A 57,671-nucleotide genomic window follows, 5' to 3' on the forward strand; every position below is an offset into this window, starting at 1 on the left:
TGCTGAGAAGCTATTTATCGACTTGCAGAAAACAATATGTATCTGCAAGCCTAGCCCTTGAGTTATTATTCAAAAATCAGCTGCCTGATATATTCATTTCAGATGAGGCTGAATAGTTACATAATTAGTTATGTAAAGTGACGCTTAAACTCACGTCACTTTATTAACTAACTCTCTTACAATTGGGAATAGATCACTGGGTAGCATTCCCCTTTGCCCGTCTCGCTCACTTGCGATATCACCGGCTTTAGCGTGCAGTGTTACGCCATAGCGTGCTGCTTCATCAATATTTAAACCTTGAGCAAGTAATGCCCCAATAATACCAGTGAGTACGTCGCCACTGCCGCCAACTGCCAGTGCTGGGTTGCCATCTTCACATACCCACGTGTGCTGGGCATTAGCTATTAATGTTCCAGCGCCTTTTAATACACAAGTCGCGTTATAGCGCTTGGCGCAAAGGCGAGCATAATTAAAGCGGTCTGATTCTATGTCGCTAGTACTAACACTTAGCAGACGCGAAGCTTCGCCTGGATGTGGCGTAAGTACGCATTGCTCTAACATATACGATGAGGCTTGCTTAGCCAGTAAATTAAGGGCGTCTGCATCTATAACCAATGGCATTTTATTGTTTTGGCAATATTGCATTACTTCATCGAATGTTTGTTGTGCCCACTCGTCTTGCCCAAGCCCTGGGCCAATAACAACGCAGCTTGCCCACTCTAGCGCTTGATGTAAGTTATTACTGCTTACCATAAGCTCTGGTCTGCCAATGCTAATAGGTGTTATTGAGCTTTCGTGTGTATACACCCTTACCATGCCAGCACCCGTTCTAAGAGCTGCTTCACTACTTAACCTAATTGCACCTGCAGTACCGTGATTACCACCAACACATAAAAGCTTGCCATGGCTGCCTTTGTGACTATTGATTGCCCGCGTGGCTATTCCTTTAAAGCTATTAATATTTATCAAGGTTCCTGATGACTGAGCTATACAAGTAAACGCATCGCCAATTGCTAAATCATCAAAAACTAACTTACCGCTATATTGTTTACCTGCCGTCGTTGTGAGCCCTTGCTTTATACCTACAAAAGTAACGGTTGAAGTAGCTTGTACTGCGCACCCTAAAGGCTGTCCTGTATTTGCTTCAATGCCTGATGGAATATCAATGCTTATTACGGGCTTACCACTGTTATTTACAGCGTTAATTATATTCGCAAAATTATCGCGCACGGCGCTATTAAGCCCAGTACCGAGGAGCGCATCAATAACGATATCGCATTTATTAAGAGCATCTTTTGTAAAATGAGAAACCACCCCACCCGCTTCTGTCCATAGCTGCTGCGCTTTTGCAGCATCACCGTTTAATGTCTTATCAGGTTCAGCAGCGCATACTGTTGCCTTTTTACCTGATTGCATAATAAGCCTAGCTACAACGTAACCGTCTCCAGCGTTGTTACCATGGCCAACAATGACTAATGTATGCTGTACATCAAATAACTGCCATTGCTTATATACAGCCTCGCCTGCTCGCTGCATTAGGGTAAATAAATCGCAATGACTATTTTTAGCCGCTAAAGCTTCATTATCTCTTACTTGTTGTGCGGTAAATAAGGTTTTATTAAGCATAAAGGCTCCTTTAATAGGTGATACTTCACCTTATCAAATACTTATATCTAGCGGCTAGTTCTGTTGGCAATTTTAAATTGCAATTTTATTTAAAGTCTAACACTCCCACTTCAATTTGGGCATGGCTCACTTGAGCACGTCTAACTTGAGCAAGGTGAGCTAATTAAAGTACAATGCAGTTAATTAAAGGCTTGGTTTACTTGTAATCCAAGCCTGTTTATTTTTAGGTAGAGAAAAGCATGGCACAAACTCGCGGTAACTTATTTATTTTATCAGCCCCTTCAGGTGCTGGTAAATCAAGCTTAATCAATGCGTTATTAAAAAAACACGCTGATATGAAAGTATCTGTATCACATACAACTCGCGCCCCTCGCCCAGGCGAAGAAAATGGTTTGCATTATCACTTTGCATCTACAGATGAGTTTAAAGCGCTTATTGCCAAAGATGACTTTTTTGAATGGGCCCAAGTGTTTGACAATTACTACGGCACATCAAAGCAGGCTATTGAGTCGCAACTTGATGCGGGTATTGATGTGTTTTTAGATATTGATTGGCAAGGCGCGCAACAAGTGCGCGAAATAATGCCAAGCGTAAAAACTATTTTTATACTACCTCCTTCAAAAGAAGAGTTAGAGCAACGCTTAAATAATCGTGGCCAAGATTCGGCTGAGGTTATTGCCTCTCGTATGGCAAAAGCACAATCTGAAACATCACATTATAACGAATACGACTATGTAATTGTTAATGATGACTTTGAGACTGCGCTTGGCGACATAGAAATGATTGTAATGGCTCAGCGCTTAACCCTAAAAGCGCAAGAAGAACGCCATCAAGTTTTACTAAATAGCCTGCTTAAATAATTTAAGTCTATTTAAATCAGGCTTAGACAAGTAAAACTGATAAAAATTGAACACTGGCTATTGGCGAAAGTGGCTGCTTGCAGTAAACTACGTCTTTGATTTAAATTATTTTTGGAGTGCTGTGATGGCCCGCGTAACAGTTGAAGATGCAGTAGATGCAGTTGGTAATCGTTTTGACTTAATTTTAGTTGCGGCTCGTCGTGCCCGCCAAATTGCTGTTGGTGGTAAAACTCCACTAGTAGACCCTGAAAACGATAAGCCAACGGTAGTTGCTTTACGTGAAATTGAACTAGGTTTAGTTGATAGCTCTTCAATGGACTTAATTGACCGTGAAGAACAACAACACCAAGAAGCAGCTGAATTAGCTGCTGTTGCTGCTATTGTTGGTGGCAACCAATAATCGACCTCCCGGTCTGATTTAGCCAACGGCGCAGTATTTCTACTATAGCCGTTGGCAATCCTCTCTTTTCATCGTATATTCGTAACTTACCTAATTTGCTTCACTAGAACATTGGAGTGTGAATGTATCTTTTTGAAGGTCTTAAAAAGAAAATCTCAGAATACTTGCCCGCTGCTGATGTAGAGCTGGTTCAAAAATCTTACGTGGTAGCCCGAGAGGCCCATGAAGGACAAACTCGCTCGAGTGGCGAACCTTACATAACGCACCCAGTAGAAGTAACCCAAATTCTTGCAGGCATGCACCTTGACCATGAAACGCTCATGGCCGCGCTAATGCATGATGTAATTGAAGATACTGATTTTAGTCAACAAGATTTAGCCGAGATATTTGGCGAAACTGTTGCAGAGCTAGTTGAAGGTGTGAGTAAGCTCGATAAGCTTAGCTTTAAAGATAAAAAAGAATTCCAAGCTGAAAACTACCGCAAAATGATTATGGCAATGACTCAGGATATTCGAGTCATTTTAATCAAGCTTGCTGATAGAACACACAATATGCGTACTTTAGGCGCATTGCGCCCAGATAAGCGCCGCAGAATAGCGCGTGAAACACTAGAAATTTACGCACCAATTGCAAACCGCTTAGGTATTCACGATATTAAAAATGAACTTGAAGACTTAGGTTTTCAAGCTTTATATCCTATGCGTCATCGCGCACTTAAATCGGAAGTTGCTAAAGCACGCGGTAATCGCAAAGAAGTTATTACTAATATCCAGCATGAAATAGAAGCACGTCTTGAAGAATCAGGCATTAAAGCAACTGTGTCTGGCCGTGAAAAACATTTATATAGTATTTATAAAAAAATGCTTAATAAAGAACTGCTATTTAACGAAGTTATGGATATTTACGCGTTTAGAATTGCAGTTGACTCTATGGATACGTGTTATCGTGTATTAGGTGTAGCTCATAGTCTTTATAAACCTATTGAAACACGCTTTAAAGATTATATTGCAGTACCAAAAACAAACGGTTACCAATCGCTTCATACTTCATTAGTTGGTCCACACGGTATACCTGTTGAAATTCAAATTCGTACTCACGATATGGATCATATGGCCGACAAAGGTGTAGCGGCGCATTGGATGTATAAAAAAGCAGGTGATGGCGCAGGTAATACTTCGCAGCAACGTGCTCGCCAGTGGATGCAGAGCTTATTAGAGCTTCAACAAAGTGCGGGTTCATCATTTGAATTTATTGAAAATGTAAAAACTGAGCTATTCCCAGAAGAAATTTACGTATTTACACCAGATGGGCGTATTGTTGAGCTACCGATGGGTGCTACCGCAGTCGATTTTGCCTATGCCGTGCATACAGATGTAGGCAACACCTGTGTAGGCGCGCGCGTTAATCGCAAGCCGCACCCTTTAAGTAGGCCCTTAGATACAGGGCAAACTATAGAGATAATAACAAGCTCAGGTGCTCACCCTAATGCAACATGGCTAAACTTTATTGTTACTGGTAAAGCGCGTTTGGGCGTTCGTAATTACCTTAGAAGCCAGCATCATGAAGAAGCTATGCTTTTAGGGCGCCGCTTACTTGATTCAGCATTAGGTGAAAACAAACTAGATAGCATTGCTGATGAAAATATAGCGAGAGTACTTGAGGAGCACGAACTAACAACGCTTCTTGAATTACTTGTAGAAATTGGCTCTGGTAACCTAATGAGCATGTTAATTGCCAAACGCCTATTACAAAATGACAGTGACGACTTAACTGATATTACCAGCCAAGCCAAAGCGACCATTATTGGTACTGAGGGCATGCTAGTTAATTACTCTAAGTGTTGCCGACCTGTACCTGGCGATGCTATTACAGCTCATGTAAGCCAAGGTAAGGGCCTGACCGTTCACCGCCAAGAATGTAAAAACATCCGTGGCTGGGAAAATGAGCGCTCTAAATACTTAGTTGTAAAATGGGACGACAACCCAGAGAAAGAATATATTGCAGCTCTGAGAGTTGAAATTATTAATCATCAGGGGGCTCTGGCTAAATTAACCAATGTTGTTACTACAACCCAAGCCAATATTGTAGAAATTACCACCGATGAAAAAGAAAGTAATTTATACGTGATAGATTTAGGGGTTACCGTTAAAAACCGTATCCACGTTGCTAACATCATGCGCCGCATTCGCGTTATGCCTGATGTACAAAAAGTCTATCGTAAAAAGTAAAATAGGAAACACATGAATAAAGCATTTATCTCTACCGACAAAGCACCTGCTGCCATTGGCACTTACAGCCAAGCAGTTAAAGTAGGCACCGCTGTTTATTTATCTGGTCAAATTCCATTAGTGCCAGAAACGATGGAAATGATTTCAGAAGACTTTAGTGAGCAAACGCATCAGGTATTTAAAAATATCACTGCGGTATGTGAAGAAGCTGGCGGGCAAATTCAAGATTTAGTGAAAATAAATATTTATCTAACTGATTTATCTAACTTCGCCACTGTAAATGAAGTAATGAGCCAATACTTTAAGCAACCTTACCCAGCAAGAGCTGCATTAGGTGTTCGTGCACTACCAAAAGGTGCACAAGTTGAAATAGATGGAATAATGGAACTTCCTTCTACCAATTAAGTATTACAGGCTATAGAGCCTCTCTATAGCCTTTCTTTCCCTCTTAGCACTTCGTTCTCTGTGACCTCTTGACTCAAATGTAAATTTCTAGCAATCTGTAGTTGTGTTTTAAAAAACAAACTTAACTTAAGTAGTAAAAAAGGATTAACTCGTGTTTAAGCTTGCCAACAATGGAAATGTTTTACTTGATGTAAAAGAACATATTCCTCCCAGCGCTGCATTTATTTTAGAGGCTCTCGAAAAGTCAGCTTTTTGCGACTGCAAAATAGATCATGACGCTATTAATGATTTTTTTAAAAACGAAAACACACAACACACTCTGGTTGTAGCAACAAAACACAATGCCACTTTAAATGTAACAATTAGCGACGATAAAATGTTGGCCATTGGCGAGCTAACCCTTGCCCAAGGCGGAAAATTATTAAGTTTAGAAGATGCAAAAAAACAACTCGTTAAAGCAGGAATTGTGCGTGGCTATAAGCAAGCATTTTTAGAGTTGCTACTGCAAAAACAGTTTGAGCATACAGCGGGTTCTGTCGTTAAGGGAGTATTAGCTAAAGGCAGACTCCCAAGTGATGGTTTGGCCACTAAACTAATAACAACCGTAGAGACTTTAAAAGACCGTTTAAAAACCCCCAAGCTCAAAGAAGATGGCAGCGTGGATATGCGCGACTTTGGCAAGCTTGCAAGCGTAGAGCCAGGCTCTGTGCTTATTCGCCAACAACCAGCAACCCCTGGTAAAGAAGGCTTCACCGTAATAGGTGACATACTGCCCGCAAAACCCGGAGAAAATAAACAATTAGTGGCAGGCGAAGGCACCGAAATATCAAAGCTGAATCCGCTTGAACTAGTCTCTACTATTACAGGTGTTCCGGTTGAAATTAATAATGGTATGCGTGTCGACGATATTTTTACCATTTCAGATGTAAACGTAAAAAGCGGCCACATAGACTTTCAAGGCAGTGTTATTGTTACCCGCAATATAGACCCTGGAATGAAAGTAACAGCCAAAGGCGATATTACTATATTTGGCACTGTTGAATCAGGAGAGCTTACCGCAGGCGGAAACATCACCGTTAAACAAGGCATTATTGGCCATCAAAAAGCCGACGAACAATCACTGTCTTGTAAGCTTATTGCACGAGGTGATATTCACGTATCCCATTCACAGTATTGCTACCTAGAAGCAAATAATATTTTTATTGATCGCCAAACAAGCCACTGTGTAATGAAAGCTAAACGCTTACTGCAAGTTGGTCAATCAGACTTACCTAATGGTAAAATATTTGGTGGCGAAATACTTGATGCAACAACCCTCATTGCTGGCGAAATAGGGAATGAATCAGGTGCTAAAGTGATTATTAACCTAGCGGCTTCTGGCGCCGAAATAACAGCAGATACTGATAATTGCTTTAAAGACTTAGCTAAAACAGATGCACAGCTAGACACGTTACAAGCAGCACTAGAAAAAACTGATTTAGTGAAAGATGCCGAAAAGAAAAAACTATTAATTACTAAAATTGGTGCTACTCAAAAGCATTATTGTGAGCAGGCAGAGCAATTAGAAAAACGTCTTTCAAACTTAGATCACGACTTACACGATTTACTTAACGACGCTAATTTAGCGGTAAATTCTGTTTTGCATTCAGGTGTAGAGATTCATATTTTTGATAAAGTACTTAAAACAATCCGCAATTACCCTCCGTGCAACGTTAAACTTTTGAATAACAAAATTGAAATAGAGTTCAAAACAAGCTAATAACTGAGTGCTCTATTGAGCGCTCAAATTTATTCACATTTAAAGTAAACCGCTTACCTCAGCATGTGTTTGCTGCGGCCATACACCCACTTGTACTTGGCCAATATGCTGCTTTTGTAGCAAGAGCATAGCCAAGCGCGACTGCCCTATTCCACCGCCAATTGTTTGCGGAAATTTACTTTGTAGTAGCGCTTTATGCCAATCAAACTCTAAGCGGTCTTCATCTCCAGTAACCCTTAACTGCGCTTTTAAAACTTCAGGACTTACGCGTATACCCATTGATGAAATTTCAAAAGCGTCTTCAAGTACTGGATTCCATACTAAAATATCACCATTTAAACCCATGTATTGCTCGCATGTCGGCGTAGACCAATCATCGTAATCTGGGGCTCTTACATCATGGATTTTGCCATCACCAAGCGCGCCACCAATACCAATTAAAAATACAGCACCATATTCTTGTGCAATGGCTTTTTCGCGTTGTTTAGCGCTAAAGTCAGGGTACATTTTACGTAGCTCTTCACTGTGCACAAACTTAATGTCGTCCGGTAAAAAAGGCGTCAAACCATAAGACTCACTTACAAAAGCTTCCGTCTCTTTTATCCCTTTATAAATAGATTGAACAGTTTGCTTTAGTGTTGCCAGCGAACGCTCTGTGGTTTCGTTAATTACCTTTTCCCAATCCCATTGATCAACATATACAGAATGAATAGGACTTAATGAATCTTCATCTGGGCGCAAAGCTTTCATTTGAGTGTAAATACCCTCACCAACACCAAAGCCATAAGTTGCGAGTGTTTTACGTTTCCACTTAGCTAATGAATGCACCACTTCGTAGCGACTATCTGTAATCGCTTTTACATTTACAGCAACTGCGTTTTCATGGCCGCTTAAGTTATCTTGCGTGCCGTCACCTACTTTAGCCAAAATAGGGGCTTGAACCTCAACCAGCCCAAGTTGGGTTTCTAGTTGCTGTGAAAAAAATTGCTTAACTTTACTTATTTGCTGCTGTTGCTGCACATAGTGTGAACTCATAATAATTGGCCTCATTCCCAGTTATTGTTACTTGCTTAATTGATAAAAAGCGCCCTAATGAGCGCCTTTAACGAGGTTAATTTAACGATTTGATTAATTAATTCAATATCCCACAATAAAAATAGCTTTAAGATATTAAAACCATCAATTAAGTGGTATAAAAATCATATATTCGATAATTTTATGAGAAAAATATAATGGAAAATTATTTAATCGATAATCTCGATAAACAGATACTTCATGCATTAATGGCAAATGCCCGTACTGCGTACGCCGAATTAGCAAAAAGATTTAATGTAAGCGCAGGGACAATTCACGTAAGAATTGAAAAAATGAAGCAAGCAGGGATCATTACAGGCACCCAATTAACGATTAATACTAAACAGCTAGGCTACGATGTGTGTTGCTTTATAGGTATTAATTTAAATAACGCACGTGATTACCCACAAACACTTATAAAGCTAGAAGCATTGGAGGAAGTGGTAGAGGCTTATTACACAACAGGTAACTACAGTATATTTATAAAGGTAATGACAAAGTCCATTGATCACTTACAAGATGTGCTGATTAATAAGATACAAGCAATAGAAGCCATTCAATCAACAGAAACACTGATTTCTCTACAAAATCCAATTAGCCGTACGGTAATGCCTTAACTGCAAAAATCTCGTATAATTGTCGAAAAAAGAGGATAACCATGCAGCAAACTCGCTACCAAAGAATCGAAGACGTACTTTCGCGCCGTCAAACAGACTTAACCGTGTGCTTAGAAGACGTGCACAAACACCATAACTTATCTGCAATAGTACGAAGTGCTGATGCGGTTGGTTGTCATCACGTACATGCTGTATGGCCTGAAAAGCAAAAATGGCTAACAAATAATACCTCAGGTGGCAGTAAAAACTGGCTAGAGACGCACTTACATAGAAATATTGATGATGCAGTTACTGCAATGCGTGAACGCAATCCAGAAATACAAATACTCGCGACTCACTTATCAGAAGATGCCGTTGATTTTAGAGAAGTAGATTACACCAAGCCAACGGCTATTATTGTTGGACAAGAAAAAACGGGGATCTCAGAAAAAGCCCTAGAATATGCCGATCAAAATATTATTATTCCAATGCAAGGCATGGTGCAATCACTAAATGTTTCAGTTGCTGCTGCGCTAATATTGTTTGAAGCACAGCGCCAACGTGAGCTGGCTGGTTTATATAATAGAGATATGTTGAGCGCCGAAGTTAAACATCCACTCTACTTTGAAGGCTGCCACCCTATTATCGCAAGGCAGTGTAAACAAAAAAAATTACCTTATCCTGTACTTGATGAAAACGGCGAAATAGTCGCTGACGAGCAATTTTGGCAAGCTTTAAAACATACTTGATGGACTAAAGCTCTGTAAGTACACTTAGCTTATTCACAAATAATAAGATTGATATAATTTGTCTAAACCTAGCTTAAATCAATACCCAATTACAGAGCTCAAAGGGGTCGGCCCAAAAATGGCTGAGCGTTTGTTAAAGCTAGGTATTTTAACTGTGCAAGATATGCTTTTTCATTTGCCACTTCGCTACGAAGATCGCACTCGCTTATACGCGATTAATGAGTTGTCACTACATAGCCACGTGAGTGTTGAAGCAACAATTGAAACAAGCCAAATCACGTTTGGAAAAAGGCGCATGCTTGTTTGCCAAATCAATGATGGTACTGGCAGGCTAACACTACGATTTTTTAATTTTACCGCCGCACAAAAAAACGCATTTAGCGCTGGTAAAATAATACGTTGTTTTGGTGAAGTGCGCCGTGGCCGTGTTGGCTTTGAAATGAGTCATCCTGAATACAGCATCAGCGATACCTCTAACGGGCAGCCGGTAGCAACAACATTAACGCCCGTTTATTCAACAACCGAAGGCTTAAAGCAACTATCGATTAGAGCTTTAAGCGAACAGGCTATTGATTTATTAAATAAATACTCAGTAGAAGAACTACTGCCTTCACAGTGGCAGCCATCAAATATGCCGCTAAGTGACGCCTTATTATTACTGCACCGCCCACCAAATGATGTTGATGTAACTGCATTAGAGCAAGGTACTCACCCAGCTCAACAGCGCCTTGTATTTGAGGAGTTACTTGCTCAAAACCTCAGCTTATTAAAAGTACGAGAGCAAGGGCAACAAGTTAAAGCCGTCGCATTAAATCCGGTAAACACATTAGAAAGCCAATTTTTAGAGCAACTTCCTTTTGCACCCACAAATGCGCAAAGCCGCGTAGTTGCTGAAATTAAAGGTGACATGCAACACGCGTATCCAATGATGCGTTTAGTGCAAGGCGATGTAGGCTCAGGTAAAACCCTAGTAGCAGCACTTAGTGCACTAACAGCCATTGCGCAGGGCTTTCAAGTCGCTTTAATGGCTCCTACTGAAATTTTATCAGAGCAACATGGCGTTAATTTTACAACGTGGTTTAATCAACTAGGTATAACAGTTGCTTGGCTTGGCGGTAAAACAAAAGGCAAAGAGCGCGTAGCAACACTTGAAAAAATAGCCTCTGGTGAAGCGCAAATGATTGTAGGTACTCACGCCTTATTTCAAGATGAAGTTAAGTTTAATAACTTAGTGCTTATCGTTATTGATGAACAACACCGCTTTGGTGTCCACCAGCGTTTATCACTGCGTGAAAAAGGTAAGTTTGGTGATTGTTACCCTCATCAACTAGTCATGACCGCAACACCCATTCCACGTACACTCGCCATGACCGCCTATGCCGACTTAGAAACCTCTGTGATTGATGAGCTGCCACCAGGGCGTACGCCAATCACAACAGTGGCACTTCCTGATACTCGCAGGGACGATATTATTGCTCGCGTTAAATTAGCGTGTAACGAGCAAGGCCGCCAAGTTTATTGGGTGTGTACACTTATTGATGAATCTGAAGTACTGCAATGCCAAGCCGCCGAAGACAGCGCACTGCAGTTAAAAGAAGCGCTACCAGAGCTAAACGTAGGCTTAGTACATGGGCGAATGAAATCAGCTGAAAAACAAGCCATCATGAGTGAGTTTAAAGCAGGTAATATACATGTTTTAGTTGCCACTACGGTTATTGAAGTTGGTGTAGACGTCCCTAATGCGAGCTTAATCATTATAGAAAACCCTGAGCGCTTAGGCTTAGCACAGCTGCATCAGTTACGTGGGCGAGTTGGCCGTGGCGCTACGGCATCGCATTGCGTGCTTTTATACCACGCACCACTGTCTCATACTGCTCAAAAGCGATTAGGCGTACTACGCGATAGTAACGATGGTTTTGTAATAGCAGAGCGCGATTTAGAAATTCGTGGCCCTGGTGAAGTACTCGGTACAAAACAAACAGGGTTAGCCGAGTTTAAAATTGCCGATCTTACTCGTGATAAGCACATACTTAATCAAGTAAGGCCAATTGCACAGCAAATGCTTAAGCAACATCCAGAGGTTGTTGACCCACTAATTCAACGTTGGTTGGGTAACAAGCAAAATTACGCGCAAGCGTAACCACTTTATTTTCTATACTTTTGAGTTTACTAAGTTAATTTACTAAATTAGCTTACTAAGGATATAAAAAAGTCAGCTTTAAACAATATAAAGCTGACTACTAATATCTCAATAGAGCAGCATAAAAGCGATTTTCACCCTTTACTGCTCTTAGTTATATTTAAGCTTTGTTAAGCTCAAATATAAACGATGTTTGCGGGAATGAAATTGGCATTTGTAAACCAAACTGCATTAGCGCTTCACCGGTAAATGTTTGACCATTTACCGCAGCAATAGAAGATGGGCGATACTCTTCAAATTTTACCGGCCACACTAAATTAAGTGTGTACTGCGCATCGGTATCTAGGCCAACAAAACGAAGCTTATTAGGCGCTGTACGCGGTGTTTCGCGAACGCTGTTATAGGCAAATAACGCTTTTGTTTTTTGCTCATCGATTAAACCAAAGTTAATTGATAAATCGTCGCTATCAAGGCGGTATAAATCGGCAGCATGAATAAACTCACGATGCTCTTTGTGAAGTGCTATTGCCGCTTTAAGTGCATTGTATTCGTGATCGGTCAGCTCACGTGGGTCCATTTCGATTCCCATGTGGCCAAACATTGATACCGCAGCACGCATTTCAATACTTACATTACGCCCTGTGATATGACAATCGCGTGGGCCTACGTGTGCACCCATAACCGACGATGGGAAAAAGAACGAACATCCACGCTGTATTTCAAGGCGATCAAGCGCATCGTTTGAATCTGACGTCCATACACGGTCTGTGTGTGCAAGTACGCCGTAATCTACACGTGCACCACCTGACGAACAGCTTTCTATTTCAAGCCCTGGGTGCGCCGCTTTAATACGGTCAATTAAACGATAAAGTGCTAATGTTTGCTGGTGCACTGCTGGCTTACCATCAAAATTACCCGCATGGTTAATATCGCGGTTCATATCCCATTTAATGTACTTAATAGTTGGGTATTCAACTAAAATATCGTCAATCGCTTTGTATAGGTACTCAACAACCTCAGAGCGCGTTAAATCAAGTACTAGCTGATTTCTAAAGCTTAGCTGCTCGTTGTTTTGAGAGCCTAAAACCCAATCTGGATGCGCGCGGTATAAATCGCTATCAGGGTTGACCATTTCTGGTTCAAACCAAATACCAAACTCCATACCTAAGCTATTAACATGATCAATGACTGGCGATAAGCCATCTGGATAAATTTTGTAATCTACTGTCCAATCACCTAAGCCTGCATTGTCGCCACGGCGGCCTTTAAACCAGCCATCATCAAGTACAAAACGCTCAATACCTAACGGCGCTACTTTGTCGGCTAACTGCTTAAGCGTGTCTACGTCGTGATCAAAGTAAATACCTTCCCACGTGTTGTAATGCACAGGGCGCGCTTTTTCACGTTGCGCTTGGCTAAGTAAATTAGCTTTAACAAAACGATGGAAATTACGAGAAAGCGCACTAAAACCTTCACTTGAAAACGAGCCATAAATGCTCGGGCTTTGATACGTTTGACCTTTAGCAAGCGTAAGCTCACCAGGAAGTAATAGCTCACCCATTTGTACATAACGACGACCTTCAGCTAGAAGCTCTGCGCGTAGTTTATTGTTGCCGCTCCAACCTAAATGAAAGCCGTAACATTCGCCGTGTTGCTCGCCTGCATTTTCGTTATGCACTAATAAACCAGGAAACACATCGTGTGATGTTTTGCCTTTACGGTTTTCACGTACAAAGCTCCCAAGCACTAAATCAACAGATTGACGCTGGAATTCGTTTGACCAACGACCTTCAAAGCTCACTATTTTGCTTACGCTATCTGGAAATTGAAATGTTGGCGCGGCGCAAAAATTAACGCCCAGTGGTGAGTCACCTAAATTAGTTAATACAGTATGTGCACTTAGTACGTCACTGTTGTTGTCAAGCGTAATGCTGTGCACGACTTCAATACCACGAAGCTTATCTACACTTACAAACTCAACAGTCGCACTTGAAGGCTGACGCACTTCTTGAAGCTCTGGCCCAACTGACCATGCGATTGAGTCATTTACTAGCTCAAGCCCTGGCGCGCCAGTAAAGCCTTCGCCTAATAAAGGAGATAGAGAAATAGGCGCTTCTTCAACCACGGCACATTTTACTTCTTGACGAGTTGCTAGCTGAGTAAGCATTGTTTCTGTTGTTTGCTCAGATAGGCGTTTACCAAAGTACAGTAATGCCGGTGTTTTGCTCTGGCAGTCGAAAATAACGGTGCTGTTTACACTGTCTAATCGATAAAATGATTTAGTGTCGGCCATGATTTTCCTATCCTCTTGTTCATTGTGTGAGTTATAAATATAACGAAAATTAGTAAGCTACACTATTTACTAAATGTATCTCTTTGCTTGAGCCACAATCTATCAGATGGTGACACCCAACAATAATAGTATATATCATATAAATTAGGTTTTGATAGTCTTTACATCGCAAATAGTCAGATAAACTCACTGGAAGTACCACTGTAATAAAAGGTATTAAACTAACCCTCACTTTAAAGCTCTGTTATTGCTTTTAATATATATAAAAAATCGGCCAGAGTTGCCCCATGACCGATTTTGTCAGCTTAAACTATTTATAATCTATTTTTGTACTTGTACTTGTACTTGTCCTGCGTCATCAAGTGCCGGTGTTTTACCTGCCCACTGCGCATTCAAACCAAATACCACTTTATTTACTATCAATGCAAAAGCTACACATACAATCAGTGTAATTGGCATTAAGTGAATGTAATGAATGTCAGTATGTAGTGGGGAGTTTGCAAACGTAAGCATGCCGTACATTACAACACCTAAAATTACTGCTGCAATACCTGCACGTGCATCAACATTTTTAAATAATAAGCCCACTACAAAAATTGAGAATATAGGCATACTTAATAAGCCATTTAATTGCTGTAGCAAGTTAATAATACTGTCTGCTTGCTGGTAAATTGGTACAAGTACCAGTGATAAGCTTGTTAGTAGCAATGTTACGTAACCACTTAGCTTTACAACACTTGGCTCTTTATTAAAGTAAGCTTCGTGAATGTCACATACATATAGTGCTGTAGCTGAATTTAATAAGCTGTTGTAAGTAGATAGCACTGCCGCTGCCATTGCAGCTGCAAACACACCGGTTAACCATGCTGGCATTACATCACCTACAATTCGACCATAAGCAGCGTCGCCAATATCACCGTAAAGTTTAAATGAAATAATACCCGGTAATACCACAATGGCAGGGACGATTAAAAAACGAATTCCCGCTGCGGCAAATATACCTTTTTGCGCTTCTTTAACATTAGGTGCTGCCATGGCTCGTTGCGTAATTGTTTGGTTAGTACCCCAGTAATACATTTGAATAAAGATCATACCGGTTAAAAGTGTTGGCCATGGAATAGGTGAATCAGCATCGCCTATGAGTGTTAAGCGCTCCTCAGGAATACCCGTAAAGTCATAATCAATCGCATTTAGTACTAAAAACACCACTAAAACAGCCATACCCAGTACCAGTAAACCGTTGTAAGTATCAGACACTGCAACTGCACGTAGACCACCAAAAAACGCATAAATAGCACCTACAATGGCAAATGCGGTGGCAATATACATTAGCGGAATATCAACCTTAAACATGGTTTGCATAAACAGCGCACCTGAGTAAATTACCGATGGCATGTAAATAAGTGCATTACCTAAAAAGAATAATCCCCCAATAACAGCGCGAATATGTTTGTTGTTGTAGCGTTTTTCTAAAAGCTCTGTGGTGGTAGTACAATTGTATTTGTAATAAACAGGAATGAAGACTTTAGCTAAAATAATTAAGCCAATAATCGCCGCAAGCTCCCACCAAACAAGCAAAGCCATTTGGTTACCATTCATACCTACTAGTTGGTCGGTACTTAAGTTAGTAAGTGTTATTGAACCTGCAACAAACATCCAAGTAAGGCCACCGCCCGCTAAAAAATACTCTTTGGTTTGGCTTTGTCCGTTATTACGATTTTGGCCTCGGCATTTCCAATAAGTAAGGCCACCAATTAAAGCGGTGACAAAAACAAAAACCACCAGCTGTAAAATGTTATCTGACATGTGTGTGTCTCCTACGCGTTAAGCGCAATGTCTGTGTAATAAAAAAGTGCACGCTACAGCGCGTGCGCATCTCGACTTAGTTCTAACTTAATTTGCTTTAAAGGCATAAGTTCGGGACGTTGGTTGTGCAGCTTTACCAATGCATTTAACTGAAACAGTGAAATAAGCATACTGTTAAGCACACTTAGGTAACCTTGCTTGTGTAAGCTTGCAACGGTATCGCTATCTAAAGTTTGCAGTTTGTCTTCATCAACGGTGCTCAAACCTTGAATAGTTTGGGTTTCGCCTTGTTCAAACTGCAATACAATATCTATGTTTTTAATAAGCCCTAAGCGCGCTACATCTTGGGTAAATTGATACGTTTGATAATCATTTTTTAAATCGCTCTCAAGTAGCTTTTGCTGTGAATTCAAAAATAAACTTGGGTTACCTTTAGCATCAAATAGTGCCTCGCCTTGCTGCGTATTTACGGCTGAGCTTTGATCATCAATCGCAATAAAGTAGTCGCTGCTATTTGCTTCACGGGTCATTAAATAAAGAGGGTGAGTTTGTATACATACCGGTGTGTAAAGCGCCTGCCACTGGTTGTTAATAACCAATAAACTTTGCCCAGCACTAAAGCTTGTTAAACCCGATACGGTATAACTGCCGTTTTGCGCATTTCGCGCTAAAAATATGGGTAAGTCGCATGCAGCTTTTGCTACTTCGTTAGCTCTTAAATTAACTAAATGCTCCGTTTTTGCATATTCAATAACTGCATTAGGGTTAATTTTTAATGTTTGGTGTTTGGTGTTTACTAGTTCACTAATAGCCATAGTTACACATCCTTAAACTGGGTTAGCCGCTAACCACTGCTCAATATAAGCGCGGTGTGGCGGCAAAGTTTGCAACATCTGCTGTGTAAGCTGGCTGTTACGTTCAATTACTTGTTTGGCTTGCGCGTCTTGTGCATACAAATAAGCCTGTTTAGTAAAGTCTGGTTTGAAGCCCATACCATATAAAACGTACTGGTAGCTGGCGGCTGGGAATAACTCTAATGCGCCATGAAAATCTTGAATAAGCGGGCCACGGCTTCCCCAAAGCAGTAAATCTTCTTGCAGGGTTTGTGGAATAGTGTCCGGATGTACATGTGCTTGCCAGTAAGGTTCTGGGCGCTTGGTTAGCATGTAATGGAGCTTTAAAAAGTCGATAATGCGCTGCCAGCGGTAGTCCATTTGCTCGTTAAAGCGTTTAGCTACAATAGGCATTACTTGTGTATCTGCTGGCATATGCTCTGCTACAAAGCGTGCTGAAATTTCAACAAGCATAATAGCGGTTGCTTCAAGCGGCTCTACAAACCCTGCTGACATAAACACAGTTTTTATGCCAAAACTTCTCACGGTAGCCCGACTCAAAGCTAATTTTACGGGCAGTTAAACCGTTTGCTGCATCGCCTAAATAGTTTCGTAAGTTTTGCTCTGCTTCATCGTCTGATAAAAATTTGCTTGAATAAACATGCCCTACACCACGGCGATGCGTTAAACCTATATCCCAAATCCATCCAGCATTTTGCGCTGTTGCTATGGTATGGCTGGCTAAGGAGTCATCGTTTTCATCGTAAGGGACTTGCATCGCCAGTGCGCTGTCGTTAAATAGCACGTGGTCCATTTTTTTTAACGGTACGTTGAGCGCTTGGCCTAATAACAATGATGAAAAACCAGTACAGTCTATAAATAAATCGGCGCTTATAATGCGGGTTTGATCTTTTAGAGTAAGCTCATTTATTGCACCATCGTCATCAAGTTTTACCTGATCAACAGTACCAATAATATGCTCTACGCCAAGCTTGCTTTTACAATGCTGTTTAAGCATTTCTGCAAAAGCGCCGGCATCTAAGTGATAAGCGTAATTACAATTACCTTGATATTCACCTTGCGCTATACCTCTTGGGGCTAAGCTTGCTTCGCAAATATCATGTTGAAAATTAGTTTGCTGTGCAAAGTCTTCAACATTATCTAAATAAGGGGCTAAATCTATGCGGCCGTAGCCTAGCGGTACAGTAAATGGATGGTAGTAAAAGTCGTTGTTGCCGTGCGTCCAATTTACAAATTTACCACCTTGCTTAAAGGTAGCGTTACAGGCTTTAAATACATCAACTTCACGCAAACCTATTTGCTGAAGTGTGTTTTTCATAGTGGGCCAGGTACCTTCACCTACACCAATTGTTGGAATATCTGACGATTCAACCAACATCACTTTTAAGCCATCACCATTTTTACCTTGGTGATACGAAGCTATAATTGCAGCGCTCAACCATCCTGCTGTGCCGCCACCAATTACTGCGATTGTTTTTATTGTTTTATTCATAATGGGCTACTCTTTGAGTATCTTTGATAACGTTTTATACAACAAATGCCCGGTAGGGCATTTGGATTTAATGTGGCTTCATTTTAGCCAATTAGGTTAACTAATATACATTACTGTTAAATTAACCTAATTGGTATTAGCACTAATGTACTGCAATGAAACAAGAGGCGAGAAGTTCGCCTCAAACATTAATTAAAACGATCCGCGAATACCAAACGCGTAACGTGAGCCATTATCTTCCACTGAATAGATTTGGTTAGCAAAACGACCCGTTTGTACTAACTCTTCTTCAGTGATGTTGATGCCTTCTGCAAAAATAGTGAAGTTTTCGTTAATATCGTAGCTTGCACTAATATCCCACTGGCCGTACGTTTCTACGTTCACTGGTTCACCATTGAAGCCGTTATCAACTAAGCGTAAAAAGCCTTCACGGTTGTTAAATGCAACACGTGCTTGCCAGTTGTCTTGCTCATAAAACAATACTAAGTTTTGTGAATCGCCCAAACCTTCAAGTGCAAATGTTTGAGTTGTATCATCACCTACACTAATGTCGCTATTCACAACAGTCGCATTAGCGATAAAACCAAAGCCATTTTCAAACATGTGAGTAACACCCACTTCGAAGCCGGTTACAGTTGCAGACTCACCATTTTGAGGACGGCTTACAGTGTAAACTTCTGAGCTACCAATAAGTTCGTCATCTGTTTGGTCTGTACATGTAGTACACGCAAAATCAGGACCTGAACGGTCAGACATTTCGTATGTTTCTGAACCCGTTAACGTAACAATAAAGTCGTCAACTTCTTTACTAAATACTGCAAAGCTAAATAAGTTAGCATCGTTGTAGTACCACTCGTAAGAGATATCCCAGTTTTCTGATTGGAATGGTTTAAGTGCTGGATTACCACCACTTGCCGTTAAGTTTTGACGACGTGGTTCGTTAAAGTTTGTCGCAGGAGATAACTGAGACATAGTTGGACGAGTAATACTATCGTACGCAGCAAAACGTAAAATCATATTATCTTGTAGCTCAAGCTTAACGTTGAAAGACGGTAGTAAGTTTGAGTAGCTAGTACCTTGTTCAATATTAGTCGCAGGGCCAAATACGTTAGCAAACAATGTCGCATCTGACGTTGGTATAACATCGCTAATAAAGCTTTGTATTGCAGCAACTTCAATATCGGTTTCAGAGTAACGAGCACCCATATTAACGGTTACTGGCATATCAGCTAAGTCAAAACCAAGCGTAAAGTCCATGTATAAGCTAGTGATGTCTTCGTTAATTGTGTAACGGTTATTTTGTAGCGTTGGCTCTACTGGAAAACCTTGATCGGCTATGTAATCAAGCATTTTATCGCCATCGTAGCTATAAAATGTATCGATTAAACCAGGGAAGTAATTACTCGCTGTGTATGCTTCAAAATCAATTTCATCAAGCGGTGCTTGTGTACCGTAACCACAAAATTGACATTGGCTACCAAAAATTTGGAAGCTAGATTTTTCACGCTCTTGGCGATAAGCACCAAAGTTAATACGCTCTACTGGGCCTTTATCTGGCACGTATTCAAAATCGGCTTTTACTTCAGTGATTTCATCTTCATCTGTAAATTGGTTACCAATTTCGTTGTGGTGAAGACGCGCTAGGCTTGGATCTGGCAATGAACCATTTTCAAAACCATCATGCTGTACGGTAGGAATGCTGCCTGTACCGTCAAAAGTATAGCTGTTAATAATACCCACTACGTTAAAACGATCATTACCTGCACGGTCGTTTTCAGCTGTTGAGCGAGATAGATCAAATTTTGCTTTTAGTGACTCGTTTACTTGCCAATCAACATTAATACCAAATGCTTTGTTAGTTACATCACGTGAGTTACGTGTATGTGATACAAAGTCGCTTGCAGGGTCGCCACTTGGTGCACCTAAACCAACTTCTTGAGAGAAAGTTAAAAGCGTCCCCGTTTCAGCATCAATTGTTGCGCTGCCTACACGGTCTGGTTCGAACCAAGATGCTAAATCACGCACTGACGAATCAACTTCAAATTTTGAAATCATTCCATCAACCGTAATCGTAACATCGTCAGATGGTGCATATTGAAGTACTAAACTTGCGTTTGTACGTTCACGGTCTTGCTCATCAACTACTTGGTCCCAGTTACGTGGAATGTAAGCATTTTCAAACAATACACCATCAGTTGGGTTAGATATTGTTTGGCCACCGCGCCAACCTGCCGTTAAAATTTGGTTGTTTTGAAGTTTACGTTGCTGATTAGTGATGGCAAAAAGCACACCTAGCTTGTCATCGTTAAACGTATTACTTATTAAAAATGATGTTGATGGAGATACTTCTTCAGAAAGGCTTTCGTACATACCTTTAACTGAACCTAAAATATGTAAACCACCAAAATCAAAAGGGCGTGCTGTAGTTACGTTAACCGTACCACCAATGCCGCCTTCTTGAAGCGTTGCTGTATTACTTTTATAAATATCAGCACCGGTGATTTGATCTGCCGCTAATACATCAAAATTAAATTCACGACCTGCACTGTCTGTCGCAATTTGACGACCATTAACAAGTACAGTATTAAATTGTGGACCAAAACCACGAATAGTTACCGCTTGGCCTTCACCACCACTGCGGTCAATTGCTACACCTGTAATACGTTGCAGAGACTCTGCTACGTTTAAATCAGGAAATTTACCAAGATCTTCTGCTTTAATCCCGTCTGTAACAACATTAGATGCTTTTTTATCTAACATTGATGAACGTAAGCTGCTGCGGATACCCGTTACTGCGATAACTTCAACATCTTCATTTACTACTGTAGGCGTATTGCCTTCAGCGCCTTGAGCTGCAACGCTTCCGCTTGCCAATATACCAGTGATAGCAATACTGAGCGCGGTTTTCTTGTTGAACGATAACTTATTGTTAATTATCATTTTTTAAAAACTCCTGATTGTGTGTAGTCGTTGTGTCGTTGTGGTAGTGCGTATAGTTTCAAATAGTATTTATATTATAAATACTTTAAACCGGCAAGAAGTGCAACCTTTTCCTTAATTATGGATGGCATTTAATTACCGTATATTTTCTTTTGATTTTCTTTTAATTAACATTAAAGAACTGTATTCACTCAGAAAAAGCGTAAATAATAACCTGTTCGTATTTCTCTGCTGGCAATAAATTAGCCTTTGGAAAATTTTCACGATTTGGCGCATCTGGCCAATTTTGCGCTTCAAAACACAAAGCTTGCCGTGCTTTAAAAGGCGAACCAACAAAGTTTGCGGTATAAAGCTGCATGCCTGGCTGTGTACTTTTAAGGGTTAAACTAACGTTCGTGTGTGGCGAAGTTAATGTAGCCATCGTCTTTAAACTGCTGTCATCATTAAAAATATAGCAGTGATCAAAGCCATTTCCAGCTTCTAGCTGAGGATGAACGGCGCTTAAGGCCTCACCAACTTGAGCTGGCTTAGTAAAGTCAAAGCAGGTACCGCAAACTAAAGCGGCTTCATTAAGTGGAATACTAGTTGTATCAATAGGAAGGTAACGATCGGTATTAATTTGAACAAGATGCTCATTAATTGATTCACTACTATCAAGATTAAAGTAGCAATGGTTAGTAAAGTTAACGAGCGTTTCTTTATTGGTTAGCGCTTTAAAGTGCAGAGTAAGCTCGCCGTTTTTAGCGCTAATAGTTTGCCAAACCTGCAACTCACCGGGGAAACCTTGTTCGCCGTCGGGCGAGCAATAATAAAGCTCAACTTCACTTTCAGTTTGTTTGGTTACTTGCCAAAGTACTTTATTAAAGCCTTTAATGCCGCCATGTAGGTTATTAGGGCCGTTATTTGTCTCTAATTGATACTGCGTACCAGATAAGCTAAAACGCCCCTTTGCAATTCGATTAGCGTATCGACCTACTGTAGCGCCTAAGTAAAATGGGTTTTCAAGATAGTATTGAGGGTCATCGACGCTAAGCGTCATTTCTTGTTTTTTAAATTTAATGCTTTTTATTATTGCGCCAAACGGCAAAATTTCAGCTGCTAAATTCTCACCATCACTGAGCTGAATAACTTGTAAAGGCTGGTTACTGGCAATAGATGTCACACGCATACTCCAATCAAATTACCGAATTAACATTTCCTGTTATAACGGCGCAACAATATATAATATAAATAGTATATAATTGAAGCCTGCAACTCAATCTAAATACGTTAAAATTTCTCGACAAAAATTTACAGCTGCCATTATTTATTTACACTAATCCAGCTCAGCATGAGCTTATATAAAATATAAGCTTTGTAAGGTTAACTCCCTTGGTAAATATGCTCGTTAAGCGCTGCTTTTTCGTCAATGCTAAGCGCTTGCTTTGATTTAGCAATAAAGTCGTATCTCACCATCACAGCTTTGCCTATTGCGCAGCATTTATCGTGTTGCCATGCTTCTTGCCTAAGCGTAAAAGAACTAGTCCCTATATGCTCTACAGAGGTTTTTACGGTCACTTCGTGGCCATAAAATAATTCGCCCACAAACGACACTTCAACTTTGGCGATAATCAATTTCCAATCATGTGGATTTAAGTCCGGTGTAAAAAACTTAAAAATAGGTCCACGTGCGACTTCAAACCATACAGGGAGTACGGTATTGTTAATGTGTCCGAGTGCATCTGTTTCGCTAAAGCGCGGCATCACTTTTTCAATAAACATAAAAATCCAATAATAATTATATAAAGGTAAACCATGACGGACTTTATACGCGTTATTGATAACGCATTAAGCGATGAGTTTTGCGATGAATTTATTTCCACATTCGCGCAAAGCCCGCATGTAAGACAAGGGGTAACATCGGGCGGTGTCGACTTAAAGAAAAAAGACAGCCACGACCTACACTTAAATAATCACCCCGAATATGCACAACAATTAAAACATATACAACAAACGACTGCACAGCATGTTTTTAAGTATGTTGAAGAGCATATTTTTATGATGATTGGGGCATTTGGCTTAAAGGTTTATCATCCAAAAACAGGTGATGTAGTCGATTTAACCCAAGAGAATTTTGAAGAAGTGGGTAAACCGCAGTTACCCGTTTTAGTTCAGCAAATTTTTAGACTCGGTAACATTCAAGCGCAAAAATACGAAGTAAACAAAGGTGGCTACCCTTACTGGCACAGTGAAGTTTATCCGCAGCTACAGCACAATGAAGCTTTGCATCGCGTGTTGTTATTTATGTTTTACTTAAACGATGTAGAAGAAGGTGGTGAAACAGAGTTTTATTATCAAAACCGTAAAATCGCCCCTAAAAAAGGCACTATGGTAATAGCACCTGGCTACTTTACACATACTCATAGAGGCAATAAGCCAGTATCAAACGATAAGTATATTTTAACCTCGTGGGTATTGTTTAACCGTGCAGAACAAATATATGGTGCGCCTAAGAGTTAGCGCACCAAAATCAGTATTATTTAACCGAGCAGTTCATCAAATAAATTAAACAACTGATCTAGCTCTTCAATGGTGTTGTAGTGCATACAACCAATGCGCACTACGCCGCCTTTATCAAGCACATCTAATTGCTTGCACAACCCTTGCGCGTAAAAATTACCATCCCACACGCAAATATGCTGCTTACCTAGAAATTCTGAAACGGCGCGTGGCTCAAGCCCTTCAAAAATTAAAGCAAAAGTAGGTGTACGCTCATTAAGGCGATCAAAATCATCAATACCAAATAACTTAATACGTGGATAATTAACTAAGCGCGTTAAAAAGTGTTCGCTAAGCGCCATTTCGTGCTGCTTAGTTTTAGCAAAAGCAACGCTTAACTTTTCGCGGCGTGAATGGCTATCGTCAAGTTCGCTAATCGCCGCAATGTAATCAACAGCTGCGATAAAACCAGCCATTGCTTCAAAGCTTTGCGTGCCGGTTTCCCAGCGACCTGGTGCTACGTCTTTAGCTGGCTCAACCTTGTAAGGCATAAACCCGTCTAAATGTTCTTTTTTACCATAAACCATACCTAAATGCGGGCCAAAAAACTTATACGCAGAGCACGCTAAAAAGTCGCAATCAAGTGCTTGTACGTCAACAAGTTCATGCGGTGCATAGTGTACGGCATCAACATAAACAAGTGCACCTACAGCATGAGCAAGCTCTACAATACGTTTAATATTGTTAATTGAACCTGTGGTATTTGACGCATACGTTACCGCTACAAGCTTAGTGTTGCTGTTTAATAAGCTTTCAAATTGCACCATATCTAAGCTGCAATCAGCTTCGTTAATTAAAGCCGTATTAACTTTAACGCCTTTATCTTCTGCAGCTTGTTGCCACGACGATACATTCGAGAAGTGATCGGCATTGGTTACAATTATTTCATCGCCAGCCTGCCAGTCGCGTGAAATTGCACGGCTAAAACTAAACGTAAGGCTGGTCATGTTTGGACCAAACACAATTTGTTGTGAGCTAGGTGCATTAAGTAAGTCAGCGGCGGCTTGGCGCGCATTCGCCATCAACTCAACCGTTTTATCACTTGAAAAAAACGCGCCACCTAAGTTCGAATTATAATGACCTAAATAAGCTGTCATCGCAGTAAGCACCGATGTTGGTACCTGCGAGCCACCTGGTCCGTCTAAAAATATTGGCGATTTACCATCAACGTTCTGCATTAATGCTGGAAACTGCTCACGTAATTGCGTTATGTTCATGCCTAACTTCCTTAAGACGTTAATACAAAACAATCCAGGTAACCTGGTTTGCTAGCATCAATTTTGTTCATAGGTGTTGCGTTATGCCACACTTGACGGTCGTTTATTAATGCAAACATGCCGTCTTTTATTTCCATTTTAAAACAAGGCTCAGCTTGCTTGTTTTCGTATACAAGCAGTTCGCCACCTTCTAAATTCTCGTGAGAAACACCGCATATACATACATGGTCAAAACCATCTTGATGCACGCCTTCTGGCGCTGCAGGTGTATCGCTATCGATGGCAAGCATACGGAACTGATGAATTTCAATATCACGCTGCTCATCAATACCGGTAAGTTGGCGAAACTCATTTACAATGCTTTTCATGCCCTCTGACTCAAGTAAACTTTGCTCTAAATTTTCGTAAGTACGCTCTACATTACCTTGAAAAGTATTAATTGAATCATCTTGAACAAATGCTTTGGCTTGCTGTAGCTTTATTTCACCATTTTGCATTTTTACTACTGAATAACGACGTTTACGAAAGGCACCATCTGCATAAAGGTTTGCAGGAAGGTTATCAAAAGAAGGTTTAACCAAATCAATATTTGCTTGGTTAACAAAACGTAGTTGCAATAAATTCTGGTTGTTTAATGCTGTCATAAAATCTCGCCTAAAATAATGAGAATATTGATAAGGATTTTAATGCATTTTGATAGGAATTTTTGCGCGATTAATTACTTTAAAAGCAATTTAAGACTAGAGTTAATACAATAATACAAAAAAAGAAGCATGAACTATCTAATATTTTTTTAGCCAATAAAAAACCCGCCGAAGCGGGTTTTTAAACAAACTCTAAAAGTTATACAGCTTGTTGAATAATCACGTTGTCTGCTTTTTTAGTGTAAGCAGGCATACGGTGGAAGTTTAAGTAACGGTAAGTATCTGCAGCCGTTGCATTAATCTTCGCTGCGTATTCTTGGTACTCAGCTGGAGTAGGTAGTTTACCTAAAATAGCCGCTACTGCAGCAAGTTCTGCTGAAGCTAAGAATACGTTCGCGCCATTACCTAAACGGTTAGGGAAGTTACGTGTAGAGGTAGACACAACCGTTGCTTTGTCTGCAACACGTGCTTGGTTACCCATACATAGTGAACAACCTGGAGTTTCGATACGTGCACCTACACGACCAAAGATACCGTAGTAACCTTCGTCTGTAAGCTGATCTTTATCCATCTTAGTTGGCGGGGCAACCCAAAGCTGAGTTGGGATACGACCTTTAAAGCCATCTAGTAACTTACCTGCTGCGCGGAAGTGACCGATGTTAGTCATACAAGAACCGATGAATACTTCGTCGATTTTCTCGCCAGTAACATCAGATAATAAACGTGCATCATCTGGGTCATTTGGAGCACAAAGGATTGGCTCTTTAATGTCTGCTAAATCGATTTCAAGTACATGTTTGTACTCTGCGTCAGCGTCAGCTTCCATTAGTTCTGGGTTAGCTAACCAATCTTGCATTGCAGTAATACGACGCTCAATAGTACGTACATCGCCGTAACCTTCAGAGATCATCCATTTAAGCATAACAATGTTTGATTCTAGGTATTCTGCGATAGACTCTTTAGAAAGTTTAACCGCACAACCTGCTGCAGAACGCTCTGCAGATGCATCTGATAGTTCAAACGCTTGCTCAACAGTTAGGTGTTCAACGCCTTCAATTTCTAGTACACGACCAGAGAATTCGTTAATTTTACCTTTTTTCTCAACTGTTAATAAACCTTCTTTAATACCGAAGTAAGGGATTGCATGTACAAGGTCACGTAAAGTGATACCTGGTTGCATTTCACCTTTAAAGCGAACCAAAATTGACTCAGGCATATCAAGAGGCATAACACCTGTAGCTGCTGCGAATGCTACTGCACCCGAACCTGCTGGGAATGAAATACCTAATGGGAAACGTGTATGTGAATCACCACCAGTACCTACAGTATCTGGTAATAACATACGGTTTAACCATGAGTGAATTACACCATCACCTGGGCGAAGTGACACACCGCCACGGTTCATGATGAAATCAGGAAGCGTATGGTGAGTGTTTACATCGATTGGTTTAGGGTAAGCCGACGTATGACAGAAAGACTGCATTGTTAAATCTGCAGAAAAACCTAAACATGCTAAGTCTTTAAGTTCGTCACGTGTCATAGGACCTGTTGTATCTTGCGAGCCAACAGTTGTCATTTTAGGTTCACAGTATTGCCCTGGGCGAATACCTGGAACGTTACACGCTTTACCAACCATTTTTTGCGCTAGTGTGAAGCCTTTTTCAGAAACTTCTGTCACTGTTGGTACTTTAAATACATCAGTTGGACCTAGGCCAAGTGATGTACGTGCTTTATCAGTTAAACCACGACCAATGATAAGTGGTATACGACCACCAGCACGAACTTCATCTAAAATTACATCAGATTTAAGTTCAAAAGTTGAGATTACTTTGTCAGTACCGTGGCTCTTAACAACACCTTCGTACGGGTAAATATCGATTTGCTCACCCATGTTAAGCTCATCAACATTTAATTCGATTGGTAATGCACCTGAATCTTCCATTGTATTGAAGAAGATTGGAGCAATTTTATTACCTAGACATACACCGCCAACACGCTTGTTTGGTACGAATGGGATATCATCGCCCATGAACCAAAGTACAGAGTTAGTTGCAGACTTACGAGAAGAACCAGTACCAACAACATCACCCACATATGCAAGTGGTAAGCCTTTAGTTTTTAATTCTTCAAGCTGAGAGATTGGACCTACTTCGCCTGGCTTGTCTGGTGTAATTCCATCACGTTCAATTTTTAGCATTGCTAAAGCATGAAGTGGGATATCTGGACGAGACCATGCATCTGGTGCTGGTGATAAGTCATCAGTATTTGTCTCGCCAGTTACTTTAAATACAGTAACTGAGATCTTTTCAGCAACAGCTGGCTTATTAGTAAACCACTGCGCATTTGCCCAAGACTCAATAATTTGCTTAGCGAATGTATTACCCGCTTTTGCTTTTTCTTCAACATCGTAGAACGCATCAAACATAAGTAATGTATTTGAAAGGCCTTTAACTACGATTGGTGCAAGTGTTTCGTCATCAAGTAGGTCAATCATTGGCGCGATATTGTAACCGCCCAGCATTGTACCTAATAATTCTGCCGCTTTTTCTTTAGAAACAAGTGGAGAATTAGCTTCACCTTTAGCTACAGCTGCTAAAAATCCCGCTTTAATATAAGCAGCATCATCAACACCAGCTGGTATACGCTGAATGAACAAATCTAAAATGAATTCTTCTTCACCTGCAGGTGGGTTTTTTATTAATTCAATAAGATCAGCAGTTTGCTGAGCATCTAATGGCGCTGGTACGATACCTAACGCGGCACGTTCTTCTACGTGTTTACGATATTCTTGTAGCACAATATTGCCCTCTTGGTGACGTGAAAGTATCCGGTAGCGCTTTGGGCGCGAATAAGTTACCCAATACTTATAGTATTCTAACGCGTAATTATAAAGCTTTTATGGATAGATGAAAATCCATCCAGTTGCGCAACTGATTATACCGATTATAAATACTATGAATAGTGGTTGTGGTAAAAACTATTTTCATGAATACTTGTTAAGTAAGAATCATTACCATTAACTAATATTATTTTATTACAGCCATAAAAAAACCCAGCACTTGGCTGGGTTTTTATTACAAACTACTTAATTAACGTAAAACTTTAACGTTTTTGATAGTTTTGATATGCGCTTCTACACGACGGTTTTCTGCGTTTGCAGCTTTAGTGTTTGCATCATTTTTAAGACGCTCTTCACCTAAACCAACTGTAGTAATACGGTCTTCAGCAATGCCATCAGCAACAAGTTGCTTAGCTACAGCATCAGCACGTTTTTTAGATAACCATTTGTTGTAAGTTGCTTTACCTACAGCAGAAGTGTGACCTTCTAATAGTACTGTTGTATCTGGATACTCTTTTAAGAATGCAGATACTTTTTCAATATCATCTAAATATTGAGTAGATACTGCAGAAGCATTGTTAGGGAAAGTCACTAATAAGCTTACTGTTACTTCTTTATCTTCATATAAAGTACAACCAGTACCATCTACAGCATCAGTCATAGGTGTGTTAGGACACTTATCATCTGCGTCAGCAATATTATCATTATCGCTGTCTGCAGGGGCTACAGCTACTTCAACAACTTCAGGAGCAGGTTTAACTTGCTCAACCGGTGCAGAGTTTTGGCCAAATAAGTAGTTAATACCAATTTTAGCGCCAACATCTGTATAACCACGGTCAAGGCCTTGGTATACAGCTGTTTCAGCATTTACAAATAAGCCATCTGTAATGAAATGCTGGTAACCAACACCTGCATTTAAGAATGTGTTGTCATCAACTACGTCAATTTCTTTAATACCGAAAAGACCATAGAAAGGACCGCCGTCTAAATGGTAAAGAGCATCAATACCGTAACGCTCGCCATCAATATTGTTACGGTTGCCAGCAACTTTATCAAAAGCATTAAAATCCATGTCTGCATATTCAAGACGTGCGCTCCAGTAATCACTGAAACGGTAACCAGCTTCAACACCCCAGCCAGTTGATTCGTTTACGTCAAGACCGGCTTGATCACGCATGTTTTTCCAAGATGCGTCATAGTAGTCACCAAATGCGCCAATGTAGAAACCTTCTTCTTTATCAGCAGCGAATGTAGATGCGCTAGTTGCAGCCAACGCGATTGCAATTGTAAGTGTTTTTAATTTCATTGTTTTCTTCCCATTTGAACAATTTTAAATTGTAGCTAATCGATACTAGCTCAATCAGTTTTATATAGACTAACTGAGCCTTTGTTAATCAATACTTAACGAAAAATAAAGTTTATAACTTTTTTTCTATGCCTTGTCACAACACACATCCACTTACTATAGGCGAAATTAAAACTTTATTGAAAAATAAATATAGTAGTTTTTGTAAATTAGTACTTAGCAAGGAAAGTAAGAGCAATTAAATTGAATGCACTTATAAATGCAAAGAAATATTGCTTGCTTTATATTGTGCGCATAATACCACCAGAATTAGCATTCCCCTAGGTATATGCGCATGTTTGATTAAAAAATGACTCTTTTTAATCATGCGGTTATATTTAAAGTTAAGTATTAAGTACCACAAAAAGTCTGGTAGTCATTATCATTAGTCGGTGGAGAGCAAAATTCTGATAATTCTTCACTGTTAGAATATGGATTGCCGGCTATTTTTATAAAGCGCTGTAGTAACTCGCTAGATCCTGTAGCGTTATATTGTTCAATTATTTCTTCGATCACATGATTTCGCGGTATAACACGAGGATTTGCCGCTCTCATTACTTTATAACTATTATCGTCAGTTAAGCTTACCCACTTAGCTCTCCATTCAATTAGCGACTCAGGTACGCTTTTTTCTCCTTTTAAGGATTCAGTAAGCGCATCAAAGGTGTTGGTGTAGTCGAGCTGATTATCTTTTAATAGCGTTAACAACTCTGCTATTAACTCACCACTACTATCGCTAGATTCATTTAAACCCAATTTTTGTGCCCACATAGCCGTAAACTCAGTATTAAACTGCTCAGCAAAACTATTAATAAATGGCGTCATTAATGAAACCGCTTGCTCGTCATCATCGCTAATAAGCGGTATTAAACTCTCAGCTAAGCGTGCGCAGTTCCAGTTAGCTATATTAGGTTGATTACCAAATGCATAGCGGCCTTGTTTGTCTATAGAGCTAAATACGGTATCAAAATCAAAGCTATTCATCATGGCACACGGACCGTAATCAATGGTCTCTCCGCTAACTAGCGTATTATCTGTATTCATTACTCCGTGAATAAAGCCAACACGCATCCAGCTCACAACTAGCTTAACTTGGTTTTTAATCACAGCGCCTAAAAATGCTAAATATCGCTGCGAACCTGTATCGGTTATTTCTGGGTAGTGACGCTCTATAGCTAAATCGGCTAAATTTTTAAGCCCTTCAACATCGCCTTGCGTCGCTAAATATTGAAACGAGCCAACACGAATATGGCTAGTTGCTACACGCGTAACGATAGCCCCAGCTTGTGGCGGATTACGATAAACCGTTTCACCACTACCAACAACCGCTAAGCAGCGTGTGGTTTTAACTCCCAGTGCATGCATTGCTTCGCTCATTACGTATTCACGAATAGCAGGACCAAGAGCACAACGCCCATCTCCCCCTCTTGAGTAAGGAGTAGCACCAGAGCCTTTTAATTGAATATCCCATAACTGGTTTTCATCATCACTAATAGCGCCCAGTAAGTGCGCTCGTCCATCGCCTAAGCGGGGTGAAAAATGTCCAAATTGGTGCCCAGAGTAACCAAGTGCTACTGCAGGAATCGCCTGTTTTTCGTTACCGCTAAAAGTGCTGGCACGCAAATCAGCCGCAACGTTAATATTAAATTGTTTTGCTAAGCTCTCATTCCACAGTAGTAGCTGAGGAGAGGCGACACTTGCAGGGAAATCTTCTATTGCGAAATTTTCCGCAATATCTGTGTATCTTGGCACTAATTTCATGGTAATTCCTATTATTGCTGACTTATACCAACCCGGTTGTCACCTACGCCATAAGCAACAATTAAGCTTAACTCTTGCATACTTAAGCCGCTTTGCTTTTGCATTTCGTTAAAAAAAGCTTGGGCTGCATTTAGTGACTTTTTAGTTTGTAAGCCGCCGTCTATAATTTTATGGGCACGCAAATAATTCTCTACATCGCGTGATAGTAAAAATGTATCTTTACCAAGTGCTCGCAGCGCATAAGGCCCTGTATTTCCGCCTAAACGCGAACCATGTTTTTTTAAATACGCCCACAAACCAATAATATCCTCTGTTGGCCAATTAGCGATAAACTGACTAAAACTGCCATGTTCCCCTGCTATTTCGTGGATCATGTAAGCATTTTCGGTAATTGTTTTTACTTTTTTATAGTTACGAACAATGCGCTCATCCGTTGCTTTTTGTTCCAGCATATCAGGTGGCATCATTAATAACTTGTCAACGCTAAAATCCCAAAAAACCTCTCTAAAGCCCGGCCACTTATTATTTATGACTGACCAATAAAAGCCGCTTTGAAATACTTTTCGAGTAAATTCTTCAAGCCAATCGTCGTCACTTAACGTGCTTAGTTGTTTTTTAGATAGCGGTTTTGCAAGTAATAACTTAAGCATTTTTTCAGAGCCTTTTCGCTCTACCGCTCGCTTATAAATATCGCTAAATTTTTCCATACTAATTAAATACCTCACTACTTATATTGCTAGTGTACGAGAAAAGCACCTAATACGTAACCACCCCTCTTTTCGATGAATTAATCTGTATTTAGTCGCTTGACACCTAGACGGCTAAAATGCTTTAATCGCCGTAATTACCCTATTTAAATTGCACAGGTTTGTAAGTTTTACTCTACAAACAGGTGCAAAGGGCTAGAAGAGGTGCGTTATTCAGGTAGCGTATGTTAGGAGCGCAAACTCCAGTAAGCATACGTGAGGGGAATTAACGCCGAGAAGTAACCACTTTTGCGAGGTGTTTATTTCGGGCGACTAGGTTGAACCCTAGCGACTGTCACCAATAGCTGTTTATAAAAAGCAGCTTGTTAGTTTGGTGGAGAGCTTCTGGTCTTAAATATTAAGGCCGTGCGCCCTATTATTTTAAGCCCATTCGCTCTTCGAATTATTAGTTCGAACGACGTTAATGCGGCTCCTTCCATAAAGCTTTTTAACTCTTCGAATAATACCAATTACATTAAATTAGTTATCGCTAAAATGATCACGTTTTTAATAAAATTGGTACAAATTATAAGTTCGTGAGAGATGATCAACAACTTCAATTTAAACGACTACTCACTGTGGACCGCGCTCGTTACGCCATTTGATCAACACGGCGATGTTGACTACAACACGTTAACTAAGCTGGTTAGTGATCAAGAAGCGGCACATAACGGTATTTTGCTACTTGGCAGTACGGGCGAAGGTTTAGCACTAACGCTAAAAGAACAACAAGCCATTGTTGAGCACGTATGCCAGCTAAAACCAACAGTACCACTCATGGTAGCTGTCGGCGGTAGTAACTTAAAGCAACAAATTGAGTGGGTTAACTACTGTAATACACTCCCAATTCATAGCTTTTTACTTGGCTCACCGCTTTATGCAAAGCCTGGCGCTGTAGGTCAAACTCATTGGTTTGAAAGCCTACTAAATGCAAGCGCTCACCCATGTATGCTTTATAACGTACCAGGTCGAAGCGCTGTTAGCATCCCAGCGGCAACAATTCAAAACTTACAAAACAATAAAAACTTATGGGCGTTAAAAGAAGCGAGCGGCAGTATTGCTCAGTTTGAAGCTTACCGCCAAGCGGCGCCTAATTTAGCTATTTTTAGTGGCGACGATGCGCTAATGCCTTATTTTGCTCAAGCTGGCGCAAAAGGTTTGGTGTCGGTAGCTGCAAACGCATGGCCTGGACAAACTCACGAGTTTGTTCAGCGCAGTTTAAGTGGTCAACACCCTAATTTATTTGCCCTGTGGTCAAGCGCTATTAATAGCCTATTTGCTGTCGCAAACCCTATTCCCGTAAAGGTACTGATGCATTTGCAAGGCCGCTTAAGCAGCCCGCAACTTCGTCCACCTTTAACACATCTTGAGTTAACTCAAACCGATTGCATCACAACTGCAAACAACACCATTTTATCTTGGCATTAAATACAGGTTTTTATAATGAGCTGGTTAGAACTATTAAATAATTTAGAATCGGGCGCAGTACGCGCAGCATCACAAAACGAAAGCGGCCAATGGCAAGCTAACGTAGAAGTAAAGCAAGGCATTTTAGAAGCCTTTAAAAATGGCACTAATACTGAGTTTGCAGGCGGCTTTGTTGATAAACATAACCTAGCTCCACAAGAGTTTAGTACTGACGATGGCGTTCGTATGGTACCAGGTGGCTCAAGTGTTCGCCGTGGTGCTTATGTTGCTAAAGGCACGATTATTATGCCACCAGCGTATGTAAACATTGGCGCATATATCGACGAAGGCACAATGGTAGATAGCCACGCATTAGTGGGTTCTTGTGCACAAGTAGGTAAAAACGTACATTTAAGCGCTGCAGTTCAGCTTGGTGGTGTACTTGAGCCAATTGGTGCAAGCCCAGTAGTTGTGGAAGACGACGCCTTTATTGGCGCTGGCTGTATTATTGTTGAAGGCGTAGTCATTAAAAAAGGCGCAGTACTTGCCCCAGGCGTGCGTTTATCAGCAACTATTCCGGTATACGACTGCGTAAACGAGCGCCAACTAGATAAAGGCGAGCCAATCCCAGAGTACGCGATTGTAATACCGGGCTCTCGCCCTGCGTCAAACGAATGGGCGCGCGAGCAAGGCCTAAGCATGTCGTGTGCGTTAATAGTTAAATACCGCGACGAGAAAAGCGATGCATCGTTATTGCTTGAAGAGGTTTTACGATAATGAGCTTTTTGAGCACGCCTATCAAAACCGCTGTAAATACAATTACACAACAACTTGATACACCTTTTTTTGTTTACGATTTAGATCAACTAAACACGCATCTTGCGCGTTTAGTTGCGCAAACCGATGTAAAACTGTGGTACGCGGTAAAAGCAAACCCACTGTCTAAAATTATTCAAAGCTTAGACAGTGCTGGCTTTAATTTTGACGTAGCAAGTAAAGGTGAGCTTGAGCAAGTACTCGCACAAGGTATTAGCTCGCAGCGCGTGCTCAACACAGGGCCTGCAAAAAGCCCTAAACAAATTAAACACTTTATTGAGCGCGGCGTGCGTATATTCGTAGCAGAAAGCCTCAATCAAGTACGTTGGTTAAACCAACAAGCACAACTACAAAACACGCAGTTACAAGTATTACTGCGAGTGCAATTACGCTGGCCTGAAGGTGAAAAAAACCCTCTGGGCGGCGATAGCCTTACGCCGTTTGGTATGGGTTGTGATGAGTGGCAAGCACTCAATGTAGCTGACTACCCTGCACTTAAATTTGACGGCCTGCATATTTTTCAGTGGGGCAACATGCTTAGCACGCAAAAGCTAAGCGATTTGTGGTCACAAATGATTGCACCTCTTAGCCAACTTGCCAGCGATTTAAATATTAGCCTTAAGATTTTAGATTTAGGTGGTGGTTTAGGTATTCCTTATACACAAAACGAAGCAACACTTGATTGGGATGACTTAATTGCTGCGCTCGCTAAAATTAAAAATGATGCGGGTGTAGAAGAATTATGGATGGAACTTGGTCGCTATGCCGTGGGCGAATGCGGTCATTACGCAAACCCAGTAGTAGAGCGCAAACAAAACTACAATCAAGAACAAGTAATTTTAAGCGGCGGTATAAATCACTTATTACGCCCTGCTGTTACCAGCCAAGACTTTCCTGCTGCATTACTGCGTGAATCCAGTGCTAAAACTCAAGCGGTCACTTTATACGGCCCACTTTGTACAGCGCTTGATTGCTTGGGTGAACATAACTTACCAAGCGACTTAAATGAGCACGACTGGCTAGTGTTTAGCCAATGCGGTGCTTACGGCTTTACCGAAAGTATGCCGTATTTTTTATGCCATGAGCTAGCTGCTGAGTACACCTTGCAAAACGGTACACTTACCTGTGTTCGCCAAGCCGAAAATGCCAGCCATTATTTAAGGTAACAAGTATGAGTAATACAACACACATTAGCCAAGAGAACATTGTAGTAGGGGAAGTTGCAAACGGCTTACCGCTTACAATTCCTGTGTATCGTTTAAAAGGCAATGGCACAGGGCCAAGTGTTTACATTCAGGCCAATATGCATGGCGCTGAAGTGCAAGGTAACGCAGTTATTTTTCAGCTGCTTGAGCAATTAAAACACCTTAACCTTAGTGGCGATATTACCCTTGTACCTTATGCCAATCCGATTGGTTGTAATCAAAAATCTGGCGAGTTTACCCTTGGCAGGTTCGATCCGATTACGGGCACTAATTGGAATCGCATGTATCACTACAATAAAAATTTAGTGGCACAGTTTGCACAAAATCATACTCAGTATGACGACGCTACATTAAAAAGTAACTTCAAACAGGCACTTATTGACGAAGTAGACAGCAAACTTAACGGCCCTGCTTATTTACTCAATACGGGTAAACGCATTGCGCTTAACTTACAAAAGCTCGCTCATCAGGCTGATATAGTACTCGATTTACACACAGGCCCTATTTCAAGCAAGCATCTGTACTGCCCAAGCTATGCAACCGACAGCGCACGTTACTTTAATATTGAGCATGTATTGCTTATTCCTAGTGATTTTGACGGCGCTATGGATGAAGCTAACTTTTGCCCATGGTGGCATTTAAGTGATGCACTTAGCGGACAAGGTCGCGAATTATCAATACCTGTAGAAGCATTTACTGTAGAGCTAGGCAGCCAAGAAAAAATAGACTTAAAAGAAGCATTAAACGATGCAAACAGCATTTTAAGTTACTTAAATCACAAAGGCGTATTACAAAACGCACCGCATACGCCAGCTAATATCACTCGTTATGCATGTAACTTAGATGACTACTTTGCCTATTATGCCCCTATTGGCGGCATGGTTGAATACTTAGCTCCACTTGGCGGGCACATTAAAGCTGGTGAGCCTATTGCCAATATTTTACGCATGGAGCGCTACTTAAGTGAGCAACCATTGCAAACACTTACTCTTGATTGCGATGCAATTGCTATTTTGCACTTTGCCTCAGCGAGTGTTAATCAAGGTACCGAGCTTTATAAGTTTTTTACTAACATATTTGAGCTTTAGCTCACCCTTCTCATTGCGTGAGAGTAATACCAATTGCATTAAATTAGTGATCTATTATAGCGATAAGGAAATAGCTTAATAACAAGGCTAAAATTATGGTACATAGTTGTTCTATATAAATAATTTTTAACGTAGTTAGTGAGTTATTTAATACGCTAGAATGATCATGTTTTTAATAAAATTGGTATAAATTAACTAAAATAGTTAATGTGCATTAGAAAAGCGGCTTAGGCCGCTTTTCTTTTGATCTATACTTACTTTGTATACGTATGGACCTTGTTATAAATGCAAATTCAGTAAAAGTTCACCGTTACATATGTAAAAAGACGTTATAATTAAATTAACGCATACAACAACCCAAACTCACAAGGAATTACAATGAGCTGGCGCCACTGGATAACTCTTTCTGCTTTAATTAGTACCGCTACCTTCGCACAAGAAGAAGTTGCTACAAACGAGCAAGACAACGACATCGAGCTTGTAAAACAGTGTATTTTAAATGAGGTAATTGGCGGAGATGGTAAACAGACATTAGACGATCTTCGTAAAAAGTGTTCAGCTCTTGAAGAAAATAAACAACTTACCGCGCTTGATAAACGTCAAGCCCGTGAAGAAGTAGGTAAAAAAAATAGAAATGTAATTACGCCACATAAGCGTAACTATATTTTACCGCTTTCGTACGTATCACACCCAAACGATCGCCCTTTTGATGGTTTTGATGCACTAACAGATGATAACGACGGCGAACCGCTCGACAACCTAGAAGCAAAATATCAGCTATCGATAAAAGTGCCTCTTTACGATGATTTTTCGGATAAAGACCAAGCCATATTTTTTGGTTTTACACTGCAATCATATTGGCAAATTTATAACTCAGAAATTTCGTCTCCATTTCGTGAAACAAACTACGAACCAGAGATATTTTGGATAAATTACCTCGACCCAGAAAACGTATTATGGGGCGACGAAATGGCAATCGCATTAGGTATTTCGCATCAATCAAATGGTCGAAGCCAACCAAACTCGCGTTCGTGGAACCGTATTTATGCAGAATTTATCTGGGAAAACAGAGGCTTTGTTTTTAGCTTTAAACCTTGGTATCGGATAGCTGAGGACGAAAAAGAAGATATTTTAGAAGCCAATGGCGACGACAACCCAGACATATACAAATACATGGGTTACTTTGAATTTAGCGGCGCATATCGTTTTCATGACCATGAATTTAGCTTTATGACGCGTAACAATTTAAATTCAGATAATCGTGGTGCAATTCAACTCGACTGGTCATTTCCGTTATGGGGCCGCGTTCGTGGTTATGCACAATACTTTAACGGTTATGGCGAAAGCTTAATTGATTACAATGCGGATGTAGAACGTATTGGTGTAGGTATATTATTAACCGATTTGCTGTAATACTTCCCTAAGTTTTACGCACAAAAAAGCCAAGCATCGCTTGGCTTTTTTGTGTATCGAACAGCTAAACAGTTATTTTTTTACTACAAACTGCCCTTCAAATTCTGCAACCACGTTATCACCATCGTAAACAGTTACTGGCACTACGTAACTTGCTTTACCGTCGGTTTCTAAATCGCTTAACTTGCCCTTACAGGTTTGTATATCAACACAACCACGTGGGTCGGTAGTAAGCGGCTTTAAGTACTTAATGTTAGCATCGGCTAATACAATATTACCTTCAAGCCCAGCTTCTTTAAGCGCTAAGTACGTAGCGCCCCAACCTGTTAGCGTGGCCAAGCTATAAATAGAGCCTGCAAACATGGTGTTATGTAGGTTTAAGTTAGCGTCTAGGTCGGCGCTGGTTGTAAATTGCCAATCGGTATAGCTTTCTACCTTAATACCCATCGCGTCACTAATTGGAATAGACTCACGCCACGTATTTTGTAGTACTTGCGTCCAATTAGGGTGACGAAACCAACCTGGCTCAGACGGTTTTTGCTTTACCATTTTAAAGTGTTGAACATCGCCATACGCTAAGTGCGCTTTTTCTTTTAATTCGTAACCGTGGCGTTTATAAAATTCAAGCGCTCGTTCGCGTGCAAACAATACAAGCTCACCTGCGTTTTGAACCCATGCAATTTTTTCAAGCTCGTGCAGTAAGCGACTACCAATATGCTGGTTACGATTACCCTCTGCAACCGCCATATAGCGCACTTGTGCTTGCTCATGATTGTTAAAGTGCAAACGTGCTACACCTAGCACTTCGCCTTCTTTATTTTTTATAAAGCGGTGCTCAGAGTCTTGTTCCATATCGTCTTGTTCAGAGCCACGTGGCTCGCCCCAAGGCGCGCGTAATACCTGCCAACGCAATTGGTAATACGCTTGCCAATCTTCGCTACTTTGTGGGGTGCTTACCTGAAACATACATACTCCTGTTGTTATATAAGCCGTAAATAAAAGTCAAAAAAGGCTACGGCGCTATACTAATCGTATTGATTATCTACCAAACTAAAAAGCTTAAATAATTAAGTCCGTTGGTATTATTTATGGCAAATACCATACTCCATCTTAAAAAAACTGCAAATACGACTTTGGTGATGGCTGTAAAATAACGTAAAAAATAATGGCAAAGGCCATTGCGCTTTAATGTTGCTAGTTTATGCTGAGAATATGATGGAAAAAATCAATTATATAAACTCGCTGACGGGCTTGCTAAGCGATCAATTTATTGAAAATAGCCATAGCATTGGTCAGTTAATCTATTGGCATAAATTCAGTGGCGATCACATTCAAGTACGTGAGCACGAGCAGTTACGCTGGTTACTTATTAACGATACTCTTCAGTCTGTTGTTGATTTAAATAACCCGGATTTATTACTTTTTCCACATTTATTATGCCTAGGTAAGCATTGGCAGGCTCTTAAGCCGCCACAAAAAGTGTTAGAACTTGGTCTCGGCGGCGGAGCAATTCGTAATTATTTACAGCATAAATACCCTAAAGCACAAATAACATCGGTTGAAAAAAACGCCGATATTATTGATTGCTACACACAATTTTTTTCGTCAAATAAAAATGATCAATTGCTTTGCGCCGACGCACAGCAGGTTTTAAAAAGTGCACAAAATATTGATTGGATTATTCTCGATTTGTTTAGCCAGATAGATGCACCTCGATTTTTATTTGAAGAGGCATTTTATAAAAAAATCTACTCGGCTTTAAATAACAACGGCGTGCTATTTATTAACTTTTTATCGCAGCATGAGTCGCAATTAAAGCAACTTCAGCAGCTATTACTCGATGTATTTGACTGTAACGTCAGCCCGCAAAAAATTACGGGCTATGTAAATCATATTGTCGTGGTTACTAAAAAAGTTTAAACAGATAAGTTAAACGTAACGGGCCCATCGTTACACAAGCTTACTTGCATATCGGCACCAAACCCACCTGTGGCTATTGTAAGCCCCAACTCTTTAGCTTGAGCTACAAAGTATTCGTAAAGCTCGTTAGCTTGGCTTGGCGTTGCCGCAGATGAAAAGCTAGGGCGCATACCCTTTTTAGTATCTGCCGCTAAGGTAAATTGCGAAACCACCAGCAACTCACCTTTAATATCTTTAAGGCTTAAGTTCATTTTGTCGTTTTCGTCAGTAAAAATACGATAATTACTTACCTTGTGCAAAAGCTTATCGGCCGTTTGCGTATCGTCGTGTTTTTCAACGCCCAGCAACAACAATATACCTTGGTTAATTTCGCCTACTACTTGGTTGTTAATTTCTACTTTGGCATGCTTTACGCGTTGTATTAAACCTTGCATTTAAACTGTGTCCTTTACTGCTGGCTCATCATCTTCTAATTCAAGCTCTGGTGTTTCTGGAATATCATTTGGGCTAATACACGCTGTAAATTCAGCGCCAAGCAAAACAACAATCCACGACAAATACACCCATACAAACAAAATAGGAATGGTTGCTACTGCGCCGTAAATAACTTCGTACGAAGGAAAATGGCTAATATAAAGTGCAAATCCTTTTTTAGTCAGCTCAAATAAAAGTGCCGCAAAAAAAGCGCCTGGTATCGCCGCTCTGAACGATACACGCGTATTAGGCACTAAAGTGTAGAGCATAATAAAGCCCACCATCGAAATCCCATACGGCAATAACTTTAACAAAAACCCGCTAAACCCCGGAATACCCTGATCAGCAAACGATACCAAAGATACAATATAAGAGGTAACACCAATACTCGCTCCGAGTAATACAGGCCCTAAGCTCAAAACCATCCAGTACACAGCAAATGAGATCATCATTGGGCGTTTTTTCTTAATTCGCCAAATTCGATTTAGTGTGGCATCTACATTACGTATTAACAGCAAGGCTATTGCAGCTAAAAAGCCAATACCTACCGCCGTCATTTGATTAGCGTTACCGGCAAAGGAGCTAATGTGCTCTCTAATAACATCGGTAGAGGTAGGGACAAAGTTGGTAAACAAAAAGCTCTCAATTTCCATGCGAGTAGATTCAAAGCCCGGAAAAGCTGAAAATATAGCAACACCCACCGCAATTAATGGCACTAAAGAAAGAAGGGTTACGTAAGCAAGGTAACCTGCATTAACCGTTATTTGATCGTCTATACAACGATTAAAATACTGCATCCACCAACCAGGCTGCTGGCGTATAAAGGACTTAACTTGCTGTTTGTAATGTGAGAGCTTATCATTCATACAATTGACTTGTGCTTATATAGTTTTGATTATAATAACAATCAGCGCCATAATTTACAGCACTAACGCTCGTAAACAGGAATTCAAATGAAAAAACAAACATTACTCAGTGTTTCAATGCTTGTCGTAGCACTTACTTTAACTGGCTGCCAATCAGCTTATTATTCTGCGATGGAAAAAGTGGGTGTTCACAAACGCGATATTCTTATTGACCGCGTAGAAGAAACCAAAGACTCTCAGCAAGAGTCACAAGAAGAATTTAAATCGGCACTAGAGCGCTTAACGACTCTAATCGATTTTAATGGTGGCGAACTACAAGACACTTATAATCAGTTAAACGACGATTACGAGTCGAGCTTAAATGCCGCTAACGAAGTGTCAACTAACATCAATAAAGTAGAAGACGTGGCAGAAGCCCTGTTTGATGAGTGGGGCGATGAGCTAGAGCAATACAAAAGCGCGTCACTTAAGCGTGAAAGCAGCAAAAAGCTAACCGCGACTAAGCGTCAATTTGATCAGCTATTACGCTCAATGCGCAGCGCAGAGAGTAAAATGGAGCCAGTATTAACCTCGCTTCATGATAACGTTTTATACTTAAAGCATAACTTAAATGCACAAGCGGTATCGGCTATTAAAGGTGAATTCACTAACCTTAAGCGCGATATTCAATTGTTGATGAACGACATGAACAAATCGATTGCCGATTCAAATAAATTTATTGAGCAAATGAATAGCGCTGGCTAATCATTTGTTACTTTAACAAGCCTGCTTAATTGCAGGCTTTTTTATGTTAAAGGGAATACTAAAAGGGATTTACAATGAAACGCTTTTTAATCGCAGCAATGCTCTTATGTATAATAACGGCCTGCGGTGCACCTAATAATATTAATCGTATTACCAGCTCTGACTCAGTTGTTGTTATTAATGATAAGAACGGCCGTTATAAAAATTTATACACAGGTGAAAAAACATATCCCACCACCTGTACTGAAAACTGCTACCCAGCCCACCCAGACTTACTATGCAAAACCGGCAGCGAAAACTGCCAGTACCAAGGCCAGCAAACTAAACCACAACTTAGCACTGGCTATACAGCACGCTGGCTTGGTCACGCTAGTTTTGTAATTAACACCCCAAATGGTCAAAATGTGCTGTTTGATCCGGTAAAAAATCAGTTTGATTCTCCAGTCGCACTTGGCTTTAAACTCAGCGGTGGCACTTATCGTAAAGCAGGCGCTTGGCCTAGTGAGCAAGAACTGGAAAATATTGATGCGGTAATGTATTCGCATATTCATTACGATCATTTTAATAAAGCCGACATACAAAGCATTGGCAATAAACCTCGCTATTTAACACCACTCGGGATGGCCGACAACTTCCCTACCGGCGGTTTTAATATTAGCGAAATGCCGTGGTACTCAACAACCAACATTGACGACTTAGTTATTAACGCCCTGCCAGCTCATCATTTTAGCGCTCGCGTATTAGTGCCCTTTCTTTACGAAGATAACAATAAAGACTTATGGAATGGCTGGCTGCTTGAACAAAACGGTAGCACCTTATTTTTTGCAGGCGATACAGGCTACTCAAAACACTTTAAAGACATATGGCGATATAGATGGATGCTTAATCCCAATCGCTTCTTACTACAGTAAAGACGATCCTAACTGGTACCGTTACGTGCACACCACACCTGAAGACGCGCTCAACGCAGCACAAGAGCTTAATTGTAAAGTAATGATACCGTGGGGATACGGTAACTCAAGTTGGAAAATGGGCGACCACAGCAGTCATTCAGCCTTACTTCGCTTATTGCATATGTACAATAAAATGGATTCAAAAGTACCGCTGTATATTTTAAACGAAGGCGAAAGTATTTCACTGTAACTATTTACTTAGCTGTTTTAAGATTGTTATTACATTAAGACAAATCGACAATAAAATTGAGAGATTAATGAAGAAATTAGCACTCGCCTTAAGCTTTTTATTAAGCACGCCAGCAATGGCTATTGATGTTGAACATACATCAACCCCAATTACTATTGATGGCGTATCAGAAAGCGCATGGGATAAAGCCGCTTGGCACGACATGCCTTATCTAATGGATGGCACACTGCCATCAAACGATGCCGACTTTAAAGGGCGTTATCGCTTATTGTGGGATCAAAACTATTTATACCTACAAGCCGATATTGTGGATGATGTTCTAATAGATAAACACGCAGATCCAACCTATAAATATTGGGATGACGATGCGCTTGAAGTGTTTATAGACAGCGACGCATCGGGCGGAAACCACCAATTTAATCACACCGCTTTGGCGTACCACATTGGCCTTGATAACCAAGCCGCCGATTACGGCCCTGATAAACAAGCCCACTTGTATACCGACCACCTAACAAGTAACTGGAAGCGCAATACCACCGCACCTTTTAACATTACGTGGGAAGTAGCAATAAAACTCTACCCTAATGATTATAAAGAAGGTGCTAAAAACACCCCAATTACACTTAGCGAAAAGCAAGTAATAGGCTTTATGTTAGCGTATTGCGATAACGATGGCAGTGACGTGCGCGAGCACTTTATGGGCTCACACGAAGTACAACCAATAAATGGCGACAGAAACCGTGGTTTTATAGATGCCGACGTATTTGGCAAAATAACCCTACTCCCTAAAAAGTAAGCCACCCCCATCAAGAAGAGATACAAGGTTGGGTTGAGCGCAGCGAAACCCAACGACCCCACCACCAACAAACACAGATACTTTGCATTATCGATTATTTAATTCTCAAGCACGTTTTTGCTTAGACAAAGAGCGGGCTGCGCCCTAATATAAAGCTAATTTCAGCCACCCTTTTGCTCATGTTTAATAATTTTAAGAAGCAAATCAATTCTGCGATTTGTTTTTTTGGTTTGCTCCCTAATCATTCCCTGCACCACAGCTGAAGCAAGGAAAATAAAACATATTATTTGAAATAATTCAGTTTCAATATCATAGAAGCTATTAGCAATTGATAACAAAACAAACGGTAAAAAAATTAATATGAGATCTTTCAAGCCCCAATCATTTTTTCCTAACGTTTCAAATTCATCTTTATATTTTTGCAGTTCAGCAATATGTTCTATCTCTAGTTTTGCCTTAATTACATTTTCGGTATTCACACTAGCTTACTCGCACATATTAAATATAGCTTTGATAATAACTTAATACCTTTTTTAGGTTCAATATTAAAAACTGCTTAACAGTATCGAACCAACCGCGATGTTCTTCCAACCTGAGAGCTTACAGCTCTTCTCTCGCTAACTATTGTTCACAAAAAAGCCGCTGTATTTTTCAATACAGCGGCTTTTAAAATCATTATTCTAAATTAATAGATTATGACTTAGGTGCACGACCCGCACGTTTACGTTCGTTTTCTGTAAGGTGTTTCTTACGGATACGAATGTTTAGTGGAGTAACTTCAACTAGCTCGTCATCATCGATGAACTCAAGCGCTTGCTCAAGTGAGTAGTTAAGGTGTGGAGAAAGCGTTTGCGCTTCATCAGTACCAGATGCACGTACGTTAGTTAACTGCTTGCCTTTAAGGGCGTTAACTGTAAGGTCGTTATCACGGTTATGAATACCGATAACCATACCTTCGTATACTTCAACACCGTGACCGATGAATAAACGGCCGCGCTCTTGTAAGTTGAATAATGCGTTAGTAAGTGCTTTACCAGTTGCGTTTGCAATCATTACGCCGTTCTTACGAACACCGATAGCGCCACCTTTATGAGGACCATAATGATCGAACGTATGGTACATAAGACCAGAACCCGAAGTAAGCGTCATGAAATCAGTTTGGAAACCAATTAAACCACGGCTTGGGATCATGAAGTCTAAACGCATACGGCCTTTGCCATCTGGAGTCATGTTAGTAAGTTCACCTTTACGTAGGCCAACTTGTTCCATAACAGAACCTTGATGCTCTTCTTGACAGTCAATAGTCACTGTTTCAAACGGTTCTTCTAGAACGCCATCTACAGTACGTAAGATAACTTCTGGACGAGAAACTGAAAGCTCGTAACCTTCACGACGCATGTTTTCGATTAAGATACCTAGGTGTAATTCACCACGACCAGAAACACGGAAGCTATCTGGGCTTGCAGTATCTTCAACGCGAAGTGCTACGTTGTGTACTAATTCTTTGTCTAAACGCTCACGGATATTACGTGACGTTACAAACTTACCTTCTTTACCACAGAAAGGTGAGTTATTTACAGAGAATGTCATTGTTACAGTTGGCTCATCAACACTTAGTGGTGGTAATGCTTCAACGTTTCCTGGGAAACAAACTGTATCAGAAATCTTAAGCTCACCAATACCTGTTACAGTTACGATGTTACCAGCGTAAGCTCTATCAGTTTCGATACGCTCAAGACCTAGGTAGCTTTGTACTGCACCAATTTTACCATTACGTGTAGTGCCATCAGCACTGATAATAGTAACTTGTTGGTTAGGAGCAACAGAACCACGTTTTATACGACCAATACCAACTACACCAACATAAGAGTTGTAATCTAGTTGAGAAATTTGCATTTGGAAGTCACCTTCAGGATCTGCATCCGGTGGTGATACTTCTTCAACGATCATCTTGAACATAGGTTCCATGTTGTCTGATGGTTCGTCTAAATCTAGTGTTGCCCAACCGTTGATTGCTGAAGCGTAGATTACTTTAAAGTCTAACTGTTCGTCAGTCGCGCCAAGGTTGTCGAATAAATCAAAGATTTGATCCATAACCCAATCTGGACGAGCGCCTGGCTTATCAATTTTATTGATAACGACGATTGGCTTTAAGCCTTGCGCGAATGCTTTTTGCGTAACGAAACGCGTTTGCGGCATTGGACCTTCTTGAGCATCAACAAGTAATAATACTGAGTCAGCCATCGAAAGTACGCGTTCAACTTCACCACCGAAATCGGCGTGTCCCGGGGTATCTACGATATTGATATGGTAGTCATTCCAAGAAATGGCTGTGTTTTTAGCCAAAATGGTAATACCACGTTCTTTCTCAATGTCGTTTGAGTCCATCACGCGCTCTTCGTTACCGCCGCGTGTTTCTAATGTACCTGATTGCTCAAGTAGTTTGTCAACCAGTGTTGTTTTACCATGGTCAACGTGCGCGATAATCGCTATATTTCTTAACTGTTCGATGCTCATATATTTACTCAGAGAAATTAAATTCTCATTGATCCTGCAAGATCTACGCACTCATCCACGCTTTCGCGAGATGTCCCAGCATAGGATTTAAAAGGGCGCATATTATCCCTCATTAATGACATGGATGAAAGTTTATCCAATATAAATTTCAAAACTTTCTCAATACTTTTACTAAGTATCTGTTTTATATATGACAATTATATGAATTAAATTTCAAATTTTTTTTGAAAAACAGCCTTTTTGGCTATTTTGCTGATCTTTTTGGTACTCTTTTGCATTTAGGTTATGCTATTTCCGAGCGATTAAATTAGCAGCAAATTGTGCCCTGTAAATTTTGCACCAAAAAGGAAAATTTACGCACCAATATAGTGCGTTTGTACATTCCATTTTGATGCAACGATATTTTTTTAATTTATAAACAGCTAGTTATAAAAATGGCACAAAATCAGCTTAGTAAATCCCAAAGCAATTATGCAGCAATAACAAAACCCAATAGTTGGAGGACACATGTCACAATCGGTTTTAGATTTTATTAAAGAAAATGACGTCAAGTTCATTGATTTACGCTTTACTGACACTAAGGGTAAAGAACAACATATATCTATTCCTCATCACCAAGTTGATGAAGACTTTTTTGAAGACGGTAAAATGTTTGACGGTTCTTCAATTGCAGGCTGGAAAGGCATAAACGAATCAGACATGGTATTAATGCCAGTTGCTGAATCAATCAAACTAGACCCTTTCACTGAAGAATCAACATTAATCGTACGTTGTGACGTAGTAGAGCCTTCAACACTTCAAGGTTATGAGCGCGACCCGCGTTCTGTTGCTAAGCGTGCTGAAGATTACATGCGCTCTACAGGTATTGCAGATACAGTTTTATTTGGCCCTGAGCCAGAGTTTTTCGTATTTGACGACGTTAAATACAAATCAGATATGTCTGGTTCTATGTACAAAATTGATTCTAAGCAAGCTGCTTGGAACTCAGATAAAGAATATGCAGATGGCAACACAGGTCACCGTCCAGGTATTAAAGGCGGTTACTTCCCAGTTGCTCCTGTTGATGACTTCCAAGATTGGCGTTCAGCTACGTGTCTAGTTCTAGAAGAAATGGGTCAAGTAGTAGAAGCACATCACCACGAAGTTGCAACAGCAGGTCAAAACGAGATTGCTACTCGCTTTAATACAATGGTATTAAAAGCGGATGAAATCCAAGAAATGAAATATGTTATCCATAACATGGCTCACTTATACGGTAAAACAGCAACGTTTATGCCTAAGCCAGTTGTTGGTGATAACGGTTCTGGTATGCATTGTCACCAGTCACTTGCTAAAGATGGTGTAAACCTTTTTGCTGGTGATAAGTACGGCGGCCTTTCTGAAGATGCGCTTTACTACATTGGTGGTATCATCAAGCATGCTAAAGCAATTAACGCTTTTGCAAACGCCTCTACTAACTCGTACAAACGTTTAGTACCAGGTTTTGAAGCACCAGTTATGCTTGCATACTCTGCACGTAACCGTTCTGCATCAATCCGTATCCCAGTGGTTCCATCTGAAAAAGGTCGTCGTATTGAAGTACGCTTCCCAGATCCAACAGCTAACCCATACCTTGCTTTCTCAGCAATGCTTATGGCTGGCCTTGATGGTATCAAAAACAAGATCCACCCTGGCGATGCTATGGATAAAGATTTATATGACTTACCAGCTGAAGAAGCAGCAGAAATCCCAACTGTTGCAGCATCACTTGACGAAGCACTATCTGCACTTAGCGCAGACCGTGAATTCTTAACTCAAGGTGGTGTATTCACTGATGACTTAATCGATGCTTACATCGAACTTAAATCTAAAGAAGTTGAAAAGCTTAACATGACAACTCACCCAGTTGAGTTTGAAATGTACTACAGCTGTTAATTTAGCTGTATAAAATATGTGTGTTCTCAAGCCCGCTTTGCGGGCTTTTTTAATGGTAAAATTAATCAATCTCCACTAAAGTTAAGTTACCGACAAAAATGCAGGGCTGCAGAGTGAACAACAAGATTTTATTACTATTAATTGCTTTAGGATTAAGCAATTATGGTTACGCTGGTGAAACAAAGATATACGCTTGGAAAGATAAAAATGGCGTATTAGTGTTCTCTGACACCCCTCATAAAGGTGCTAAAGAGGTAAAGCTTACCAGCCAAGATCTTAATATGCCTGCAACAAATACTGACATTTTTGACGAGCAACCCCAGCCCCAACAAGCGGCCTTTAGTATTGCCATTTCCTCACCTGATCATAACCAGACTATTCGTGAAAATACCGGCACTGTTTATGTTACTAGCCGAATAAAACCACGCTTTGAAACTGGTTTTACTATACAACTTTTTATTGATGGCAAAGCACATGGCCCAGCCAGTGACAGTTCAACCTTTGCAATAAGAGATGTAGAACGTGGTGAGCACACACTACAATTAAAGCTTTTGAATAGTAAAAACCAAGTTATTGCTATAAGTGAGCCCTGCATATTTTTTATGCACCGAAAAGGGCTAAACCTAAGTAACTAAATTGGGGCATTACTAAACGTGCAGCAGTGTATTTTACTATATAACTTGCTTGTAAATATCAACGCACTAAAATGGTGCAGCTATGATTAATAATAAAAACTTTAGCCCTGAGCTACTCGATGCTATTTGGCAAAATCAAACAACCGCTATCATGTTGCTTGATAAAAACTTCACCGTTGTCTATGCCAATACCAGTACTAGCGAACTGCTTGGCCTTGGTAACAAGCGCCTATTAGATCAGCCTTTCGATAGTCTTTTTAATTACCATTCAATCGATTTGCAGCGTATAGAACAATACTCATTAGTTGAAGGTGTAGATTGCCAGCAGCACAGAGCTGACGTGGTTTTTAGCGATTCTCGCCATGCAAAAGTAGCCGTAAGTACACGACAAATTAAGTTTGAAGGCTCACTTTATATTTTATTTGAGTGGCGCCAAACTGATGACGAAATTAAGCACGACCAAGCGTCTAATCAAATGCATCAATACCAAGCAGCCCGAAATCTAATTAGAGGCTTAGCTCACGAAATTAAAAATCCTTTAGGTGGAATTCGCGGAGCGGCGCAGTTATTGCAGTATGAGGTTGATCAACAAGAAAGAGACCAATGTGCTGAACTTATCATTGAGCAAGCCGACCGATTACGTGAATTAGTAGATAGGCTTTTAGGGCCAAATCAGCTTCCGCAAAAATCGTATGGCAATATACATCAATCACTTGAATCAGTTGCACGACTAAGTACGTTAGATAATTGTTCTAACATTAGCTTGGTTAAGGATTACGACCCAAGCATTCCTGATGTATACATTGATCAAGGTAAAATTCAGCAAGTAGTATTAAACATTGTTCGAAATGCTCAGCAGGCGCTTGTAGATGGCGGTGAAATAACAATAAAAACCCGCATTAATCATCAGCATCGTCGCCCAGGTAAAGCACCTAAAAAAGCCTTGTTGATCCAAATATCTGATAACGGACCAGGTATTGATCCCAGTGTACGTGAAACACTGTTCTACCCTATGATCACCAATAAAGAAGATGGCTCAGGGTTAGGACTCTCAATAGCGCAAACGCTGATAGATCAACATGATGGCTATATAGAATGTGATAGCTGGCCTGGACATACTGAATTTAATATCTATCTGCCCTTTGCAGATTAATGTTTGGAGTTTGCATGAAAACAGTTTGGCTTGTAGATGATGATGCTTCTATTCGATTTGTACTTGAAAAAGCACTAACCCGTGCAGGGTTTAACGCAGAAAGCTTTGCTAATGCGCAAGATGTATTAAGCGCATTAAAGTTTAGTCAACCTACTGTTTTAGTTTCGGACGTACGAATGCCTGGTATGGATGGCATGGCGTTGCTTGAGCTTATAGCAGAGCAAAACCCTGGGCTGCCAGTTATTATAATGACTGCCCACTCAGATTTGGACTCTGCAGTTAATGCATTTCAAAAAGGTGCTTTTGAATACCTAGCTAAGCCGTTTGATTTAAACGAAGCAGTGGCGCTAGTCGAAAGCGCATGCAGAGCAAACTCCACTAAAAAAACTAAGCGAAAGCAAGCTCCACCAAAAAGTGCCCACATTATTGGTGAAGCACCCGCTATGCAAGAAGTGTTTAGAGCGATAGGTAAACTATCGGCCTCAAGCATGAGCGTATTAATAAATGGTGAATCTGGCACAGGTAAAGAACTTGTCGCCAGCGCCCTGCACAACCATAGCCCACGTAAAGAAAATCAATTTATTGCACTTAACATGGCGGCCATTCCAAAAGAGCTTGTTGAGTCAGAGTTATTTGGCCACGAAAAAGGCGCATTTACGGGCGCCGATAGCGTACGTAAAGGCCGCTTTGAGCAAGCCAATGGCGGTACACTATTTTTAGATGAAATTGGTGATATGCCACTTGATGTGCAAACACGTTTATTACGCGTTCTTGCCGATGGTGAGTTTTATCGCGTTGGTGGCCATCAAAGTATAAAAGTGGACGTACGCATTATTGCAGCTACGCACCAAAACCTTGAAGATTTAGTTAAACAAGGCAAGTTTAGGGATGATTTATTTCATCGTCTTAATGTTGTGCGCCTACGTTTACCCGCTCTTCGAGAGCGTACTGAAGATATAGAAAGCTTATCGCAACACTTTTTACATAAAAGCGCTAAAGAGCTACAAGTAGAAAGTAAAGTACTGAGCCCTAAAGCGACTGAGCAATTACGTTTATTTAATTGGCCAGGTAATGTACGCCAATTAGAAAATACGTGTCGTTGGCTGACAGTTATGGCACCGGGTGAGCTTGTAAGCGAGCAAGATTTACCGCCGGAGATTCTGGATGCTTCACCAACCCAAGAAGAAGGTGATTGGCTCGATGCATTCCAACAATGGCTTAATCAAGAGCTAAAAAAAGGCAAAGAAAATATTTGGCCTGACATTCAAGCTCAGCTAGAAACTCGCTTAATAAAAACAGCCCTGGCTAATTGCTCTGGTCATAAGCAAGATGCAGCTATAAAAATTGGTTGGGGACGTAACACGTTGACCCGAAAATTAAAAGAGCGCAATATTAGCTGATTAAACGCTTTTAACACATTTGGTTATTGATGAAGCTAATCGAACATATTCCATTATTCAAACAAATGGAGATTATAAACAGGCTGCACTTTTTTAAAGAATTTACGCTCAGCGAGCGCCAAGTCTTATTGGAGTCGTTCGGCCTGTTATATTTAGTAAGCCAGCATCAATTTTTATTTAAGCAATACGATAACGACAAGCGCTTGTACATTGTACTTAGCGGCGCATTATTAGTATTTAAGCATAACCATTTACTAGAACTTGGCACTATAGAGCCCGGTGAATTTATAGGTGAAGGTGCCTTTATAAATAACCGAGAGCGCAGTACCAGTGCTCGCGCTAAAACCGACACCATAGTACTTGCCATTACCCCTGAAGCACTCACCCGCCTACCTAATGTTATCCGCGAAAAAATTAAAGACCGAATTATTGAAGGTATGAGCCTGCGCATTGCCAAATTAAGCGAGCATATAGAAACTCACGGTTAGTTCAATCCATATAAACAATTTGCAATGAGCAATCAAGCCAACTGGGCTTATTAACGTGCGCAGTAAAAGTGTAAGTATCTGAAGGCTTGGCACCAAAGGGGGTATTTACAAACGGCTGTGAATGACGATATGTTTGCGAATAGGTTTTATAATAAATAACAACGTAACCGTATAAAAACTCCCAACCTAACCTTACAACAGCGCCACTGGGTAAACTAAAGTCAGCATATTTATCTGTAAATGTAACAAGTAAATCATTGTACTTCTCTTCGCTGCATTGAGTTGTTCGTAACTTTTTAGGCATAACAAAGGTAGTACCCGCCATTATATTCTTTAAATAAAAGCCTATATTGCCATCACCATAAAAATGATTTGAACGAGTCGTGTAGTTAACTTGTGGCTTGTAACCTAGCTCTTGCATTATAGCCGCAAGTTGCTCAGTTTCTTTAGGATAAATCTTATCACTTGATAAGAGTAATGTGGCTTCACCAAAATCAGGTGGGATTGCCAGCTCTACATATTCATAAGGGAGCGATTGTGCTTTTAGCGCAGCATCGAGCTGGTTGCGCTGTTCATCTTGCAAGTTTTCACTAAATACATACACGGTAGGTTGTTGGCACGCAGCTAATAGTAATGCCAACACACATATTAAAATTCCACTTTTCATAGTTACCCCTTTTTGATTACAATTGTAGTCTATTAAAGGTAACTATTTATCGCAATTTAATTTGTTTGGCTATCTAACCAAGCATCAACACTTTTGCGAGTATATAAAACTTCTTTAAATAAACGATGACGTTCAAATTCAAGTTTTGTTTTTCTCGTGGCATCACCACTAGCTAAACGGCTATGGGTATCATTGAATTTTGAAATTACAGAAAAACCGCGCTCACCTTGATCAGCTTGCTTTTTTACAGAATTAGCAAGGTGCTCTCTAACATCGTCAGCAGTTAACATACCTGAATTATCTAATCCCATTAGCTCTTTTTTCATTGCTAATCTTACGCCCATTTCCTACTCCATTTAATGAAAAATATTTATTCCGCCAAAGTTTTAGCAATTAGCAGGCCATACGTAAAACTAACTGCAGCAAATATTACTCTTCAATTGCTTCAGTTTTTTTAAAGACAGATAAAATACATAAAAACTTTCGTCGTTATTTCCCTATTACAATTAGCTAAAGTTACTTGCTTTGGTGCAAAAGTAGCTGCAAGCCTTTATACTACAGCTTGTGCGTTACCCCCACCGAGAGCAAATATGAACGAAGAATACATAGAAATAGAATTAGAAGAAGAGCCGATTGAGCTCTGTAAATTATTAAAAGTACTAAACTTAGTTGAAGGTGGCGGCCAAGCTAAAAACCTAATTACTGAAGGCTATGTGGGTGTTAACCATGAAATTTGTACAATTAAACGGAAAAAATTATACAGTGGTGATGTACTAGAGTTTGATGGTGAGTTTTTTAAACTCTCACTAAGTGAAGATGCAATCCCTGCAGAAAAACCTGCGGTACAAACTCAAGCAGAGTCAAAGCAAGCTGCACCACAACCAACAAATCAACCAGCTAAAAGTAAGCGTAAGCGAACTAAAAAACCAAAAGTAGATGATAAAACAGGTCGTCGTCCTATTTCATTTGGTTAAGCATTTAAAAGCACTCTTTTTATATAAAAAGGCCAACTTGTATAGTTGGCCTTTTTACTCTTTAATAACCTAATTAATAATAAAAACAAGGTTATAAAATGTCTGTAAACACACCTAAAAATTGGTTTAAACCCGTTGTATGGGCGGCACTCGTATGGAACTTACTTGGCGTTATTGCATTTGCTATGCACATGATGATGACACCCGAAATGATAGGTAAACTTCCTTTAGATCAACAAGCTGCCTACTCTGACATCCCTCTTTGGTCAACCATTGCATTTGCTGTAGCTGTATTTGGAAGCACTTTGGGTTGTCTGTTTTTACTTGCTAAAAACGCGCTGGCAACACCTACTTTTGCGCTATCGCTCGGCGCTATTTTAATTCAGCAATATTATAATTTTGTGGTCATAAATAGTATTGAGCTACTTGGCGCAAGTGCGGTATTTATGCCTATTTTTGTAATCATTATTGCCATCGCTTTACTTTGCTTGAGTATTAAAGGTAAGCAACAAGGTTGGTTACAGTAATTAATAAGGGTCGAAATAACTTTTGACCCTATCTCTTCTTTTAAATCATCTCTTGAAATTAAATTTTTCAGCATCATCTCTACTATAATAACTGTATAAAATTCGTTCTCTAAACGCGATTTTTTACACTGGTATGTACTTTGCAACTCGAACACTACAGAGGTCACTCTTCAAAACATTTTTATAATTCATAAAGGGGCAAATAATGAATAATAGTTTCGATACCCAACATCAGCTCACAATAAATGGTGAGCAATATCATATTCATTCTCTAAAAGGACTTGGCGACAAAGCGAAACGATTGCCCTTTTCCTTAAAAGTACTACTTGAAAACCTTCTTCGTAACGAAGATGGCGTAAATATAAAAGAACAAGACATTCAAGCCCTTCTTAATTGGGATCCTCAAGCAAAGCCTGCATCTGAAGTTGCCTTTACTCCCGCCCGTGTTGTTATGCAAGATTTTACCGGCGTACCCGCTATTGTAGATTTAGCCGCGATGCGTGACGCAATGGAAAAGCTAGGTGGAGATCCTGCAAAAATAAACCCGTTATCGCCTGCTGAACTTGTGATTGACCATTCGGTACAAGTAGATGGCTACGGAAATGATGGTGCATTTGATTTAAATGCAAAACTTGAGTACGACCGAAATAAAGAACGTTATGAATTTTTACGTTGGGGACAAACCGCTTTTGATAATTTAAAAGTAGTGCCACCAGCAACCGGCATTGTTCACCAAGTAAACCTAGAATACTTAGCGCGCGTTGTTTTTAATGAAGAGCGCGACGGAAAAAAATTCGCTTACCCAGATACGCTTGTAGGGACTGACTCTCACACCACCATGATTAATGGCTTAGGTGTGCTTGGCTGGGGTGTAGGCGGCATTGAAGCTGAAGCAGCCATGCTTGGTCAGCCAATTAGCTTACTCATTCCACAAGTAGTAGGTATGAAGCTAAGCGGACGTTTACCTGAAGGTACTACCGCAACCGATTTAGTGTTAACAGTAACCGAAATACTGCGTAATCATGGCGTAGTGGGTAAATTTGTAGAATTTTATGGTGACGGCCTTGCCGACCTACCACTTGCTGATAGAGCAACCATAGCCAATATGGCACCAGAATACGGCGCTACGTGTGGTATTTTTCCAATTGATGATGAGACCATTAACTACCTTCGCTTAACAAACCGCGACGAAAAACACTTAAAAGTAATTGAAGATTACGCTAAGCATCAAGGCTTATGGCGTAACGATGGCGACGAAGCTAATTATACCGATACACTTGAGCTTAAATTAGATGACGTTGTACCAAGCCTTGCAGGCCCTAAACGCCCACAAGATAGAATTGCCTTAAACGAAGCTGGCAAAGTTATTGGCGATCATTTAAAAGGCTTCCAAGACGAACGTATGGCTCGTCGTGATAAAAGCGATGAAGAACAAGCTCGTATTGAGAGTGAAGGACCGACAACAAATCCAGATGAGCCAGTTAACGAAGCGCAGTTTATGGGTGCCGCTAAGGTTAAATTTAAAGGCCAAGAGTTTGAGCTAAACGATGGCGCTTGTGTTATTGCCGCGATTACCAGCTGTACCAACACCTCTAATCCAAGTGTTATTTTAGCTGCTGGTTTGGTTGCTAAAAAAGCGAAACAGTTAGGCATTAATGTAAAACCTTGGGTTAAAACATCACTTGCTCCAGGCTCAAAAGTAGTTACCGACTACCTAGAAAAAGCAGGCCTGATGGATGACCTAGAAAGTCTTGGCTTTAACTTAGTTGGCTACGGCTGTACCACGTGTATTGGTAATTCAGGGCCACTTGCAACTGAAATATCAGACGCGATTCAAAAACATAAATTAGTAGTGAGCTCTATTTTATCGGGTAACCGTAACTTTGAAGGGCGTATTCACCAAGATGTTAAAATGAACTTTTTAGCCTCTCCTCCGCTTGTCGTAGCTTATGCCATTGCAGGTAGAACCGATATTGACGTATACAACGAACCCCTTGCTCAAGATGCTAACGGTAACGATATTTACCTTAAAAACATTTGGCCAAGCGTTAAAGAAGTAAGTGACTTAGTTAAAGAAACCGTAACTAAGGAAATGTTTGAAAAAAGCTACGCTAACGTTTACGAAGGCGATAGCCGTTGGCAGCAAATTAAAATACCGGATGGCAAACTTTACGATTGGGATGATGCATCTACCTACATTAAAAAAGCACCCTTTTTTGATGGTATGAAAGTAGAACCACCGGGCATTCCTTCTATTGAAGGTGCACGCTGTTTAGCTAAACTTGGAGATTCAGTAACCACTGACCATATTTCTCCAGCGGGTGCTATTAAAGCAGAAGCGCCAGCAGGTTTATACTTGCAAGAGAAAGGTGTAGATAAAGCGCAATTTAACTCGTACGGCTCACGCCGTGGTAATCACGAAGTAATGATGCGTGGAACGTTCGCTAATGTGCGTCTTAAAAACTTACTAGCTCCTGGTACTGAAGGTGGCGTAACACGTACTCAGCCTGGAGATACGCTAGAGAGCATTTATGATGCAGCAATGGAGTATCAAAAAAATAATACTCCACTCATTATTTTAGCGGGCAAAGAATATGGCACGGGTTCATCTCGTGACTGGGCTGCTAAAGGCTCACTTTTATTAGGCGTAAAAGCCGTTGTAGCACAAAGCTACGAACGTATTCATCGCTCTAACTTAATTGGTATGGGTGTATTACCGCTGCAATTTAAAGAAGGTGAAAGCTACGAGTCACACGGGTTAACAGGGCAAGAACAATTTGATATTGATGGCCTGTACGATAAAACCGATGAAGTTACCGTTATTGCCACAAATGCCGAAGGTAAAAAAGTAACCTTGAGTGCAGACGTACGTATTGATACCCCTAAAGAGTGGGATTACTACAAACACGGCGGCATTTTACAATATGTACTGCGTAATATGCTCGACTAACAAAGACAGTAGTTAATACATTTAAAAGCCCAGCTTAGTAATAAGCTGGGCTTTTTTATATTTGCTGTTTGTTGTCTTAAATCAATACTAAGCATTTAAAGCGTGCCTACACTAGGGCCTATTCATGGGGAATAACCACACTACATAGGCTCTGTCTTGCCTAAATACCAAACACACTGCTGCAAATTTAACCTCGAAAGATAAACAGGCCCTAGGGCTGCTCTTAGTGAGGTAACTATGTCGCAAACAATGATAATTAGGC

47 protein-coding genes, 2 pseudogenes and 1 riboswitch (1 of these 50 running past the window's edge) are annotated in these 57,671 nt (G+C 40.4%); of the genes and pseudogenes, 27 read left to right on the plus strand and 22 right to left on the minus strand.

What is annotated here, in order from left to right:
- Positions 1-150 precede the first annotated feature (150 nt).
- Complete coding sequence (locus I6F10_RS09680; RefSeq protein WP_165743483.1) at positions 151-1,626, minus strand: NAD(P)H-hydrate dehydratase; 1,476 nt, start codon at positions 1,624-1,626, stop codon at positions 151-153.
- Between the two features lie 239 nt (positions 1,627-1,865).
- Between I6F10_RS09680 and gmk the strand changes: the two genes are divergently transcribed.
- The 5 genes from gmk (at position 1,866) to I6F10_RS09705 (ending at position 7,278) form a co-directional block, all read left to right on the plus strand.
- Positions 1,866-2,486, plus strand: coding sequence for a guanylate kinase (gene gmk, locus I6F10_RS09685; protein ID WP_165743484.1), 621 nt, complete (start codon positions 1,866-1,868; stop codon positions 2,484-2,486).
- A gap of 124 nt (positions 2,487-2,610) precedes the next feature.
- Positions 2,611-2,886, plus strand: coding sequence for a DNA-directed RNA polymerase subunit omega (gene rpoZ, locus I6F10_RS09690; protein ID WP_002958829.1), 276 nt, complete (start codon positions 2,611-2,613; stop codon positions 2,884-2,886).
- Between the two features lie 122 nt (positions 2,887-3,008).
- Entirely contained in the window at positions 3,009-5,114 is a 2,106-nt protein-coding gene (spoT, locus tag I6F10_RS09695; RefSeq protein ID WP_002958827.1) for a bifunctional GTP diphosphokinase/guanosine-3',5'-bis pyrophosphate 3'-pyrophosphohydrolase, read from the plus strand.
- Between the two features lie 12 nt (positions 5,115-5,126).
- Positions 5,127-5,519, plus strand: a complete 393-nt coding sequence (locus tag I6F10_RS09700) for a RidA family protein (RefSeq protein ID WP_002958826.1) — start codon at positions 5,127-5,129, stop codon at positions 5,517-5,519.
- 151 nt (positions 5,520-5,670) lie between these two features.
- A complete protein-coding gene (locus I6F10_RS09705) occupies positions 5,671-7,278 on the plus strand; it encodes a DUF342 domain-containing protein (protein ID WP_165743486.1) in 1,608 nt (535 codons plus the stop codon).
- A 39-nt stretch (positions 7,279-7,317) separates the two neighbouring features.
- Here I6F10_RS09705 and asnA read toward each other — a convergent pair whose 3' ends face one another.
- Entirely contained in the window at positions 7,318-8,313 is a 996-nt protein-coding gene (gene asnA / locus I6F10_RS09710; RefSeq protein ID WP_165743488.1) for an aspartate--ammonia ligase, read from the minus strand.
- Positions 8,314-8,510: 197 nt separating this feature from the next.
- Here asnA and asnC point away from each other — a divergent pair, with 197 nt between their 5' ends.
- Genes asnC through recG form a run of 3 tightly spaced genes read left to right on the plus strand, consistent with a single transcriptional unit; the run spans position 8,511 to position 11,837 of the window.
- The gene (gene asnC, locus I6F10_RS09715) at positions 8,511-8,969 is read left to right on the plus strand and encodes a transcriptional regulator AsnC (RefSeq protein ID WP_002958822.1); all 459 of its coding nucleotides are present in this window, start codon (positions 8,511-8,513) and stop codon (positions 8,967-8,969) included.
- A 41-nt stretch (positions 8,970-9,010) separates the two neighbouring features.
- Positions 9,011-9,697 (plus strand): tRNA (guanosine(18)-2'-O)-methyltransferase TrmH, encoded by a 687-nt coding sequence (gene trmH / locus I6F10_RS09720; RefSeq protein WP_165743490.1) that lies wholly within the window; start codon positions 9,011-9,013, stop codon positions 9,695-9,697.
- A gap of 58 nt (positions 9,698-9,755) precedes the next feature.
- Positions 9,756-11,837 (plus strand): ATP-dependent DNA helicase RecG, encoded by a 2,082-nt coding sequence (recG, locus tag I6F10_RS09725; RefSeq protein ID WP_165743492.1) that lies wholly within the window; start codon positions 9,756-9,758, stop codon positions 11,835-11,837.
- Between the two features lie 160 nt (positions 11,838-11,997).
- On the opposite strand, the gene I6F10_RS09730 is transcribed toward recG, so the two are convergent.
- The 7 genes and pseudogenes from I6F10_RS09730 to I6F10_RS09760 all read right to left on the minus strand — a co-directional run bounded on the left by I6F10_RS09730 (position 11,998) and on the right by I6F10_RS09760 (position 22,983).
- The gene (locus I6F10_RS09730) at positions 11,998-14,130 is read right to left on the minus strand and encodes an alpha-galactosidase (RefSeq protein WP_165743494.1); all 2,133 of its coding nucleotides are present in this window, start codon (positions 14,128-14,130) and stop codon (positions 11,998-12,000) included.
- Positions 14,131-14,451: 321 nt separating this feature from the next.
- The gene (locus I6F10_RS09735) at positions 14,452-15,936 is read right to left on the minus strand and encodes an SLC5 family protein (RefSeq protein ID WP_165743496.1); all 1,485 of its coding nucleotides are present in this window, start codon (positions 15,934-15,936) and stop codon (positions 14,452-14,454) included.
- A 53-nt stretch (positions 15,937-15,989) separates the two neighbouring features.
- Complete coding sequence (locus I6F10_RS09740) at positions 15,990-16,751, minus strand: SapC family protein (protein WP_197098778.1); 762 nt, start codon at positions 16,749-16,751, stop codon at positions 15,990-15,992.
- A gap of 12 nt (positions 16,752-16,763) precedes the next feature.
- A pseudogene (locus tag I6F10_RS09745) lies at positions 16,764-18,282 on the minus strand (tryptophan halogenase family protein).
- A 192-nt stretch (positions 18,283-18,474) separates the two neighbouring features.
- Positions 18,475-21,222 (minus strand): TonB-dependent receptor, encoded by a 2,748-nt coding sequence (locus I6F10_RS09750; protein WP_197098779.1) that lies wholly within the window; start codon positions 21,220-21,222, stop codon positions 18,475-18,477.
- A 187-nt stretch (positions 21,223-21,409) separates the two neighbouring features.
- Positions 21,410-22,384, minus strand: a complete 975-nt coding sequence (locus I6F10_RS09755) for an aldose epimerase family protein (protein ID WP_165743545.1) — start codon at positions 22,382-22,384, stop codon at positions 21,410-21,412.
- Positions 22,385-22,584: 200 nt separating this feature from the next.
- Entirely contained in the window at positions 22,585-22,983 is a 399-nt protein-coding gene (locus tag I6F10_RS09760) for an acyl-CoA thioesterase (protein ID WP_002958811.1), read from the minus strand.
- 33 nt (positions 22,984-23,016) lie between these two features.
- Between I6F10_RS09760 and I6F10_RS09765 the strand changes: the two genes are divergently transcribed.
- Positions 23,017-23,721, plus strand: coding sequence for a 2OG-Fe(II) oxygenase (locus tag I6F10_RS09765; RefSeq protein WP_165743502.1), 705 nt, complete (start codon positions 23,017-23,019; stop codon positions 23,719-23,721).
- A 20-nt stretch (positions 23,722-23,741) separates the two neighbouring features.
- On the opposite strand, the gene I6F10_RS09770 is transcribed toward I6F10_RS09765, so the two are convergent.
- The 6 genes from I6F10_RS09770 to I6F10_RS09795 all read right to left on the minus strand — a co-directional run bounded on the left by I6F10_RS09770 (position 23,742) and on the right by I6F10_RS09795 (position 32,273).
- On the minus strand, positions 23,742-24,977 hold the full coding sequence (locus I6F10_RS09770) for a cysteine desulfurase-like protein (RefSeq protein WP_197098780.1): 1,236 nt from the start codon (positions 24,975-24,977) through the stop codon (positions 23,742-23,744).
- 11 nt (positions 24,978-24,988) lie between these two features.
- The gene (locus I6F10_RS09775; protein WP_002958808.1) at positions 24,989-25,621 is read right to left on the minus strand and encodes a 2OG-Fe dioxygenase family protein; all 633 of its coding nucleotides are present in this window, start codon (positions 25,619-25,621) and stop codon (positions 24,989-24,991) included.
- Positions 25,622-25,820: 199 nt separating this feature from the next.
- A complete protein-coding gene (acnB, locus tag I6F10_RS09780) occupies positions 25,821-28,418 on the minus strand; it encodes a bifunctional aconitate hydratase 2/2-methylisocitrate dehydratase (RefSeq protein ID WP_002958806.1) in 2,598 nt (865 codons plus the stop codon).
- 292 nt (positions 28,419-28,710) lie between these two features.
- Positions 28,711-29,766: an OmpA family protein gene (locus I6F10_RS09785; protein ID WP_002958805.1), complete on the minus strand. Its 1,056-nt coding sequence runs from the start codon at positions 29,764-29,766 to the stop codon at positions 28,711-28,713.
- Positions 29,767-30,156: 390 nt separating this feature from the next.
- Positions 30,157-31,566: a protein adenylyltransferase SelO gene (locus I6F10_RS09790; protein ID WP_165743506.1), complete on the minus strand. Its 1,410-nt coding sequence runs from the start codon at positions 31,564-31,566 to the stop codon at positions 30,157-30,159.
- An 11-nt stretch (positions 31,567-31,577) separates the two neighbouring features.
- Complete coding sequence (locus I6F10_RS09795; protein WP_165743508.1) at positions 31,578-32,273, minus strand: DNA-3-methyladenine glycosylase I; 696 nt, start codon at positions 32,271-32,273, stop codon at positions 31,578-31,580.
- A gap of 191 nt (positions 32,274-32,464) precedes the next feature.
- A riboswitch (Lysine riboswitch) is annotated at positions 32,465-32,665 on the plus strand.
- Positions 32,666-32,855: 190 nt separating this feature from the next.
- Here I6F10_RS09795 and dapA point away from each other — a divergent pair.
- The 5 genes from dapA to I6F10_RS09820 all read left to right on the plus strand — a co-directional run bounded on the left by dapA (position 32,856) and on the right by I6F10_RS09820 (position 38,241).
- On the plus strand, positions 32,856-33,740 hold the full coding sequence (gene dapA / locus I6F10_RS09800; protein WP_165743509.1) for a 4-hydroxy-tetrahydrodipicolinate synthase: 885 nt from the start codon (positions 32,856-32,858) through the stop codon (positions 33,738-33,740).
- A 15-nt stretch (positions 33,741-33,755) separates the two neighbouring features.
- Entirely contained in the window at positions 33,756-34,496 is a 741-nt protein-coding gene (locus I6F10_RS09805; protein ID WP_002958799.1) for a 2,3,4,5-tetrahydropyridine-2,6-dicarboxylate N-succinyltransferase, read from the plus strand.
- Positions 34,496-35,701 carry a PLP-dependent decarboxylase gene (locus I6F10_RS09810; RefSeq protein WP_165743511.1) on the plus strand — a complete coding sequence of 402 codons (1,206 nt, stop codon included), beginning with the start codon at positions 34,496-34,498 and terminating at the stop codon, positions 35,699-35,701. The genes I6F10_RS09805 and I6F10_RS09810 overlap by 1 nt, the downstream gene beginning before the upstream one ends.
- Positions 35,702-35,706: 5 nt before the next feature.
- Positions 35,707-36,828: a succinylglutamate desuccinylase/aspartoacylase family protein gene (locus I6F10_RS09815; RefSeq protein ID WP_165743512.1), complete on the plus strand. Its 1,122-nt coding sequence runs from the start codon at positions 35,707-35,709 to the stop codon at positions 36,826-36,828.
- 378 nt (positions 36,829-37,206) lie between these two features.
- A complete protein-coding gene (locus tag I6F10_RS09820) occupies positions 37,207-38,241 on the plus strand; it encodes a phospholipase A (protein ID WP_165743514.1) in 1,035 nt (344 codons plus the stop codon).
- A gap of 72 nt (positions 38,242-38,313) precedes the next feature.
- On the opposite strand, the gene I6F10_RS09825 is transcribed toward I6F10_RS09820, so the two are convergent.
- On the minus strand, positions 38,314-39,207 hold the full coding sequence (locus I6F10_RS09825) for a bifunctional GNAT family N-acetyltransferase/hotdog fold thioesterase (RefSeq protein WP_149594448.1): 894 nt from the start codon (positions 39,205-39,207) through the stop codon (positions 38,314-38,316).
- 246 nt (positions 39,208-39,453) lie between these two features.
- Between I6F10_RS09825 and I6F10_RS09830 the strand changes: the two genes are divergently transcribed.
- Positions 39,454-40,161, plus strand: coding sequence for a spermidine synthase (locus I6F10_RS09830; protein ID WP_165743547.1), 708 nt, complete (start codon positions 39,454-39,456; stop codon positions 40,159-40,161).
- Here the strand turns inward: I6F10_RS09830 and dtd are convergent.
- Positions 40,158-40,595, minus strand: a complete 438-nt coding sequence (dtd, locus tag I6F10_RS09835; protein ID WP_165743516.1) for a D-aminoacyl-tRNA deacylase — start codon at positions 40,593-40,595, stop codon at positions 40,158-40,160. The two genes, I6F10_RS09830 and dtd, sit on opposite strands and share 4 nt — an antisense overlap.
- Positions 40,596-41,501 (minus strand): virulence factor BrkB family protein, encoded by a 906-nt coding sequence (locus I6F10_RS09840; protein ID WP_149594447.1) that lies wholly within the window; start codon positions 41,499-41,501, stop codon positions 40,596-40,598.
- 87 nt (positions 41,502-41,588) lie between these two features.
- Between I6F10_RS09840 and I6F10_RS09845 the strand changes: the two genes are divergently transcribed.
- The 3 genes and pseudogenes from I6F10_RS09845 (at position 41,589) to I6F10_RS09855 (ending at position 44,184) form a co-directional block, all read left to right on the plus strand.
- Positions 41,589-42,245 carry a DUF2959 domain-containing protein gene (locus tag I6F10_RS09845; protein ID WP_165743518.1) on the plus strand — a complete coding sequence of 219 codons (657 nt, stop codon included), beginning with the start codon at positions 41,589-41,591 and terminating at the stop codon, positions 42,243-42,245.
- A 74-nt stretch (positions 42,246-42,319) separates the two neighbouring features.
- Positions 42,320-43,388: pseudogene (locus I6F10_RS09850) on the plus strand (MBL fold metallo-hydrolase).
- Positions 43,389-43,455: 67 nt separating this feature from the next.
- Positions 43,456-44,184, plus strand: coding sequence for a CBM9 family sugar-binding protein (locus I6F10_RS09855; RefSeq protein ID WP_165743520.1), 729 nt, complete (start codon positions 43,456-43,458; stop codon positions 44,182-44,184).
- Between the two features lie 161 nt (positions 44,185-44,345).
- Here I6F10_RS09855 and I6F10_RS09860 read toward each other — a convergent pair whose 3' ends face one another.
- A complete protein-coding gene (locus tag I6F10_RS09860; protein WP_165743522.1) occupies positions 44,346-44,663 on the minus strand; it encodes a hypothetical protein in 318 nt (105 codons plus the stop codon).
- Between the two features lie 214 nt (positions 44,664-44,877).
- Positions 44,878-46,701, minus strand: a complete 1,824-nt coding sequence (gene typA / locus I6F10_RS09865) for a translational GTPase TypA (protein WP_002961123.1) — start codon at positions 46,699-46,701, stop codon at positions 44,878-44,880.
- Between the two features lie 507 nt (positions 46,702-47,208).
- On the opposite strand from typA, the gene glnA reads away from it, so the two are divergent.
- From glnA to I6F10_RS09890, 5 genes are all read left to right on the plus strand, one after another.
- Positions 47,209-48,615 carry a glutamate--ammonia ligase gene (glnA, locus tag I6F10_RS09870; protein ID WP_024603879.1) on the plus strand — a complete coding sequence of 469 codons (1,407 nt, stop codon included), beginning with the start codon at positions 47,209-47,211 and terminating at the stop codon, positions 48,613-48,615.
- A gap of 113 nt (positions 48,616-48,728) precedes the next feature.
- The gene (locus I6F10_RS09875) at positions 48,729-49,250 is read left to right on the plus strand and encodes a DUF4124 domain-containing protein (RefSeq protein ID WP_165743523.1); all 522 of its coding nucleotides are present in this window, start codon (positions 48,729-48,731) and stop codon (positions 49,248-49,250) included.
- Positions 49,251-49,332: 82 nt separating this feature from the next.
- Positions 49,333-50,403, plus strand: a complete 1,071-nt coding sequence (gene glnL / locus I6F10_RS09880) for a nitrogen regulation protein NR(II) (RefSeq protein ID WP_165743525.1) — start codon at positions 49,333-49,335, stop codon at positions 50,401-50,403.
- 14 nt (positions 50,404-50,417) lie between these two features.
- On the plus strand, positions 50,418-51,803 hold the full coding sequence (ntrC, locus tag I6F10_RS09885) for a nitrogen regulation protein NR(I) (RefSeq protein ID WP_002961117.1): 1,386 nt from the start codon (positions 50,418-50,420) through the stop codon (positions 51,801-51,803).
- Positions 51,804-51,832: 29 nt separating this feature from the next.
- Entirely contained in the window at positions 51,833-52,291 is a 459-nt protein-coding gene (locus I6F10_RS09890) for a cyclic nucleotide-binding domain-containing protein (protein WP_002961116.1), read from the plus strand.
- 1 nt (position 52,292) lies between these two features.
- Here the strand turns inward: I6F10_RS09890 and I6F10_RS09895 are convergent, their stop codons facing one another.
- Complete coding sequence (locus I6F10_RS09895; RefSeq protein ID WP_165743527.1) at positions 52,293-52,958, minus strand: hypothetical protein; 666 nt, start codon at positions 52,956-52,958, stop codon at positions 52,293-52,295.
- 56 nt (positions 52,959-53,014) lie between these two features.
- Positions 53,015-53,302, minus strand: a complete 288-nt coding sequence (locus I6F10_RS09900) for a hypothetical protein (protein WP_165743529.1) — start codon at positions 53,300-53,302, stop codon at positions 53,015-53,017.
- A gap of 246 nt (positions 53,303-53,548) precedes the next feature.
- Between I6F10_RS09900 and I6F10_RS09905 the strand changes: the two genes are divergently transcribed.
- The 4 genes from I6F10_RS09905 to I6F10_RS09920 all read left to right on the plus strand — a co-directional run.
- Positions 53,549-53,932 (plus strand): RNA-binding S4 domain-containing protein, encoded by a 384-nt coding sequence (locus tag I6F10_RS09905; protein WP_002961114.1) that lies wholly within the window; start codon positions 53,549-53,551, stop codon positions 53,930-53,932.
- A gap of 98 nt (positions 53,933-54,030) precedes the next feature.
- The gene (locus tag I6F10_RS09910) at positions 54,031-54,459 is read left to right on the plus strand and encodes a hypothetical protein (RefSeq protein ID WP_039488637.1); all 429 of its coding nucleotides are present in this window, start codon (positions 54,031-54,033) and stop codon (positions 54,457-54,459) included.
- 205 nt (positions 54,460-54,664) lie between these two features.
- On the plus strand, positions 54,665-57,409 hold the full coding sequence (gene acnA / locus I6F10_RS09915; RefSeq protein ID WP_165743531.1) for an aconitate hydratase AcnA: 2,745 nt from the start codon (positions 54,665-54,667) through the stop codon (positions 57,407-57,409).
- A 237-nt stretch (positions 57,410-57,646) separates the two neighbouring features.
- A protein-coding gene (locus I6F10_RS09920; RefSeq protein ID WP_197098781.1) for a hypothetical protein crosses the window boundary here: on the plus strand, positions 57,647-57,671 show its start. Its footprint extends 230 nt past the window's final position; 25 of the gene's 255 nt are visible here — the first part of the coding sequence; its start codon is at positions 57,647-57,649; its stop codon lies beyond the right edge, outside the window.

This window comes from Pseudoalteromonas sp. SWYJZ98, from assembly GCF_015864495.1.
Taxonomy (GTDB): domain Bacteria; phylum Pseudomonadota; class Gammaproteobacteria; order Enterobacterales; family Alteromonadaceae; genus Pseudoalteromonas; species Pseudoalteromonas distincta.

What these genes read in the sequence shown, in the direction of transcription:
- glnL (WP_165743525.1), top strand. Translation starts at nt 49,333, where the DNA reads ATGATTAATAATAAAAACTTTAGCCCTGAGCTACTCGATGCTATTTGG.
- I6F10_RS09905 (WP_002961114.1), top strand. Translation starts at nt 53,549, where the DNA reads ATGAACGAAGAATACATAGAAATAGAATTAGAAGAAGAGCCGATTGAG.
- ntrC (WP_002961117.1), top strand. Translation starts at nt 50,418, where the DNA reads ATGAAAACAGTTTGGCTTGTAGATGATGATGCTTCTATTCGATTTGTA.
- I6F10_RS09795 (WP_165743508.1), bottom strand. Translation starts at nt 32,273, where the DNA reads ATGGAAAAATTTAGCGATATTTATAAGCGAGCGGTAGAGCGAAAAGGC.
- acnA (WP_165743531.1), top strand. Translation starts at nt 54,665, where the DNA reads ATGAATAATAGTTTCGATACCCAACATCAGCTCACAATAAATGGTGAG.
- rpoZ (WP_002958829.1), top strand. Translation starts at nt 2,611, where the DNA reads ATGGCCCGCGTAACAGTTGAAGATGCAGTAGATGCAGTTGGTAATCGT.
- I6F10_RS09730 (WP_165743494.1), bottom strand. Translation starts at nt 14,130, where the DNA reads ATGGCCGACACTAAATCATTTTATCGATTAGACAGTGTAAACAGCACC.
- I6F10_RS09830 (WP_165743547.1), top strand. Translation starts at nt 39,454, where the DNA reads ATGATGGAAAAAATCAATTATATAAACTCGCTGACGGGCTTGCTAAGC.
- typA (WP_002961123.1), bottom strand. Translation starts at nt 46,701, where the DNA reads ATGAGCATCGAACAGTTAAGAAATATAGCGATTATCGCGCACGTTGAC.
- trmH (WP_165743490.1), top strand. Translation starts at nt 9,011, where the DNA reads ATGCAGCAAACTCGCTACCAAAGAATCGAAGACGTACTTTCGCGCCGT.
- I6F10_RS09760 (WP_002958811.1), bottom strand. Translation starts at nt 22,983, where the DNA reads ATGTTTATTGAAAAAGTGATGCCGCGCTTTAGCGAAACAGATGCACTC.
- I6F10_RS09825 (WP_149594448.1), bottom strand. Translation starts at nt 39,207, where the DNA reads ATGTTTCAGGTAAGCACCCCACAAAGTAGCGAAGATTGGCAAGCGTAT.
- asnC (WP_002958822.1), top strand. Translation starts at nt 8,511, where the DNA reads ATGGAAAATTATTTAATCGATAATCTCGATAAACAGATACTTCATGCA.
- I6F10_RS09810 (WP_165743511.1), top strand. Translation starts at nt 34,496, where the DNA reads ATGAGCTTTTTGAGCACGCCTATCAAAACCGCTGTAAATACAATTACA.
- I6F10_RS09890 (WP_002961116.1), top strand. Translation starts at nt 51,833, where the DNA reads ATGAAGCTAATCGAACATATTCCATTATTCAAACAAATGGAGATTATA.
- I6F10_RS09900 (WP_165743529.1), bottom strand. Translation starts at nt 53,302, where the DNA reads ATGGGCGTAAGATTAGCAATGAAAAAAGAGCTAATGGGATTAGATAAT.
- glnA (WP_024603879.1), top strand. Translation starts at nt 47,209, where the DNA reads ATGTCACAATCGGTTTTAGATTTTATTAAAGAAAATGACGTCAAGTTC.
- I6F10_RS09700 (WP_002958826.1), top strand. Translation starts at nt 5,127, where the DNA reads ATGAATAAAGCATTTATCTCTACCGACAAAGCACCTGCTGCCATTGGC.
- I6F10_RS09845 (WP_165743518.1), top strand. Translation starts at nt 41,589, where the DNA reads ATGAAAAAACAAACATTACTCAGTGTTTCAATGCTTGTCGTAGCACTT.
- I6F10_RS09895 (WP_165743527.1), bottom strand. Translation starts at nt 52,958, where the DNA reads ATGAAAAGTGGAATTTTAATATGTGTGTTGGCATTACTATTAGCTGCG.
- I6F10_RS09735 (WP_165743496.1), bottom strand. Translation starts at nt 15,936, where the DNA reads ATGTCAGATAACATTTTACAGCTGGTGGTTTTTGTTTTTGTCACCGCT.
- I6F10_RS09840 (WP_149594447.1), bottom strand. Translation starts at nt 41,501, where the DNA reads ATGAATGATAAGCTCTCACATTACAAACAGCAAGTTAAGTCCTTTATA.
- I6F10_RS09765 (WP_165743502.1), top strand. Translation starts at nt 23,017, where the DNA reads ATGACGGACTTTATACGCGTTATTGATAACGCATTAAGCGATGAGTTT.
- I6F10_RS09790 (WP_165743506.1), bottom strand. Translation starts at nt 31,566, where the DNA reads ATGAAATTAGTGCCAAGATACACAGATATTGCGGAAAATTTCGCAATA.
- I6F10_RS09775 (WP_002958808.1), bottom strand. Translation starts at nt 25,621, where the DNA reads ATGACAGCATTAAACAACCAGAATTTATTGCAACTACGTTTTGTTAAC.
- I6F10_RS09785 (WP_002958805.1), bottom strand. Translation starts at nt 29,766, where the DNA reads ATGAAATTAAAAACACTTACAATTGCAATCGCGTTGGCTGCAACTAGC.
- I6F10_RS09855 (WP_165743520.1), top strand. Translation starts at nt 43,456, where the DNA reads ATGAAGAAATTAGCACTCGCCTTAAGCTTTTTATTAAGCACGCCAGCA.
- I6F10_RS09770 (WP_197098780.1), bottom strand. Translation starts at nt 24,977, where the DNA reads ATGAACATAACGCAATTACGTGAGCAGTTTCCAGCATTAATGCAGAAC.
- I6F10_RS09805 (WP_002958799.1), top strand. Translation starts at nt 33,756, where the DNA reads ATGAGCTGGTTAGAACTATTAAATAATTTAGAATCGGGCGCAGTACGC.
- I6F10_RS09740 (WP_197098778.1), bottom strand. Translation starts at nt 16,751, where the DNA reads ATGGCTATTAGTGAACTAGTAAACACCAAACACCAAACATTAAAAATT.
- I6F10_RS09820 (WP_165743514.1), top strand. Translation starts at nt 37,207, where the DNA reads ATGAGCTGGCGCCACTGGATAACTCTTTCTGCTTTAATTAGTACCGCT.
- dapA (WP_165743509.1), top strand. Translation starts at nt 32,856, where the DNA reads ATGATCAACAACTTCAATTTAAACGACTACTCACTGTGGACCGCGCTC.
- I6F10_RS09680 (WP_165743483.1), bottom strand. Translation starts at nt 1,626, where the DNA reads ATGCTTAATAAAACCTTATTTACCGCACAACAAGTAAGAGATAATGAA.
- asnA (WP_165743488.1), bottom strand. Translation starts at nt 8,313, where the DNA reads ATGAGTTCACACTATGTGCAGCAACAGCAGCAAATAAGTAAAGTTAAG.
- gmk (WP_165743484.1), top strand. Translation starts at nt 1,866, where the DNA reads ATGGCACAAACTCGCGGTAACTTATTTATTTTATCAGCCCCTTCAGGT.
- I6F10_RS09815 (WP_165743512.1), top strand. Translation starts at nt 35,707, where the DNA reads ATGAGTAATACAACACACATTAGCCAAGAGAACATTGTAGTAGGGGAA.
- spoT (WP_002958827.1), top strand. Translation starts at nt 3,009, where the DNA reads ATGTATCTTTTTGAAGGTCTTAAAAAGAAAATCTCAGAATACTTGCCC.
- I6F10_RS09910 (WP_039488637.1), top strand. Translation starts at nt 54,031, where the DNA reads ATGTCTGTAAACACACCTAAAAATTGGTTTAAACCCGTTGTATGGGCG.
- I6F10_RS09750 (WP_197098779.1), bottom strand. Translation starts at nt 21,222, where the DNA reads ATGATAATTAACAATAAGTTATCGTTCAACAAGAAAACCGCGCTCAGT.
- dtd (WP_165743516.1), bottom strand. Translation starts at nt 40,595, where the DNA reads ATGCAAGGTTTAATACAACGCGTAAAGCATGCCAAAGTAGAAATTAAC.